Source organism: Streptomyces sp. NPDC086777, from assembly GCF_040702065.1.
GTDB lineage: Bacteria > Actinomycetota > Actinomycetes > Streptomycetales > Streptomycetaceae > Streptomyces.
This window is the reverse complement of sequence record NZ_JBFBJI010000010.1, coordinates 225,861-268,313: the sequence shown is the minus strand read 5'-3', so window position 1 is coordinate 268,313 and position 42,453 is coordinate 225,861. Positions and strand designations below refer to the sequence as shown.

Annotated in this window: 33 protein-coding genes and 1 tRNA gene (1 of these 34 cut by a window edge); 24 read left to right on the top strand and 10 right to left on the bottom strand. The window is 72.1% G+C overall.

The annotated features are described in order from the left end of the window. Positions 1-220: 220 nt before the first annotated feature. Positions 221-820 (bottom strand): TetR/AcrR family transcriptional regulator, encoded by a 600-nt coding sequence (locus AB0472_RS17255; protein ID WP_366357277.1) that lies wholly within the window; start codon positions 818-820, stop codon positions 221-223. A gap of 86 nt (positions 821-906) precedes the next feature. On the opposite strand from AB0472_RS17255, the gene AB0472_RS17250 reads away from it, so the two are divergent. Genes AB0472_RS17250 through AB0472_RS17235 form a run of 4 tightly spaced genes read left to right on the top strand, consistent with a single transcriptional unit; the run spans position 907 to position 6,597 of the window. Then, a complete protein-coding gene (locus AB0472_RS17250; RefSeq protein WP_366357276.1) occupies positions 907-2,523 on the top strand; it encodes a carboxyl transferase domain-containing protein in 1,617 nt (538 codons plus the stop codon). An 11-nt stretch (positions 2,524-2,534) separates the two neighbouring features. Beyond that, positions 2,535-4,487, top strand: coding sequence for a biotin carboxylase N-terminal domain-containing protein (locus tag AB0472_RS17245; protein WP_366357275.1), 1,953 nt, complete (start codon positions 2,535-2,537; stop codon positions 4,485-4,487). Continuing rightward, complete coding sequence (locus AB0472_RS17240; protein ID WP_366357274.1) at positions 4,484-5,431, top strand: hydroxymethylglutaryl-CoA lyase; 948 nt, start codon at positions 4,484-4,486, stop codon at positions 5,429-5,431. The genes AB0472_RS17245 and AB0472_RS17240 overlap by 4 nt, the downstream gene beginning before the upstream one ends. A 5-nt stretch (positions 5,432-5,436) precedes the next feature. Then, positions 5,437-6,597, top strand: a complete 1,161-nt coding sequence (locus AB0472_RS17235) for an acyl-CoA dehydrogenase family protein (RefSeq protein ID WP_366357273.1) — start codon at positions 5,437-5,439, stop codon at positions 6,595-6,597. Positions 6,598-6,668: 71 nt separating this feature from the next. On the opposite strand, the gene AB0472_RS17230 is transcribed toward AB0472_RS17235, so the two are convergent. Continuing rightward, complete coding sequence (locus AB0472_RS17230) at positions 6,669-8,336, bottom strand: MFS transporter (RefSeq protein ID WP_366357272.1); 1,668 nt, start codon at positions 8,334-8,336, stop codon at positions 6,669-6,671. A 148-nt stretch (positions 8,337-8,484) separates the two neighbouring features. Here AB0472_RS17230 and AB0472_RS17225 point away from each other — a divergent pair, with 148 nt between their 5' ends. The 3 genes from AB0472_RS17225 to AB0472_RS17215 all read left to right on the top strand — a co-directional run bounded on the left by AB0472_RS17225 (position 8,485) and on the right by AB0472_RS17215 (position 10,889). Next, positions 8,485-8,985: a helix-turn-helix domain-containing protein gene (locus tag AB0472_RS17225; protein ID WP_366357271.1), complete on the top strand. Its 501-nt coding sequence runs from the start codon at positions 8,485-8,487 to the stop codon at positions 8,983-8,985. A gap of 54 nt (positions 8,986-9,039) precedes the next feature. Next, the gene (locus tag AB0472_RS17220; RefSeq protein WP_366357270.1) at positions 9,040-9,570 is read left to right on the top strand and encodes a PaaI family thioesterase; all 531 of its coding nucleotides are present in this window, start codon (positions 9,040-9,042) and stop codon (positions 9,568-9,570) included. A 467-nt stretch (positions 9,571-10,037) separates the two neighbouring features. Beyond that, positions 10,038-10,889 carry a methyltransferase gene (locus AB0472_RS17215; RefSeq protein ID WP_366357269.1) on the top strand — a complete coding sequence of 284 codons (852 nt, stop codon included), beginning with the start codon at positions 10,038-10,040 and terminating at the stop codon, positions 10,887-10,889. Between the two features lie 51 nt (positions 10,890-10,940). On the opposite strand, the gene AB0472_RS17210 is transcribed toward AB0472_RS17215, so the two are convergent. Continuing rightward, positions 10,941-11,432, bottom strand: a complete 492-nt coding sequence (locus tag AB0472_RS17210) for a 2'-5' RNA ligase family protein (RefSeq protein WP_366357290.1) — start codon at positions 11,430-11,432, stop codon at positions 10,941-10,943. A 259-nt stretch (positions 11,433-11,691) separates the two neighbouring features. Between AB0472_RS17210 and AB0472_RS17205 the strand changes: the two genes are divergently transcribed. The 6 genes from AB0472_RS17205 (at position 11,692) to AB0472_RS17180 (ending at position 18,779) form a co-directional block, all read left to right on the top strand. After that, positions 11,692-12,738 (top strand): ABC transporter substrate-binding protein, encoded by a 1,047-nt coding sequence (locus tag AB0472_RS17205; protein ID WP_366357268.1) that lies wholly within the window; start codon positions 11,692-11,694, stop codon positions 12,736-12,738. Positions 12,739-12,791: 53 nt separating this feature from the next. Continuing rightward, positions 12,792-13,628: a siderophore-interacting protein gene (locus AB0472_RS17200; protein WP_366357267.1), complete on the top strand. Its 837-nt coding sequence runs from the start codon at positions 12,792-12,794 to the stop codon at positions 13,626-13,628. A 142-nt stretch (positions 13,629-13,770) separates the two neighbouring features. Further along, positions 13,771-15,213 (top strand): lysine decarboxylase DesA, encoded by a 1,443-nt coding sequence (gene desA / locus AB0472_RS17195; RefSeq protein ID WP_366357289.1) that lies wholly within the window; start codon positions 13,771-13,773, stop codon positions 15,211-15,213. Further along, positions 15,197-16,474 (top strand): SidA/IucD/PvdA family monooxygenase, encoded by a 1,278-nt coding sequence (locus AB0472_RS17190; RefSeq protein ID WP_366357266.1) that lies wholly within the window; start codon positions 15,197-15,199, stop codon positions 16,472-16,474. Before desA ends, AB0472_RS17190 begins: the two co-directional genes overlap by 17 nt. After that, on the top strand, positions 16,471-17,013 hold the full coding sequence (locus AB0472_RS17185) for a GNAT family N-acetyltransferase (RefSeq protein ID WP_366357265.1): 543 nt from the start codon (positions 16,471-16,473) through the stop codon (positions 17,011-17,013). Before AB0472_RS17190 ends, AB0472_RS17185 begins: the two co-directional genes overlap by 4 nt. Next, positions 17,010-18,779 carry an IucA/IucC family siderophore biosynthesis protein gene (locus AB0472_RS17180; RefSeq protein WP_366357264.1) on the top strand — a complete coding sequence of 590 codons (1,770 nt, stop codon included), beginning with the start codon at positions 17,010-17,012 and terminating at the stop codon, positions 18,777-18,779. The genes AB0472_RS17185 and AB0472_RS17180 overlap by 4 nt, the downstream gene beginning before the upstream one ends. Before the next feature lie 54 nt (positions 18,780-18,833). On the opposite strand, the gene AB0472_RS17175 is transcribed toward AB0472_RS17180, so the two are convergent. Further along, positions 18,834-20,411, bottom strand: a complete 1,578-nt coding sequence (locus AB0472_RS17175) for a beta-N-acetylhexosaminidase (protein WP_366357263.1) — start codon at positions 20,409-20,411, stop codon at positions 18,834-18,836. 120 nt (positions 20,412-20,531) lie between these two features. Between AB0472_RS17175 and AB0472_RS17170 the strand changes: the two genes are divergently transcribed. Further along, positions 20,532-21,395 carry a DUF4429 domain-containing protein gene (locus tag AB0472_RS17170; RefSeq protein ID WP_366357262.1) on the top strand — a complete coding sequence of 288 codons (864 nt, stop codon included), beginning with the start codon at positions 20,532-20,534 and terminating at the stop codon, positions 21,393-21,395. Positions 21,396-21,462: 67 nt separating this feature from the next. On the opposite strand, the gene AB0472_RS17165 is transcribed toward AB0472_RS17170, so the two are convergent. After that, entirely contained in the window at positions 21,463-23,028 is a 1,566-nt protein-coding gene (locus tag AB0472_RS17165) for a metallophosphoesterase family protein (RefSeq protein ID WP_366357261.1), read from the bottom strand. A 165-nt stretch (positions 23,029-23,193) separates the two neighbouring features. On the opposite strand from AB0472_RS17165, the gene AB0472_RS17160 reads away from it, so the two are divergent. Beyond that, positions 23,194-23,451, top strand: coding sequence for a hypothetical protein (locus AB0472_RS17160; protein ID WP_351498808.1), 258 nt, complete (start codon positions 23,194-23,196; stop codon positions 23,449-23,451). 30 nt (positions 23,452-23,481) lie between these two features. Next, entirely contained in the window at positions 23,482-25,299 is a 1,818-nt protein-coding gene (gene glmS / locus AB0472_RS17155; protein ID WP_366357260.1) for a glutamine--fructose-6-phosphate transaminase (isomerizing), read from the top strand. 215 nt (positions 25,300-25,514) lie between these two features. On the opposite strand, the gene AB0472_RS17150 is transcribed toward glmS, so the two are convergent. Then, entirely contained in the window at positions 25,515-26,081 is a 567-nt protein-coding gene (locus tag AB0472_RS17150; protein ID WP_366357259.1) for a hypothetical protein, read from the bottom strand. Between the two features lie 154 nt (positions 26,082-26,235). Beyond that, positions 26,236-26,763, bottom strand: coding sequence for a universal stress protein (locus AB0472_RS17145; protein WP_366357258.1), 528 nt, complete (start codon positions 26,761-26,763; stop codon positions 26,236-26,238). 328 nt (positions 26,764-27,091) lie between these two features. On the opposite strand from AB0472_RS17145, the gene AB0472_RS17140 reads away from it, so the two are divergent. The 4 genes from AB0472_RS17140 to AB0472_RS17125 all read left to right on the top strand — a co-directional run bounded on the left by AB0472_RS17140 (position 27,092) and on the right by AB0472_RS17125 (position 30,183). Then, the gene (locus tag AB0472_RS17140; RefSeq protein ID WP_366357257.1) at positions 27,092-27,487 is read left to right on the top strand and encodes a hypothetical protein; all 396 of its coding nucleotides are present in this window, start codon (positions 27,092-27,094) and stop codon (positions 27,485-27,487) included. Between the two features lie 377 nt (positions 27,488-27,864). Next, positions 27,865-29,037, top strand: a complete 1,173-nt coding sequence (locus tag AB0472_RS17135) for a helix-turn-helix domain-containing protein (RefSeq protein ID WP_366357256.1) — start codon at positions 27,865-27,867, stop codon at positions 29,035-29,037. Between the two features lie 353 nt (positions 29,038-29,390). Beyond that, positions 29,391-29,993 (top strand): oligoribonuclease, encoded by a 603-nt coding sequence (gene orn, locus AB0472_RS17130; protein ID WP_366357255.1) that lies wholly within the window; start codon positions 29,391-29,393, stop codon positions 29,991-29,993. Positions 29,994-30,107: 114 nt separating this feature from the next. Next, positions 30,108-30,183 (top strand) — tRNA-His (locus AB0472_RS17125). Between the two features lie 141 nt (positions 30,184-30,324). On the opposite strand, the gene AB0472_RS17120 is transcribed toward AB0472_RS17125, so the two are convergent. After that, entirely contained in the window at positions 30,325-33,339 is a 3,015-nt protein-coding gene (locus tag AB0472_RS17120; RefSeq protein ID WP_366357254.1) for a S53 family peptidase, read from the bottom strand. Between the two features lie 530 nt (positions 33,340-33,869). Here AB0472_RS17120 and AB0472_RS17115 point away from each other — a divergent pair. From AB0472_RS17115 to AB0472_RS17100, 4 genes are all read left to right on the top strand, one after another. Further along, complete coding sequence (locus AB0472_RS17115) at positions 33,870-34,685, top strand: alpha/beta fold hydrolase (protein ID WP_366357253.1); 816 nt, start codon at positions 33,870-33,872, stop codon at positions 34,683-34,685. Beyond that, positions 34,682-35,509, top strand: coding sequence for an SDR family NAD(P)-dependent oxidoreductase (locus AB0472_RS17110; protein ID WP_366357252.1), 828 nt, complete (start codon positions 34,682-34,684; stop codon positions 35,507-35,509). Before AB0472_RS17115 ends, AB0472_RS17110 begins: the two co-directional genes overlap by 4 nt. 85 nt (positions 35,510-35,594) lie before the next feature. Further along, entirely contained in the window at positions 35,595-36,428 is an 834-nt protein-coding gene (locus AB0472_RS17105; protein WP_366357251.1) for an alpha/beta hydrolase, read from the top strand. A 164-nt stretch (positions 36,429-36,592) separates the two neighbouring features. Next, the gene (locus AB0472_RS17100) at positions 36,593-37,492 is read left to right on the top strand and encodes an alpha/beta hydrolase (RefSeq protein WP_366357250.1); all 900 of its coding nucleotides are present in this window, start codon (positions 36,593-36,595) and stop codon (positions 37,490-37,492) included. A 4-nt stretch (positions 37,493-37,496) separates the two neighbouring features. On the opposite strand, the gene AB0472_RS17095 is transcribed toward AB0472_RS17100, so the two are convergent. Continuing rightward, on the bottom strand, positions 37,497-40,280 hold the full coding sequence (locus AB0472_RS17095) for an AAA family ATPase (protein ID WP_366357249.1): 2,784 nt from the start codon (positions 40,278-40,280) through the stop codon (positions 37,497-37,499). An 85-nt stretch (positions 40,281-40,365) separates the two neighbouring features. Continuing rightward, positions 40,366-42,453, bottom strand: the 3' portion of a protein-coding gene (locus AB0472_RS17090) for an AAA family ATPase (RefSeq protein WP_366357248.1). Its footprint extends 627 nt past the window's final position; only the last 2,088 of its 2,715 coding nucleotides appear in the window; its start codon lies beyond the right edge, outside the window — the gene reads right to left on this strand; the stop codon is at positions 40,366-40,368.

Genomic DNA, 42,453 nt, shown 5'->3' with positions numbered 1-42,453 from the left:
GGCGCGGCAGGCGCCGCCTTCCTCCAGCCGCTTTACTTCACATCTGCGCCGCGCCGGCGATCAGCCACGACGGCGCGAGCCGGCGGTGCCGAACCGGCCCGAGGCAGCACGGCACCGCCGGGAACCATCGTCGTGGCTGGTCGCCGTCGCGGCGGATGCAAGAGGTCGGCCGCAGCGGGTGGACACAGCAGGGCGGGCGCGGTGGCATCGTGCCTCGGGCTCAGTCCACCGCCGCCGCCTCGAAGGCGCCCCGTGCCATGCGGTGGAGGAGGACGGCGGTGGCGCCGCGGCCCGGCAGGGAACCCGGTCGGCCCAAGTGGGGGGTGGAGTTCAGGAGGCCGAAGACGGAGTGAACCGCGGAGCGGGCGGCCGGCTCCGGGAGGGCCGGGTAGGCGCCGCGGACCACCTCCACCCACAGTTCGACGTACTGCCGCTGCAACTGCCGCACCAGCTTGCGGTCGCTGTCACGCAAGCGGTCCAGCTCCCGGTCGTGCAGGGTGATCAGTGGACGGTCGTCGAGGGCGAAGTCGATGTGGCCCTCGATGAGGGAGTCCAGGACCGCCGAGGGCCCGGTGTCCCCGTCGGCCTCCGCCAGGCGGCGCTTGGCCCCCGTCAGCAGCTGCCCGCTGATCCCCACCAGCAGCTCCGCGAGCATCGCGTCCTTGCCCGCGAAGTGCCGGTAGAGACCGGGCCCGCTGATGCCGACCGCGGCCCCTATCTCGTCCACCCCGACACCGTGGAAGCCGCGCTCGGCGAAGAGCCGGGCGGCCTCCTTGAGGATCTGCTCGCGGCGCGTCGGGGCGTCGGTTCTCGTGACCATGAGGCCAATTCTAGACAGGGAGGTTAGCGGTCGTTAACCTGAAGGAAATGCGTTAACGCTCATTAACAAGGTGAGGGGATCGCGGCATGGACCAGGCACCGGAGCTGACGAGCGCGGCGGACCCCGCGTCGGAGGCCTTTCGGGCCAACGAGGAGGCACACCGCGTCCTCGTAGAAGAGCTGCGCGGCAAGCTCGCCGCGGCCGCGCTCGGCGGCGGCGAGAAGGCACGGACCCGGCACACCGCGCGCGGCAAGCTGCTGCCGAGGGACCGGGTGGACACCCTGCTCGACCCGGGGTCCCCGTTCCTGGAGCTGGCTCCCCTGGCCGCCGACGGGATGTACGAGGGAGCGGCCCCGGCCGCGGGCGTGATCGCCGGGATCGGCCGGGTCAGCGGCCGCGAGTGCGTGATCGTCGCCAACGACGCCACGGTCAAGGGCGGCACGTACTACCCGATGACCGTGAAGAAGCACCTGCGGGCCCAGGAGGTGGCCCTCGACAACCGGCTGCCGTGCGTGTACCTGGTCGACTCCGGCGGCGCCTTCCTCCCCATGCAGGACGAGGTCTTCCCGGACCGCGACCACTTCGGGCGGATCTTCTACAACCAGGCCCGGATGTCGGGGGCGGGCATCCCGCAGATCGCCGCCGTGCTCGGGTCCTGCACCGCCGGCGGCGCGTACGTCCCGGCGATGAGCGACGAGGCCGTCATCGTCCGCAACCAGGGGACGATCTTCCTCGGCGGCCCCCCGCTGGTGAAGGCGGCCACCGGCGAGGTCGTCACGGCCGAGGAGCTGGGCGGCGGCGAGGTGCACTCCCGCGTCTCCGGCGTCACCGACCACCTCGCCGAGGACGACGCGCACGCGCTCAGGATCGTCCGGAACATCGCCGCCACCCTCCCGGCCCGGCGCGCGCTGCCCTGGGAGGTCACCCCGGCCGCCGAGCCGAAGGTCGACCCCTACGGCCTCTACGGCGCCGTCCCCGTCGACTCCCGCACCCCCTACGACGTCCGCGAGATCATCGCCCGGGTCGTCGACGGCTCCCGGTTCGCCGAGTTCAAGGCCGAGTTCGGGCAGACCCTGGTCACCGGCTTCGCCCGGATCCACGGTCACCCGGTCGGCATCGTCGCCAACAACGGCATCCTCTTCTCCGAGTCCGCCCAGAAGGGCGCCCACTTCATCGAGCTGTGCGACCAGCGCGGCATCCCGCTCGTCTTCCTGCAGAACATCTCCGGCTTCATGGTCGGCAAGGACTACGAGGCCGGCGGCATCGCCAAGCACGGCGCGAAGATGGTCACGGCGGTGGCGTGCACCCGGGTGCCGAAGCTGACGGTGGTGGTCGGCGGCTCGTACGGCGCCGGGAACTACTCGATGTGCGGCCGGGCCTACTCCCCCCGCTTCCTGTGGATGTGGCCCAACGCCAAGATCTCCGTCATGGGCGGCGAGCAGGCCGCGTCCGTGCTGGCGACCGTCAAGCGGGACCAGCTGGAGGCGCGCGGAGAGTCCTGGGCCGCCGAGGACGAGGAGGCCTTCAAGGCACCCGTCCGCGCCCAGTACGAGCGGCAGGGCAGCGCCTACTACGCGACCGCCCGCCTGTGGGACGACGGGGTCATCGACCCCCTCGACACCCGGCAGGTGCTGGGACTGGCCCTGACGGCCTGTGGCAACGCGCCGCTGGGTGAACCCCGGTTCGGCGTCTTCCGGATGTGAGGAGGGGACTCGTGTTCGACACCGTACTCGTGGCCAACCGGGGCGAGATCGCCGTCCGGGTCATCCGTACGCTCCGCTCGCTGGGCGTCCGCTCGGTGGCCGTGTACTCCGACGCCGACGCGGACGCGCGGCACGTCCGGGAGGCCGACACGGCGGTCCGGATCGGTCCGGCGCCGGCGGGCGAGAGCTATCTGTCGGTGGAGCGGCTGCTTTCGGCGGCCGTGCGGACCGGCGCGCAGGCCGTCCACCCGGGGTACGGCTTCCTCGCCGAGAACGCGGGCTTCGCGCGCGCCTGTGAGGAGGCCGGGCTGGTCTTCATCGGCCCGCCCGCGGACGCCATCGCGCTGATGGGCGACAAGATCCGCGCCAAGGAGACGGTGGCGGCGGCCGGGGTGCCGGTGGTGCCCGGCGGCCGTGACCCCGAACTCGCCGAGGCCGCCCGCGCGTTGGGGGCCCCCGTGCTGCTCAAGCCGTCCGCCGGCGGTGGCGGCAAGGGCATGCGGCTGGTGCGGGACCTCGGGGTCCTGGACGACGAGATCGCCGCCGCCCGCCGCGAGGCCCGTGCCTCCTTCGGCGACGACACCCTCCTCGTCGAGCGGTGGATCGACCGCCCCCGGCACATCGAGATCCAGGTCCTGGCCGACGGCCATGGCAACGTCGTCCACCTCGGCGAGCGCGAGTGTTCGCTCCAGCGCCGCCACCAGAAGGTGATCGAGGAGGCGCCCAGCGTGCTCCTGGACGAGGCGACGCGGGCGGCGATGGGCGAGGCCGCGGTGCAGGCGGCGCGCTCGTGCGGGTACGTCGGCGCGGGCACCGTGGAGTTCATCGTGCCCGGCGGCGACCCGTCGGCGTACTACTTCATGGAGATGAACACCCGCCTCCAGGTGGAGCACCCCGTCACCGAACTCGTCACCGGCCTCGACCTGGTGGAGTGGCAGCTGCGGGTGGCGGCCGGGGAGCCGCTGGGGTTCGCGCAGGAGGACGTCCGGCTGACCGGGCACGCGGTCGAGGCCCGGATCTGCGCCGAGGACCCGGCGCGCGCCTTCCTGCCCACCGGCGGCACGGTGCTGCTGCTGCGCGAACCGCAGGGCGACGGCGTCCGCACCGACTCCGGGCTCAGCGAGGGCTCCGAGGTCGGCAGCCTCTACGACCCGATGCTGTCCAAGGTGATCGCGTACGGCCCGGACCGGGAGACCGCGCTCCGGAAGCTGCGCGGGGCCCTCGCGGAGACGGTCGCCCTCGGCGTGCAGACCAACGCCGGTTTCCTGCGCCGCCTCCTTGCCCACCCGGCGGTGGTGGCCGGCGAGCTGGACACCGGCCTGGTCGAGCGGGTGGTGGACGACCTGGTCACCACGGACGTCCCGGACGAGGTGTACGAGGCGGCGGCGGCCGTACGGCTGGAGGCGCTGCGGCCGGTCGCGGCGGGCGGTGCCGCTGCGGCCGGTGCCGCGTCGGCCGGGCGCTGGACGGACCCCTTCTCGGTGCCCAGCGGCTGGCGCCTCGGCGGTACCCCCAGGCCCGTCGGGTTCCACCTGCGGGTGCAGGACCCGGTGGAGTACGCCCCGCACGGCACCCACACCGTCACCGCCGACCGGGTGACCGTCACCCTGGACGGCGTCCGGCACACCTTCCACCGCGCCGCCGACTGGCTCGGCCGGGACGGCGACGCCTGGCAGGTCCGCGACCACGACCCGGTCGCCGCCTCGCTGAACCGCACCGCGCACGCCGGCGCCGACTCGCTCACCGCGCCCATGCCCGGCACGGTGACCGTCGTGAAGGTCGCCGTCGGCGACGAGGTCGCCGCCGGGCAGAGCCTGCTGGTGGTGGAGGCGATGAAGATGGAGCACGTCATCTCCGCACCGCACGCCGGCACGGTCGCCGAACTCGACGTGCGGCCCGGCACCACGGTCGCCATGGACCAGGTGCTGGCCGTGATCGCCCCGCACGAGGAGGAGACGGCATGACCGCCCCGGAGAGCGCCCTCCCCATGGTCGTACCGGCCACCGACCTGCCCGCCCGGGTCCGGATCCACGAGGTGGGCGCCCGCGACGGCCTGCAGAACGAGAAGACGGCCGTACCGACCTCGGTGAAGGCCGAGTTCGTGCACCGGCTGGCCGACGCGGGCCTGACGACGATCGAGGCGACCAGCTTCGTCCACCCGAAGTGGGTGCCCCAACTGGCGGACGCGGAGGATCTGTTCCCGCAGCTCGCCGATCTCCCGGGGGTCGCCCTGCCCGTCCTCGTCCCCAACCAGCGGGGCCTGGACCGGGCCCTGGCCCTGGGCGCCCGCCGGGTCGCCGTCTTCGCCAGCGCCACCGAGTCCTTCGCCAGGGCCAACCTCAACCGCTCGCTGGACGAGTCGCTGGCCGTCTTCGACCCGGTCGTCCGGCAGGCGAAGGACGCCGGCGTGCACGTCCGCGGCTACGTGTCGATGTGCTTCGGCGACCCCTGGGAGGGTGCCGTCCCGTTCCACCAGGTGGTCCGGGTCTGCAGGGCGCTGCGCGACATGGGCTGCGACGAGCTGAGCCTCGGCGACACGATCGGCGTGGCCACCCCCGGCCACGTCCTCGAACTCCTCTCCCTGCTCAACGAGGAGGGCGTGCCGACGAACGTCATCGGCGTGCACTTCCACGACACCTACGGCCAGGCGCTCGCCAACACCTACGCGGCCCTGGAACACGGCGTGACGACGATCGACGCGTCCGCCGGCGGGCTCGGCGGCTGCCCGTACGCCAAGTCCGCCACCGGCAACCTCGCCACCGAGGATCTGGTCTGGATGCTCCGGGGCCTCGGCATCGAGACCGGAGTGGACCTCGGCAAACTCACCGCCACCAGCGTGTGGATGGCCGAACAACTGGGCCGACCCAGCCCGTCCCGTACCGTCCGCGCCCTCTCCCACCAGGAGTGACGACCATGGACCACCGCCTCTCCCCCGAACTGGAAGAACTCCGCCGTACGGTGGAGGAGTTCGCGCACGACGTCGTGGCGCCGAAGATCGGCGACTTCTACGAGCGGCACGAGTTCCCGTACGAGATCGTCCGCGAGATGGGCCGCATGGGCCTGTTCGGGCTGCCGTTCCCCGAGGAGTACGGCGGCATGGGCGGCGACTACCTGGCCCTCGGCATCGCCCTGGAGGAACTGGCCCGCGTCGACTCGTCGGTGGCGATCACGCTGGAGGCCGGCGTCTCCCTGGGCGCCATGCCGATCCACCTCTTCGGGACGGACGAGCAGAAGCAGGAGTGGCTGCCGCGGCTCTGCTCCGGCGAGATCCTCGGCGCCTTCGGCCTCACCGAACCCGACGGCGGCAGCGACGCCGGCGCCACCCGCACCACGGCCCGCCTGGACGAGGCCACCGGCGAGTGGGTGATCAACGGCAGCAAGTGCTTCATCACCAACTCGGGCACGGACATCACGGGGTTGGTGACGGTCACCGCGGTCACCGGCCGCAAGCCCGACGGCAAGCCGCGGATCTCCTCGATCATCGTCCCGTCCGGCACCCCCGGCTTCACGGTCGCCGCCCCCTACTCCAAGGTCGGCTGGAACGCCTCCGACACCCGCGAGCTGTCCTTCGCCGACGTCCGGGTCCCGGCCGCCAACCTGCTCGGCGCGGAGGGCCGCGGCTACGCCCAGTTCCTGCGCATCCTCGACGAGGGCCGCATCGCCATCGCCGCCCTGGCCACCGGCCTGGCCCAGGGCTGCGTGGACGAGTCGGTGAAGTACGCGAAGGAGCGGCACGCCTTCGGCAGGCCCATCGGCGCCAACCAGGCCATCCAGTTCAAGATCGCCGACATGGAGATGAAGGCCCACACCGCCCGCCTGGCCTGGCGCGACGCGGCCTCCCGCCTGGTGGCGGGCGAGCCCTTCAAGAAGGAGGCGGCCCTCGCCAAGCTGTACTCCTCGACGATCGCCGTGGACAACGCCCGCGACGCGACCCAGGTGCACGGCGGCTACGGGTTCATGAACGAGTACCCGGTGGCCCGCATGTGGCGCGACTCCAAGATCCTGGAGATCGGGGAGGGGACGAGCGAGGTGCAGCGGATGCTGATCGCGCGGGAGCTGGGGCTGGTGGGCTGAGGCCGGCCGACCGCGCGTGCTCCGGCGGGCCTCCTCCCGGAGCACCCCCGCGGGCGCACCCGCGCCGCGCGTCAGCCGGCGGAGCCGGAAGCGGCAGCGGAGGCGGAAGCGGAGGCGGAGGCGGAGGCGGAAGCCGTGGCGGTCCCGGTTCCGGTCCCGGTCCCGGTCCCGGTGACATGGTGCGGCCGGTTGCGTATCAGCAGGGCCGAGGCCAGGGCCGCGCACAGGAAGACGGCGGCGACGACGGCCATGCCGACGTGGACGCCGGAGGTGAAGGCTTCACCGACCGCGGCGGTCACGTTCGGCGGGGTCGTCCCGTGACCGCCGGTGCCCGTGGAGACGGCCTGCTCAACGGCCGGCCAGGCCGCCCGGGGAACGTGGTGGGCGTCGAGCCGGCCGGGCAGCCGGGACTGGAGCCGGCTCGCGAGCAGGGCACCGAGGAGCGCGGAGCCGGTGACGGACCCGATCTGGCGGAAGGCGTTGACGGCTCCGGAGGCCATGCCGGCGTGTTCGTGGGAGACGCTGACCAGGGCGGCGGCGGTGCTCGGCGCGGCCACCATCCCGCAGGCGGCGCCGAAGACCACGTACAGCCACCACACCCGGGCGTAGGAGGTGCCCGGATCCAGCGTGCCGGCGAAACCGGCCGTGGCCGCGGCCCCGACGAGGAAGCCCACGGTGAGCGGGAGCTTGAAGCCGGTACGGCGGATCACGCGTCCGGTCGCGTAGGCGACGACGACGTAGACGCCGAAGAAGGCCAGCAGCCGCCAGCCCACGTCCAGGGCGGAGAGCTCCTGGACACGCTCGTAGAAGAGCACCGAGAGGATGGCCACCCCGGTGAAGCCGAACAGGGAGACGGCCGCGACGAACATGACGGCGCTGAACGACGCCGACCGGAACAGACTCATGTCCAGCATGGGTGCGCGGGCGGCCCGCTCGACGAGGACGAAGCCGGTCAGGGCGGCGGCCGCGACGCACCAGGCGACGACGGTCCGGGCGCTGGTGTAGCCGTCGTGTCCGCCTTCGATGAGGGCGTAGACGAGGGCGGCGATGCCCACGGCGGCCAGGACCTGGCCGGGGACGTCGAGCTTGCCGGCGGGGCCGCGCGACTCGGCGACGCGGGCGGCGGCGGCCATGGTGACGACGGCGAGGGCGGCGGTGGACAGGAAGACCGTGTTCCAGTGGAAGTGGTCCAGCAGGGTGCCCGCGATCAGCGGTCCGGCGGCGAGTCCGATGCCGGAGGCGGCCGCCCAGGCGGTGACGACCTCGGTGCGCCGGTGGGGGTCCGGGAAGGCGGCTCCCAGGATGGCGAGGCTGTTGGGCAGGATGAGGGCGCCGCCGACGCCGGAGACGAGCTGGCCGGCGATGACACCTCCGGTCGAGCCCGAGGCGTAGACGGTGAGCGACCCGACGATCATGACCGCGGCGCCGGCGAGGAAAGCGCGCTTGCGGCCGTAGAGGTTGCCGATGGTGCCCGCGGACATCACCAGGCCGGCCACGAGCAGGGTGTACGCGGAGGGGATCCAGACGAGGCCGGTCGGGGAGACGTGCAGGTCGTCCTGGATGGCCGACAGCGCCGACACCGATGCGGTGACCAGCAGGAAGGTCGTCATGGCGCCCAGGCACATCGCGACGAGGGTGAGCGCCGCCGTGCGCCGGGAGGGCTGGTGGGGGTTCTGGCCGCCGGGTTGCCGGTCGGCCGGCCTGAGTCGGCCCGGGGCGGGTGGAGGGGTGGAAGCCATCGAGTCCTCGTCTCGGCCGAGCTGCGGGCACGGGGCACAGCTGACTTACGGTTGAACAAGTCAGCCGCGACGCTATAGGCTGACTTCGCATGAGGCAAGTCAGGGGGCGGAGACATCCGGAGGGTGAGGAGATGCGGAGGGTGAAGACATGACGGACCTGCTGCGGGAACGGGACGCCTGGTCCATGGCCAACTGCTCCGTCGCCCGGACCCTGGAGGTGGCCGGCAACAGGACGGCGATGCTGATCATGCGCGAGGCGTTCTTCGGCACCCGCCGGTTCGACGACTTCGCCAGGCGGGTGGGCATCGGCGAACCCGCCGCCTCGGCGCGCCTGAAGGAACTCACCGCCGCCGGGCTCCTGGAGCGCGTGCCCTACCAGGAACCCGGCCAACGGACCCGGTACGCCTACCGGCTGACCGACAAGGGACGGGACTTCCTGCCCGTCCTCACGGCGTTGCGGCAGTGGGGCGACACCTGGGCCTCGGACGAGCAGGGCCCCCCGGTGGTCGTACGCCACCGGGACTGCGGCGCCGCGGTGCACGCGGTGCTGCGCTGCGACGACGGCCACGACGTGCCACTCGGCGAATCGTTCGTCGACGCCGGCCCGGGTCTCATCCGCGTCACCCCACCCGCCTCCGACGGCGACTGAGACGCCCGGCGGGACGACCACGGCGCCCGCGCCCACCCACTACGAGGAGTTGTCTTGACGCTCGACTTCCACCCCGGGCAGGAGCCCAGGTCACGTACGTTCGGCTGGGAGGACCCCGCGATATCCGCCGGCGCCGTCCCGCACCACAGCGGCCTCGCCTTCCTCCGCGAGATCGTGGCAGGCCGCCTGCCCGCCCCGCCGATCGCCGCCACCCTCGGCTTCACCCTGGAGGAGGCCGAGTACGGCCGGGCGGTCTTCGCCCTGGTGCCGGGCGAGGAGCACTACAACCCGATCGGCAGCGTCCACGGCGGCGTCTACGCCACGCTCCTCGACTCGGCGGCGGGCTGCGCGGTGCAGTCCGTGCTGCCCCAGGGCACCGGATACACCTCGATCGACCTGACCCTGAAGTTCCTGCGCCCGGTCACCGTCGACACCGGCAAGGTCCGCGCCATCGGCACCGTCCTCAACAGCGGCCGCCGCACCGCCCTCGCCCAGGCGGAACTCCGCGACTCCGAGGACCGGCTGCTGGCCCACGCGACCAGCAGCTGCATGCTCTTCCCGGTGCGGGGGAGCAAGGACGCGTAAGCCTGGGACGCCGGGGGCTCAACCGGCCGCAGTTGACGGCCGATCACCGTCGGGGCCGTTCTCGGTGCCGTCGGTTACGCTCCGAGGCGCGCGGTCGGCTTCCGGGGGTTCCAGCTCTGCAGGGAATGGTTGCATCCCCGGCCTGTCCGGGGGCGGCCCGGAGACTCGTCCGGGACCCAACCGACGGCTGGGCTTCGTCGATGGCCAAGCAGTGACCTGCCAGCGCCGGCCGCGCACCTCCCCTGTCAGGCCCGTAAACTCACGGCGTGGCATTCACGAGCACTCCGCACTACTGCTTCCTGTGACCGGAAGGTGTTGAGGGCGAGGCCGGTCGGCGTCGCCCTCATTGGTGTGCCTGGGGTGTGAACCACGTTGCTCCTGCTGCCCGTTGACGGTCCACGGCGGCGGCCTTCGGTGTGCGCACGCAGGCACGGTCCCTTCCCGAACGCCGTTGCCAGGAGTGCCTCGTGCCCGTGTCCCTTCCCCCTGCCCTCGAACTCGTCCTCGACCTGCTGTGCTGCCCGACGTGCCGTACCCGCCGCCTGCGGCCCGAGCGCGGCGTGCTGCGCTGCCCGGCGGGGCACGCCTTCGACATCGCCCGGCACGGCTACGCCGGGCTGTTGACCGGCGCCCGCGCGACCAGCGGCGACGACGCGGCCATGGTCCGGGCCCGGGAACGGTTCCTGTCCGCCGGCGGCTACGCGCGCATCCGCGACGCCGTGGCGCGTCTGGCGGCCGCGGCCGTGCCCGAGCGGGCCACGGTGCTCGACGTGGGCTGCGGCACGGGCTACTACCTGGCCGGAGTTCTCGACCGGCTGCCCGGCGCCCGCGGCCTCGGGCTGGACACCTCGGTGCGGGCGCTGCGCGCGGCGGCGCGGGCCCATGACCGAGCCGGTACCGCGGCCTGGGACGTCTTCCGTCCCTTTCCGCTGGCCACCGGGGTCGCCGATGTGGTGCTCGACGTGTTCGCCCCGCGGAACCCGGCCGAGTTCCACCGGGTGCTCCACCCGGCCGGGCGGTTGGTCGTGGTCCGTCCCACCGTGCGGCACCTGGCCGAACTGCGCGAGCGACGGCCGGCGACGGTGCGTGTCGACCCGGCCAAGGAGCAGCGCCTGCACCGGGCGCTGGATCCCTTCTTCGCCGTCGCGGCCGGCGAACAGGTGGAGTACGGCGCGGCCCTGGCCAGGGAGGAGGCCCTGGACCTGCTGGCGATGACTCCGAGTGCACGCCATCTGAGCGGTGCCGACCTGAGCGGCGACGCCTGCCTGCCCGACCGGGTCACCGTCTCCGTGCTGGCCACCGCCTACCGGCCCAGGTGACCGGCGCCCGACGGCCGGAGTACGGCGGGGCGCCGATCCCGGCCCGTGGCCCTACCCCAGGGGGAAGGAGGCCCGGCGTTCCCACCGCCTCCCCTCGTGGACCAGCAGGTCGACCGTCGACACCCGCGTCACGACGGGGAGGCCGGTCAGCAGGTCCGCCTCAGCCCTCGCCATGACGGACTCGTCCTGGTCCTGGGCGACGGTGAGATGCGGAACGATGTCGTCGAACGCGCCGCCGAACGGCGGGTTCTCCGGCCATCGTTCGGCGACCGCCTCGGTCAGGCACCGGAAGCGGGCGGCCGGTTCGGGTGCGGGGGCCAGATACAGCACTCCGGGGAACCGGCCGCAGCGGTCGAAGCGGGCCTCGAACGGCCGGTGGTGAGAGAGCAGGTCGCCCAGCGCGGCGTGCACACCGCCGTCGATCAGGCCCGCGTCGAGGAACGGGAAGAGCACGGTGACATGGGCCGGGACACCGGCACGGGCCGAGGGGTCGAGGCGGTGACGCCACGCGCCCACCGCGGGCTCCGCCTCCGGGACCCTCACGATCAGCGCGGACCGACCCGCCTCGGAAGCATCCGCCTGTTCGCCGCCCACCGCTCCTGTCTACCAGCAGGTCCCGGCCTCCGGGAGCGGTATGACCCACTGGGGCCTGCCCGTACGGGAGTTGGCTGTCGGCGGACCGGCCGTGGGCCGACCTCGGGCGGAGCTCCGGGGGCTGGAGCTGGACACGAAATGAGGTTAGGCTAACCTAATCTTCATCCCGTCCGGCGGTGTTTCCGCACGTCCGAAAGCAGCCACCCCTATGTCCAACGTCAGAGCAGCCCACCCCACCCGCCGCGGCATCCTCGCCGCCGGTGGCGCCCTCGGTCTCGGCGCCGTGCTCGCCGCCTGCGGTGACGACGACAGAAGCGGTGGCTCCTCCGGCAAGGAGACGACGGCCGCCAAGTCCGGCCCCTGGACGTTCAAGGACGACCGGGGCACGACCGTGAAGCTGGACAGGGCCCCGGCGAACATCGTCGCGTTCGTCGGCGTCGCCGCCGCGCTGTACGACTACGGCGTCAGCGTCAAGGGCGTCTTCGGGCCGACCAGGACCAAGGCCGGCAAGGCCGACGTCCAGGCCGGCGACATGGACATCAGCAAGCTGACCGTCCTCGGCAACGAGTGGGGCCAGTTCAACATCGAGAAGTACGCCGCGCTCGCCCCCGACGTCCTCATCACCACCATGTTCGACGGCGCCGGCACCCTCTGGTACGTCCCGGAGGAGTCCAAGGACAAGATCGCCAAGCTCGCCCCGAGCGTCGGCATCTCGGCCTACGACCGCCAACTGACCGTCCCGCTCCAGCGCGTCTGGGCCCTTGCCGAGTCGCTCGGCGCGGACATGACGGCGAGCAAGGTGACCGACGCGAAGAAGCGGTTCGAGGAGGCCTCGTCCCGGCTGCGCGCCGCGGCCAAGGCGCACCCCGACATCAAGGTGCTGGCCGGTTCCGCGGCCCAGAGCATCTTCTACGTGTCCGGCTCCAACCTCTCCGTGGACCTTGAGTACTTCAAGGCCCTCGGCGTGAACCTCGTCGAACCCCCGGCCTCCGTGCTGAAGGCGAGCGGCGGCTGGTACGAGTCGCTGAGCTGGGAGAACGTCGACAAGTACCAGGCCGACATCATCATGATGGACGACCGTACGGCGACCATCCAGCCCGCCGACATCACCCAGGCCACCTGGAAGAAGCTCCCCGCGGTCAGGGCCGGCCAGGTCATCGCCCGCTCCCCCGAGCCGATCTTCTCGTACGACAAGTGCGTCGCGATGGTGGAGAACCTCGCCAAGGCGATCGAGACGGCGAAGAAGGTCGGCTGACCCGCGAGCCGCAGCACGACACCCGGACAACTTCCTGAGTCTCAGGAGCTCATATGACGACGGCCGTAGCCGCCCCGTTCCGTTTCTTCTCCCTCCAGGTCGCACGGACGAGGCGGCTCGGTCCGTCCCTGGTCCGGGTCACCTTCACCGGTGCCGATCTGGCGCACTTCCACTCCCACGGGCGCGACCAGTCGCTCTCCCTGTTCGTCCCGGCCGAGGGGTGCACCGAGCCCGTCGTACCGGTCGAGCTCGGCGAGGGGTGGTGGCAGGGCTGGCGCGACCTCCCGGACGACGTGCGGGCCGTGATGCGGTCGTACACGCTGCGGGAACTACGCCGGGACCCGGACGAGATCGACATCGACTTCGTGCTGCACGGGGTCGGACCGGGGGCCGCCGTCCCCGCCGGGCCCGCCTCGCGGTGGGCGTCGCGGGCCGCCGCCGGGGACCGGGTGATCCTGCTCGGACCCGCCGTCGCCGACAACCGGGCGATCCGGTTCCGGCCGCCCGCGGACACCGACCTGGTGCTGGTGTGGGGTGACGAGACCGCCGTACCCGCCGCGACCGCCGTCCTCGAGTCGCTGCCCGCCGGCACCCGCGTGCGCGCCTGGCTGGAGGTGCCGTGCGCCGGGGACGTCCAGGACGTGGTCACCGCGGCGGACGCGGAGATCACCTGGCTGGTGGGCGGACACGACGCCCTCGCGGAGATCCGCACCGCGCGACTCCCCTCCCACGCACACCCGTACGCCTGGATCGCCGGGGAGTCGGGGCGGGTGAAGGAGCTGCGCCGGCACCTCGTCGGCGAGCGCGGGATCGACCGGCGCCGGGTCACCTTCGTCGGGTACTGGCGGCAGGGCCTGACGGAGGAGCAGCTCCGGGCGGCCGGCGAGTAGTTGTGGCCCGGACGGTCACGGCCGCCCACGTGAGGGCCGTCACGGGAGGGACAGCATGACATCCGAGTTATTTAGGTTAGGCTTACCTAAGTTGAACGAATCGCTCCGCTCCCCCGCACGGATCGCCCCGGAGGACCCCCTCATGCGCTCGCACCTGCTCAATGGCCTCACCGCGGAGCAGTACCGCCGCTCCGTGACCCAAGGAGTAGAGCGGGTGGCGGCCAAACTCGCCACCACCGACCGTCCGTTCACGGGTGTCACCGTCGACGCCCTCTCCCCCCGCATCGACGGCATCGACCTCGACCGCCCGCTGCACGACATCACCGCGGTCCTGGACGAGCTGGAGGACGTCTACCTCCGCGACGCCGTCTACTTCCACCACCCCCGCTACCTCGCCCACCTCAACTGCCCGGTGGTCATCCCGGCGGTGCTCGGCGAGGCCGTGCTCTCCGCCGTCAACTCCTCCCTGGACACCTGGGACCAGTCCGCCGGCGGCACCCTCATCGAGCGGAAACTGATCGACTGGACGACGGCCCGCATCGGCTTCGGTGCCGCGGCCGACGGCGTGTTCACCTCGGGCGGCACCCAGTCCAACCTCCAGGCGCTGCTGCTGGCACGGGAGGAGGCCAAGGCCGAGAACCTCGCCGACCTGCGGATCTTCGCCTCCGAGGTCAGCCACTTCAGCGTGCAGAAGTCGGCGAAACTGCTCGGCCTCGGCCCGGACGCGGTGGTCTCCGTCCCCGTCGGCGCCGACCAGCGGATGCAGACCGTCGCCCTCGCCCGCGAGCTGGACCGGTGCAGGAACGACGGCCTCGTGCCCATGGCGGTCGTCGCCACCGCCGGCACCACCGACTTCGGCTCCATCGACCCGCTCCCCGGGATCGCCGGGCTGTGCGAGCAGTACGGCGTGTGGATGCACGTCGACGCGGCCTACGGCTGCGGGCTGCTCGCCTCCCTGCAGCACCGGGACCGGCTCGCCGGCATCGAGCGCGCCGACTCGGTCACCGTGGACTACCACAAGTCCTTCTTCCAGCCCGTGAGTTCGTCCGCGGTGCTGGTCCGGGACGCCGCGACCCTGCGCCACGCCACCTACCACGCGGAGTACCTCAACCCGCGCCGGACGCTCGCGGAGCGCATCCCCAACCAGGTCGACAAGTCCCTGCAGACCACCCGCCGCTTCGACGCCCTCAAGCTGTGGATGACCCTGCGCACCATGGGTGCCGACGGCATCGGGCAGCTCTTCGACGAGGTCTGCGAGCTGGCGCGGGAGGGCTGGAAGCTGCTCGTGGCCGACCCGCGCTACGACGTCGTCGTCGAGCCGTCCCTGTCCACCCTCGTCTTCCGCTACATCCCGGCGGCCGTCACCGACCCCGCCGATATCGACCGCGCCAACCTGTACGCCCGCAAGGCCCTCTTCGCCTCCGGCGACGCGGTGGTCGCGGGCACCAAGGTCGGCGGCCGCCACCACCTCAAGTTCACCCTGCTCAACCCCGAGACCACGACGGCCGACATCGCCGCCGTCCTCGACCTGATCGCCGGCCACGCCGAGCAGTACCTGGGAGAGTCCCTTGACCGCGCGTCCTGAACACCCGTCCAAGACCTACGACTTCGTGGGGATCGGGCTCGGTCCCTTCAACCTCGGCCTCGCCTGCCTGACCGAGCCGATCGCGGAACTCGACGGCGTCTTCCTGGACTCCAAGCCCGACTTCGAGTGGCACGCCGGCATGTTCCTGGACGGCGCGCACCTTCAGACCCCGTTCATGTCGGACCTGGTCACCCTCGCCGACCCCACCTCGCCGTACTCCTTCCTCAACTACCTGAAGGAGAAGGGCCGGCTGTACCCGTTCTACATCCGCGAGAACTTCTACCCGCTGCGGGTCGAGTACGACGACTACTGCCGCTGGGCCGCGAACAGGCTGACCAACGTGCGCTTCGGCACCACGGTGACGGAGGTCCGGTACGAGGCGGAGCACTACCTGGTCACGACGGCGGCCGGCGAGACGTACCGCGCCCGGCATCTGGTCCTCGGCACCGGCACCCCGCCACACGTCCCGGAGGCCTGCCGGGGCCTGGGCGGCGACTTCATCCACAACTCGCGCTACCTGCGGCACAAGCAGGAACTCCAGTCCAAGGAGTCGATCACGCTGGTCGGCAGCGGCCAGTCCGCCGCCGAGATCTACCACGACCTGCTCAGCGAGATCGACGTCCACGGGTACCACCTGAACTGGGTGACCCGCTCCCCCCGCTTCTTCCCGCTCGAATACACCAAGCTCACGCTGGAGATGACCAGCCCGGAGTACGTCGACTACTACCACGCCCTGCCCGAGGCCACCCGGTACCGGCTCGCCGCCGAGCAGAAGGGCCTCTTCAAGGGCATCGACGGCGACCTGGTCAACGAGATCTTCGACCTGCTCTACCAGAAGAACCTCCGCGGCCCGGTGCCGACCAGGCTGCTGACCAACTCCGCACTGACGGCGGCCGCCTACGACAACGGCACGTACACCCTCTCCCTGCGCCAGGAGGAGCAGGGCAAGGACTACGAGATCGAGACCCAGGGCCTGGTCCTGGCCACCGGCTACCGGTACACCGAGCCGGAGTTCCTGAAGCCCGTCCGCGACCGGCTGCGCTACGACACGCACGGCAACTTCGACGTGGCCCGCAACTACGCGATCGACGTCACCGGCCGGGGTGTCTTCCTGCAGAACGCCGGCGTCCACACCCACAGCATCACCAGCCCCGACCTGGGCATGGGCCCCTACCGGAACGCGTACATCATCCGCGAGCTGCTCGGCTCCGAGTACTACCCGGTGGAGAAGACGATCGCCTTCCAGGAGTTCGCCGTATGAGCACGATGACGACCTTCACCTTCCGCCCCCTGGACCCGCTCCAGGACGCCGAGCTGCTGCACCGCTGGGTCACCCATCCCAAGGCGGCCTACTGGATGATGCAGGACGCGAAACCGGCGGACGTCGAGCGGGCGTACCTGGAGATCGCGGCCGACGAGCACCACCACGCGCTCCTCGGCCTCGGCGAGGACGGCGAGCCCGCCTTCCTCATGGAGTACTACGACCCGGTCCACCGGGAACTGGCCGGGCTGTACGAGCCGGAGCCCGGCGACGTCGGGATGCACTTCCTCACCCCCGCCACGGACACCCCCGTGCACGGCTTCACGAAGGCCGTCATCACGGCGGTGGTGGCCCGTCTCTTCGCGGACCCGGCGACCCGCCGGATCGTCGTCGAGCCGGACGTCGGCAACAGGGCCGTCCAGGCGCTGAACGAGGCCGTCGGGTTCGTGCCCGCAGGGGAGATCCGGAAGCCGGAGAAGAGGGCGCTGCTGAGCTTCTGCACCCGGGAGCGGTTCGAGACGGCGGTGGCCGCCGAATGACCCTCGCCGACGCCGTCGCCCACCTCTCCCCCGAACGCTGGGAGAAGGCCAACCGGCTGCTCATACGCAAGGCCCTCGCGGAGTTCGCCCACGAGCGCCTCCTCACCCCGGAGCAGGACGGGGAGTCGTACGTCGTCCGCAGCGACGACGGGCTCACCCGCTACCGCTTCACCGCCGTCCACCGCGCCCTGGACCACTGGCAGGTGGACCCCGAGTCCATCACCCGTACCCGGGACGGCGCCGGACTCCCGCTCGCCGCCCTGGACTTCTTCATCGAGCTGCGGAAGTCCCTGGGCCTGAGCGACGAGATCCTGCCGGTCTACCTGGAGGAGATCTCCTCCACCCTCTCCAGCACCTGTTACAAGCTCACCAAGCCGCAGGTCACGGCCGCCGAGCTCGCCGGAAGCGGCTTCCAGGCGATCGAGGCCGGCATGACCGAGGGCCACCCCTGCTTCGTCGCCAACAACGGGCGGCTCGGCTTCGGTGTCCACGAGTACCTGTCGTACGCGCCGGAGACCGCGCGCCCGGTCCGGCTGGTGTGGCTGGCGGCCCACCGGTCACGGGCCGCGTTCACCGCGGGGGTCGGGATCGAGTACGAGTCGTTCGTGCGGGAGGAGTTGGGCGAGGCGACCGTCGAGCGCTTCGAGGGCGTCCTGCGCGAGCGGGGCCTGGACCCCGCCGACTACCTGCTCATCCCGGTGCACCCCTGGCAGTGGTGGAACAAGCTCTCCGTCACCTTCGCCGCCGAGGTCGCCCGCGGGCATCTGGTCTGCCTGGGCGAGGGCGACGACGAGTACCTGGCCCAGCAGTCCATCCGGACCTTCTTCAACGGCTCCCACCCCGAGAAGCACTACGTCAAGACCGCCCTGTCGGTCCTCAACATGGGCTTCATGCGCGGGCTCTCGGCCGCCTACATGGAGGCCACCCCGGCCATCAACGACTGGCTGGCCCAGCTCGTCGGCGACGACCCGGTGCTCAGGTCCACCGGCCTGTCGATCATCCGGGAGCGGGCCGCCGTCGGCTACCGGCACCTGGAGTACGAGCGGGCGACCGACCGCCACTCGCCGTACCGGAAGATGCTGGCCGCGCTGTGGCGGGAGAGCCCGGTGCCGTCCCTCCGGGACGGCGAGTCCCTGGCCACCATGGCCTCCCTGCTCCACGTGGACCACGCGGGCGCCTCCTTCGCGGCCGCGCTGATCGAGCGGAGCGGCCGGCCGGCCGAGGAGTGGCTGCGTTCCTATCTCCGGGCCTACCTGACGCCGCTCCTGCACAGCTTCTACGCCTACGACCTGGTCTTCATGCCGCACGGCGAGAACGTCATCCTGGTCCTGGCGGACGGCGTGGTCCGGCGGGCGGTCTACAAGGACATCGCCGAGGAGATCGCGGTCATGGACCCGGACGCGGTGCTGCCGCCGGCGGTGGAGCGGCTGCGGGTGGAGGTCCCCGAGGAGAAGAAGCTCCTCTCGATCTTCACGGACGTCTTCGACTGCTTCTTCCGCTTCCTCGCCGCGAACCTCGCGGCCGCGGGGGTCCTGGCCGAGGACGGCTTCTGGCGGACGGTCGCCGAGGTCATACGCGAGTACCAGGCCTCGGCGCCCGAACTCGCCGACAGGTTCGCGCGGTACGACCTGTTCGCGCCCGAGTTCGCGCTGTCCTGCCTCAACCGGCTCCAGCTGCGCGACAACCGGCAGATGGTGGACCTGGCGGACCCCTCGGGCGCCCTCCAGCTGGTCGGAACCCTGAAGAATCCCGTCGCGGGGTTCTGACCGGGGCCGGCGGGCTCCCCCGAGTACGGTCCTCGGGGGAGCCCGCCGGTCATGTCACTTCCGGGATGCGGGCCAGGGCACCTGCGGAGAGCGGTAGTAGGGAATGCCGAGGGCGTCCCAGCGTGGGGCCTGGGCGGCGAGCCGCACCCGGTAGGCGTCCCAGGAGTGGGTGGCAGCCGGCGACCAGCCCAGCTCCGCGACCCCCGGCAGCCTCGGGAAGGCCATGTAGTCGATGTCGGCGTCCGTGACGATCGTCTCGGTCCACAGCGGGGCCTCGACACCCCTGACGGCCGAGGCAGGGGCGCCGGCCAGGTAGGTGCCCGGGTCCCAGTCGTAGGACCGCCGCACCTCCACCAGTCCGGCCCAGTCCTGGCCCAGCGGGGTGTCCTCGGTGTACTTCATGTCGAGGTACACCCGGTCGGCGGGCGAGAGGATCAGCCCGGTGCCGTTCCGGGCGGCGTTCACGACCTGGGCCTTCTCGCCGGCGTCGGTGTCGTCCAGGCCCCAGTACTGCGCCAGGGCCCCTGGCGCCGGGTGGGCACCGGTCAGCTGGTGCCAGCCGATCACGGTCTTGCCGTACTTCGCGACGACCGGCTGCACCCGGTCCATGAACGCGACGTAGTCCTCGTGGCTGGTGGAGTGCGCCTCGTCGCCGCCGATGTGGAGGTAGCGGCCGGGGGTGAGCGCGGCCAGTTCGCGGACGACGTCGTCCACGAAGTCGTACGTCACCGGTTTGCCGACGCACAGCGAGCTGAAGCCGACCTCCGTGCCCGTGTACAGCGGCGGCGCCGTGCCGTCGCAGTTGAGGGCGGCGTAGGAGGCGAGGGCGGCGTTGGTGTGGCCGGGCAGGTCGATCTCGGGGACGACTTCGAGGTAGCGGGAGGCGGCGTACCGGACGATCTCCCGGTACTCGGCCTTGGTGTAGAAACCGCCCTTGCCGCCGCCGACCTGGGTGGAGCCGCCGTAGCCCGCCAGGCGTGGCCAGGAGTCGATCGCGAGGCGCCAGCCCTGGTCGTCGCTGAGGTGCAGGTGCAGCTCGTTGATCTTGTAGAGGGCCAGCTGGTCGATGTAGCGCTCGACCTGCGCCACGGTGAAGAAGTGCCGGGAGACGTCGAGCATCGCGCCCCGGTAGGCGTAGCGGGGGCGGTCGGCGACGGTGCCGCCGGCGACCAGCCACGGGCCGGGCTGCACGGTGTCCTTCTCGACGGCCGCCGGGAGGAGCTGGCGCAGGGTCTGGACGCCGTGGAAGAGACCGGCGGGACGGGCGGCGGTGATGGTGACGCCGTCGCGGCCGCTGTCGAGCCGGTAGCCCTCGGCACCGAACGGGCCGTGGGACAGGACGAGCCGGATGCCCGCCGCACCGCGGGTGGTCACGGGCAGCCGGTAGCCGGTCGACGGGCGCAGCAGGTCCGCGAGGTACTCGGCGACCCGGTGGGCGGCCCCGGAGCCGTCGACGCGGATGGCGGTGGAGCGGGTGATCCGGTACGGCGTGCCGCCGGGGGTGACCGAGGCGGGCGCCGGGACGACCCGGCCGAGCGGGGTCGGCACGGTCGCGGCGGACGCCGGGGCGGCGCCGCCCGTGACGGCGCCGGCCGCCGCGACGAGCAGCAGGGACCCGAGGACGCGGCCCATACGGGGGGTTCGGGGAGTCGTTCTGTGGTGCGATCGCACATGCGCTCCCTTCAGCGGGGGTCGAGCCGACCAGGATTGGTCGAGACCACTCTCCCGCACTTCCGGTGGAACAATCCCCGTGTGGCGGAAATCATCCAGAAGGACGGCACTTGGGTCTTCGACGGCGCCGCGCTGCGGCTGACTCCCGGGCGGGACCGGAACGTCGGGGTGCTGCGCCGGGCCCTGGGTGAACTGGTCGTCCCGCTGGGCGCGCTGGCCGGTGTCTCCTTCGAGCAGGGCCGCAGGCAGGGCCGGCTGAGACTGCGGCTGCGGGACGGCGCCGATCCGCTGCTGCACGCCACCGGGGGCCGCCTCGCCGAACCCCACGACCCCTATCGGCTGACCGTCGAGTCGAACCGGTACGGGGTCGCCGAGTACTTCACGGACGAGGTGCGCGACGCGCTGCTCCTGGAGCGGGTGCCGGGGACGCCGGTGACCGAGTACCTGCTGCCGGGGCCGCCGCTGCCGCTGTCGGTCTCCGCCGGGGACGGCACGGCGTCGTTCGACGGGGAGCGGGTGCGCCTGGAGTGGAACTGGAAGACGGAGGACGCCAAGGCCGCCGCGGGTCCGCGCACGCTGGCCCTGGCGGACATCCTCGGCGTGGAGTGGCAGCCGTCCGCCGGGCTGGAGAACGGCCATCTGCGGTTCCGGGTGACCGGCGCGCCGGTCCGGGAGCGGGCCAAGTTCGACCCGAACGCGGTGGAGCTGTGGGGGTTCCGGCGCGATCCGCTGACGGCGCTGGTCGCGGCGGCGGTGCAGGCCCGGCTGCCGCATCCGTCGGCGGCCGCCGCGGCGCGGGCGTCCCGGGAGCCGGACGCGCCGGGCGGGGACGACCACGACGCGCTGCTGCGCCGGCTGCGCGAGCTGGGTGAGCTGCACCGCGCGGGAGTGCTCACCGACGAGGAGTTCACGAGGGCCAAACAGGCGGTCCTCAAACGCTTGTGAGGACCGCCTGGGGCCGCCGTGCGCCCTGCCTCCGGCGCACGGCCCTGCCGTCTGCTCCCGCCGGGCCCTACTTGGCCTTGCGCGCCACGGTGAAGTGGTCGATGCGGTTGCCGGTCTCGGCGATGCCCGACACCTTCAGCTTGGCGTACTGGCCGCGCGGGGCGGGCTCGACGTCGACGCGCAGGAAGGAGTAGTTGAGGTAGCGCACCCGGGACCAGGCGACGGTCTCGTTGACCTTGCCGTCCTTGGTGTTGATGAAGGAGGCCACGGAGTCGACCTCGTTCAGGTGGCCCTCGTAGGAGTCCGGGGCGGTGAACGCGTAGAGGCTGCGGCCGGCCGCGCCCGCGGTGACGTAGACGACACCCTCGGTCTCGGAGTACGCGGTCTCGCCGATCGGGAGCTTCTTGACGACCTTGTTGCCCTTGATGACGTCGGTGCGCTCGTACTGGTGGTTGTGGCCGTTGATGACCAGGTCCACCGTGTACTTCTCGAACAGCGGCACCCACTCCTGTCGCACGCCCCCCTCCGAGGCGTGCGCCGTGGAGGTGCAGTAGGCGCAGTGGTGGAAGAACACGACGATGAAGTCGATGTCCTTCGAGGCGCGGAACTTCTTCAGCTGCGCCTCGAACCACTTGGTCTGGGTACCGCCCGAGAGGCCGAGGTTCGCCGGGATCTCGAAGGAGACGTCGTTCGGGTCGAGCGAGATGATCGCCGTGTTGCCGTGGACGAAGGAGTAGACGCCCGGCAGGTGCTTCTTGTCCGGCCCGTTGTCGGGCAGGGTGAAGCGGGCCTCCTCGCCGCCGTAGCCGTTCGGCGAGTACCAGGCCTCCATGTCGTGGTTGCCGTACGACACCATCCACGGCACGGACTTGGCGACCGACTCGGTCTGGGCCAGGAACTGGTCCCACACCCGGGAGTCGAAGCCGGTGTCCGCGGTCTGGCCCGCACCGGCCGGGTCGGCGTAGGCGATGTCGCCGGCGTGCAGGTGGAAGCTGGGGTTCTGGCCGAGGATCAGGGCGTCGTTGGCCAGGCCGTGGTAGCTGACGCCCTGGTCGCCGAAGGCCGTGAAGGTGAACGGCTCCTTGTTGCGGGGCGCGGTGGTGAAGGTGCCTATCGTGCCGGCGAACTGCGGCGTGGCCGGGTCGAAGCCCTCGTGGCCGACGCCGTAGAAGTAGGTGCGGCCGGGCTTGAGGTTGGCCAGCTTGGCGTGCACGTAGTACTGGGTGTGGTCGCCGCTGGCACCGATGCCGGCCGGGGTGTAGAGGGTGCGGATCTCGGCTTCGATCTTGACCGAGAGGTGCGAGGCGTGGGTGCCGATGCGGACGAAGGGCTTCTTCACCGCGACCGGGACCTGCCAGGAGATCGTCATCTCCGTGCCGGCGTCGTTGCCGAAGGCCAGGTGGCGGCCGAACGGTGCGACGTAGGCGCCGTCGACGTACTGGGTGGCGGGGGCGGAGGACCGGGTGGGGACGGCGGCCTGGGCGGTGCCGCCCAGGACGAACGAGCCGCCCGTGACGGCGCCGAGCGTGACGGCGCCGCCTCTGATCATGGAGCGCCGGGAGAACTTGGCGCGGAGGTACTCGTGCTGCTCGGCCATGCTCATGCGCTCGGCGAGCTCATCGGGTACGCCCATACGAGGAATGTCCATGGCGTCTGAAAATCGTCTCCACAAGCGACGTGGCGCAAGACACAGGATGGACAGGCCGCGAACAGCACCCCATAAGAGATTCAACAGCCTGCTGCCCGGAATCGGGCAGGATTCTTGCGAATCCGGCGCCGGTACCCGAGGATCTACCGGGTGCACGACGAACTCGTTGATCATCTGATGCGGTCCTCGCCCCTGAGCCGGGGCGAGGCGCTGCGGGTGATCCAGGAGGTGCTCGCCTACTTCGACGAGACGACCGCGGACTACGTCCGCCGCCGGCACCGCGAGCTCCAGGCGGAAGGCCTGGTCAACGCGGAGATCTTCGACCGGATCGCGGCGGATCTGAAGTACCGTGCGGTCGCCCCGCCGGAGCTCACGCTCCGGCAGCTTCGTCGCATGGTCTACGGATGACTACGGCTTAGGGATACGGAACACCTATATATGTGCGGAATTGTCGGATACATCGGTAGGCGCGACGTCGCCCCCCTCCTCCTCGAAGGTCTCCAGCGGCTGGAATACCGCGGCTACGACTCGGCGGGCATCGTCGTCTCCGCGCCGAAGACGGCCGGTCTGAAGATGGTGAAGGCCAAGGGGCGGGTCCGCGACCTGGAGGCCAGGGTCCCGGCGCGCTTCAAGGGCACCACCGGCATCGCCCACACCCGCTGGGCCACCCATGGCGCCCCCTCCGACGTGAACGCCCACCCGCACATGTCCGCGGACCAGAAGGTCGCGGTCGTCCACAACGGGATCATCGACAACGCCGCCGAGCTGCGCCGCAAGCTGGAGGCGGACGGTGTGGTGTTCCTCTCGGAGACCGACACCGAGGTCCTCACCCACCTGGTCGCCCGCTCCCAGGCGGAGACCCTGGAGGAGAAGGTCCGCCAGGCGCTGCACGTGATCGAGGGCACGTACGGCATCGCGGTGATGCACGCCGACTTCCCCGAGCGGATCGTGGTCGCCCGCAACGGCTCTCCGGTCGTCCTCGGCATCGGCGACAAGGAGATGTTCGTCGCCTCCGACATCGCGGCGCTGGTGACCCACACCCGCCAGATAGTCACCCTCGACGACGGTGAGATGGCCACCCTCAAGGCCGACGACTTCCGCACCTACACCACCGAGGGCACCCGGACGACGGCCGAGCCGACCACCGTGGAGTGGGAGGCCGAGTCGTACGACATGGGCGGCCACGACACCTACATGCACAAGGAGATCTTCGAGCAGCCCGACGCGGTCGACCGCGTGCTGCGCGGCCGGATCGACGACCGCTTCTCCACCGTGCACCTGGGCGGCCTCAACCTGGACGCCCGCGACGCGCGTGCCGTGCGCCGGGTGAAGATCCTCGGCTGCGGCACCTCGTACCACGCGGGCATGATCGGCGCCCAGATGATCGAGGAGCTGGCCCGCATCCCGGCCGACGCCGAGCCGGCCTCCGAGTTCCGCTACCGCAACCCGGTCGTCGACCCCGACACCCTGTACATCGCCGTCTCCCAGTCCGGTGAGACCTACGACGTGCTCGCCGCCGTCCAGGAGCTGAAGCGCAAGGGCGCGCGGGTGCTGGGCGTGGTGAACGTGGTGGGCTCGGCGATCGCGCGGGAGGCGGACGGCGGGACCTACGTGCACGCGGGCCCGGAGGTCTGCGTGGTCTCGACGAAGTGCTTCACGAACACGACGGTCGCGTTCGCGCTCCTCGCCCTGCACCTCGGCCGCATCCGCGACCTCTCGGTCCGCGACGGCAAGCGGATCATCGACGGCCTGCGCAAGCTGCCGGCCCAGATCTCGGAGATCCTCGCCCAGGAGGCGGAGATCGAGAAAATGGCCGCGGAGTACGCCGAGGCCCGCTCGATGCTCTTCATCGGCCGCGTCCGGGGCTACCCGGTGGCCCGGGAGGCCTCCCTGAAGCTCAAGGAGGTCTCCTACATCCACGCGGAGGCGTACCCGGCGTCCGAGCTGAAGCACGGGCCGCTGGCGCTGATCGAGCCGGCCCTTCCCACCGTGGCGATCGTCCCCGACGACGACCTCCTGGAGAAGAACCGCGCGGCCCTGGAGGAGATCAAGGCCCGCAGCGGCAAGATCCTCGCGGTGGCGCACCAGCACCAGGAGAAGGCGGACCGCACGATCGTCGTCCCGAAGAACGAGGACGAGCTCGACCCGATCCTGATGGGCATCCCCCTCCAACTCCTCGCGTACCACACGGCGAAGGCGCTCGGCCGCGACATCGACAAGCCCAGGAACCTCGCCAAGTCGGTGACGGTGGAGTAGCGCCGTTCAGTTGTGCGGGTGCGTGGGGGTTGCTCGCGCAGTTCCCACGCACCCCTAAAAGCAAAAGAAGGGGCGCGGGGAACTGCGCGGCCGGCCCCCACGCATCCGCACGGGCCGACGAAACCGAGCGGACCCCCACGTGTGCCACACAGCCACGCGAGGGTCCGCTCATTGGATCGCCGGGGACGCCCAACTCCCCGGCGTCGGCTGCCATATCAGCCGTGGGCCGTCACCCCCCGACCGGCAGCCCGCCCCGGCAGCACCGTCGGCCAGTGCGCGAGCGCGGCCGTCGCGGCGTACCAGGCCACCGCCCCCGCCGCCACCGCAACCCAGCCGCCGACCTTGGTCAGTGACGAGCTGTCGGCGAACTGCGCGACGGCGAGCACCAGCATCGCCAGGAACAGCAGCCCGTGCATGGCCTGTCCGAGCTGGTCGCCGCCCGCGAGGGTCAACGACAGGGCCACGAGGGCGAAGAGGAGCAGGAAGAGCCCGGCACCGTTGGCCGAGGTGTGGCCACCGGACGAGACGGCCCAGGTGAACCAGAGGGCGCCGAGGGCCACACAGCCCGTGCCGTTCGCGGCGTCACGGTCACGGAAGGCCAGCAGGCCGACGAGGAAGAGGGCGACTCCGCCCACGTAGTGGGCGATTGACAGGGCGTCGGAGGTGGCGACGCCGTCGATGACACCGGTGGTGCCGAGTCCGAACGCCAACAGGGTGATTCCCAGGGCGAGTCGACCGGCCACGGTGGTGGTTCCGCTTCCCGCAGAGACGTCATTGTCCACGGCGGGCTCCCTTCATGCTTTGTGCAGTTGTGCGCGGTGACCGATATATGCCCTTCACAAGGGCACAAACACCTCTGCACGCCAGGAATTTCAGGCGCTGCACGAAGAGAGCCGGACCGTTCCCACGGCGTATCTCACCTGGGAGAACCTGGAGTTACGGAATGACAACGACAGGCCGCTTGGCCCGCTTGGCGAGCCGCCCGGCGACGGAACCGAAGATCCGCCCGACGATCCCGTGGGTCGACCCCACGACGATCGCGTCGGCCTCGTACTCCCGCCCCACCTCTTCGAGCTCGTGGCAGATGTCACCGCCGCGCTCGACGAGGATCCAGGGCACTTCGGCCAGGTAGTCGGCGCAGGCGAGTTCGAGACCGAGCACCTCGGTGCGGTGGTCCGGAACGTCGACGAAGACGGGTGGCTCGCAGCCGGCCCACACGGTGGTCGGCAGTCGGTTGGCGACGTGGACGATGATCAGCCCTGCGCGGGAGCGGTGTGCCATCCCGATCGCATAGGAGAGGGCGCGCTCGCTGGAGGTGGAGCCGTCGAAGCCGACGACCACTCCGTGCTTGAAGGCGGGATCGCAGGAAGGGCGTGAGTCTTCCGCCGCCAGCGCATCGGCCGCCGTGGGGTCGGCGACCGGCCGCTTGCGGTCCGCTGGATCGAAGAATTCGTGACCGGCCATGGCTGTCTCGGCGTTGTGATCCTTGTGTGGGAGGGACGACAGTGTGCGGCAAGCTTGTGTCCGGGAAACATCTTCCCAACCCCATACCCCCAAGGGTACGGCGGCACGCCTCCTCAGCCCAGATCCCGCACACTCTCCGTAGGGGACCTTCCCCGGAGTCGGTTAGGGGTTCCAGGGAGCATGCACGAGCCGCGCCCGTAACGCAATGGTTGCTGCCCCGTACAGGCGGTTTGCACAGGATTCGGACAGCACCGGGGCCCACGCACGGTGACCGACCGCCCGGACGCGCGTTGATCCCGGTACGAGTGCGTCACGAGGGAGTACCACCATGTCCGGACCGCGCCGCACCACCCCCGCCCCGCACCGCGCCCCCACCTCGCACCGCGCCCCCGCGCCACGCCGCGCCCCCGACCCGCACCGCGCTCCGGACCCGCACCGCGCTCCGGACCCGCGCCGCACCTCCGACCCGCACCGTGCTCCGGACAGTGCCGGCGACGTGGTTCGCTGGGCCGCGTTCTCCTGCGTGCTCGTGCCCGTGGTGCTGCTCTGGTACGGCACCTCGGCGGCCGGCGCGGCCGGCACCGCCCTCGGTCTCGCCGCCGTCACCACCGCATGCCGGTTCCTGCTGCGCCGCTCGGAACTCGGTGCGAGGCTCGGCGCGGAGCGCGGAACGGCGGCCCGGGGAGGCGGACGTCACACCCGGGGTACTACACCGGTCGACTGACCGGTTTCCGCGCACGCCAACGCTTCTTTTCAGCCAACTTGGCGGACCTGTCCGAGAGGGGCACCAACCACCCCCCAACCCCCGTTCCACCTGCACGGAAAGGGTCCGCAGGCCCCTCCGTACCCTACGCGGTTTGGCCACTGCGACGAGGCGCACTTCCCTGCACGGCCCGTGAGTGCAACCCTTCGTGATCGAATGCTTCACGCCAAGTTGTCATGTCGACAATCGACGGCGTGTCGAACTGGTCAACGCGAGACCGCGGAAACCAGTAGATTCGATCTTGACGTCTTACGGCGGGGGACTCGTGCAGGACCGAGGGGAAACGTGCAGGAGCGACACAACCGAGGAGCCGCGACCACCGAGGGGGGCTTAGCAGGATGAGCCACGACTCCACTGCCGCGCCGGAAACCGCGGCCCGGAAACTGTCCGGGCGACGCCGCAAGGAGATCGTCGCGGTGCTGCTGTTCAGCGGCGGCCCCATCTTCGAGAGTTCCATACCGCTGTCGGTGTTCGGGATAGACCGCCAGGACGCCGGCGTACCGCGCTACCGACTACTGGTGTGCGGTGGCGAGGAAGGCCCGCTGCGGACCACAGGGGGCCTGGAACTCACCGCGCCGCATGGCCTGGAGGCGATCGCACGCGCAGGCACGGTCGTCGTACCGGCCTGGCGCTCGATCACCGCGCCGCCACCGGAGGAGGCGCTGGACGCGCTGCGCCGCGCCCATGAGGAGGGGGCCCGCATAGTCGGGCTGTGCACGGGCGCGTTCGTGCTGGCGGCCGCAGGCCTGCTGGACGGGCGCCCGGCCACCACCCACTGGATGTACGCACCGACGCTGGCCAAGCGCTATCCGTCGGTGCACGTCGACCCACGAGAGCTCTTCGTGGACGACGGCGACGTCCTCACCTCCGCAGGTACGGCGGCCGGCATCGATCTCTGTCTCCACATCGTGCGGACGGACCACGGCAACGAGGCGGCCGGCGCGCTCGCCCGCCGTCTGGTGGTCCCGCCGCGCCGCTCGGGCGGTCAGGAGCGCTATCTCGATCGGTCTTTACCAGAGGAGATCGGCGCCGACCCGCTCGCCGAGGTCGTCGCCTGGGCGCTGGAGCACCTCCACGAGCAGTTCGACGTGGAGACGCTGGCGGCTCGCGCGTACATGAGCCGCCGTACCTTCGACCGCCGTTTCCGTTCCCTGACGGGGTCGGCTCCGCTCCAGTGGCTGATCACGCAACGGGTCCTCCAGGCGCAGCGCCTCCTGGAGACGTCGGACTACTCGGTGGACGAGGTGGCGGGCCGCTGCGGCTTCCGCTCCCCCGTCGCCCTGCGCGGCCACTTCCGCCGCCAGCTGGGTTCGTCCCCGGCGGCCTACCGGGCCGCGTACCGGGCGAGGCGGCCGCAGGCCGAGCGTCCCGAGGCCCCGGAACCGTCCCCGCTGCCGCCGACGGGCCCGCTGCCGGTGCAGTACCCCGAGGGCGTGCTGCCGATGCAGACCCGCAGGACAGCCACGGTAGGCCTGTCCCCCAGCCTCCCCGGTCCCCGCACCGGCAGCTGACCCTCCGGTCCGCCCACCCGAAACCCTCGGGTGGGCGGCCCCATCCCCTCGCCCACCCTCCACCCCACTCGGTGGGACAGAAGAGCGCGGCCTACCAGGGCATGACACCCCCTGCGCCGACGACGGCACGCGCCCCTCTCTCGACCCGTCCGGCACCTGAGGACGACGCCGATCAACCTCCTCCCGGCCCGCGCGGCACCTGAGGACGACGCCGACCAGCCACCCACCGGCCCGTCCGGCGCTTGAGGACGAGGCCGTGGGGCGATGGCGCCCGGGAGGGGGCGGCGGGTTCCGTGGGCGTCGGCGTTGCATCGGGGGACCACAAACGCCGACGTCAGCTTTAGGGTGGTCGCATGAACGATCGCATGGTGTGGATCGACTGCGAGATGACCGGCCTCTCGCTGTCCGACGACGCGCTCATCGAGGTGGCCGCGCTGGTCACCGACTCCGAGCTGAACGTGCTCGGCGAGGGCGTGGACATCGTCATCCGTCCGCCGGCCAAGGCACTGGAGACGATGCCGGAGGTGGTGCGGCAGATGCACACCACGTCCGGCCTGCTCGACGAGCTGGCCGGCGGCACGACGCTCGCCGAGGCCGAGGAGCAGGTCCTGGCCTACGTACGGGAACACGTGAAGGAACCCGGCAAGGCCCCGCTGTGCGGCAACTCCGTCGGTACCGACCGCGGCTTCCTGGCCCGGGACATGGCGGACCTGGAGGGATACCTCCACTACCGGATCGTCGACGTCTCCAGCGTCAAGGAGCTGGCCCGGCGCTGGTACCCGCGGGCGTACTTCAACAGCCCCGAGAAGAACGGCAACCACCGCGCCCTCGCCGACATCCGCGAGTCGATCGCCGAGCTGCGCTACTACCGCGAGGCCATCTTCGTCCCGCAGCCCGGCCCGGACTCGGACACCGCGCGGACGATCGCGGCCAAGCACGTCCTGCCTGCGGAATAGGCCCTCGCAAGGCCCCGGAAGCGGCTCCCGGAAAGCCGTGCGCGAGCACCCCTTCGGACCCTGTACACTTTTTCTCGGCCGGTCGGAGAAACCACAGAGTCACCGCCGGTCGTGGTGGGTGTAGCTCAGCTGGTAGAGCACCTGGTTGTGGTCCAGGATGTCGCGGGTTCGAGTCCCGTCACTCACCCCATGGGACAGGCCCGTGATCTGCGGAACGCAGATCACGGGCCTGTCCGTCGTTCGCCTCCGGGCGACGAGGACGGCGCATGACGGCGATGCCCCGCCGACCGTTCCGGTCGGCGGGGCATCGCTGTCGGGTCGTCGGTGGGCGTCAGCCGATGTAGCCGGCCACGTCCGCGATCACGTGGGTGGTGCTGTTCGTGTAGAAGTCCACCTTGCCGTCGGAGCCGACGGGCACCATGACCTGGTTGGCGACCGTCTTCCCCGACGCCCAGTTCAGGTTGGAGGCCGTCGGACGGCTGCCGCCGTCGGCCCAGGCGGTGAGGTAGCCGCTGCCCGTGGTGCCGGTGACGGTGACGGTCAGCACGACCGCCTTGACGCCGGTGGACGGGATGGCGTCGCGCCCCGAGATCTGCAGGGCCAGCGTCTTGCCGGCGCCCAGCGCCGTCGTCTGACGGGTGTCCAGCAGGCGCAGCGGGGTGACCGTGTGGAAGGCCGAGCCGCTGGTCGAGAAGTAGCCGGAGACGTCGGCGATCACGTGGCTGGTGCCGTGGACGTAGATGCTGACGTTGCCGTCGCTGCCGATCGGCACGACCACCAGGTTGGGGATGGTGGTCCCGGTGGCCGACCAGTTGACGTTGGACGCGGTCGGACGGGTGGCGCCTTCGGGGTAGGCCTCCAGGTAGCCCCCGCCGACGGTCTGGGTGGCCGTCAGGTTGAGCACCACGGAGGTGGCGGCGGTCGGCACGCCCCCATGGCCGCGGACCTTGAGGCTGACCACCGCGTTGGAGATCTTGCTGGTGGTGGAGATGCCGACCTTGGAGCGGGTGTCCAGCAGGCGGGCCGGCTTCAGCGCCGTGTACTTCGAGCCGGTGGTGCCGCTGGTGTAGTAGCCCTGGACATCGGCGATCACGTGGGTGGTGCTGCTCGTGTAGAGGTCGACCACGCCGTCGTCCGCGACCTTGACGGTCGCCGAGGCGGCGATGGTCTGGCTCGCGCCGTTCCAGTTGAGGTTGCTGGTCGCCGGCTTGCCGGTGCCGTCGGCCCAGGCGATCAACGAACCCGCGCCGGTGGTGCCGGTGACCGTGAGGTTGAGCACGACAGCGGTCACGCCGCTGCTGGGGATCCCTCCGGCGCCCTCGATCTTGACCGGGGCGGTGCCGCCCGCGACCAGGGGCTTCGTGGTCGGGATGGAACTGAGGCCCCAGCCGGTGCCGTTGCGGGTGTCCAGCAGGCGCTTGGGGCTGCTGAGCGGGTGGAAGGTGGAGGCTCCCGTGGCGGCCGTGCCCTTGGCCGCGCACAGTGCGGCGGTCAGGCCGGCCTCCTTGGGCGAGCCCAGGCCGGTCACCTCGTCGTAGCCGGCCGCCGCCGTGTAGCCGGTGGCGTGCACGGAGTTGTTGCCGCTGGTGACGTCCCAGAAGTTCGTCGGGTAGCTGCTCCGTGCGGCCTTGTAGAGGGCGTTGTTGAGGAAGCCGACCCGGCCGTTGGCCTGGCAGGCCGTGCCCGCGTTGGCCTGGACGATCGCGGCGGCCCAGGTCGGGGCCGCCCCGCTGGTGCCGCCGACGAGGCCGGGGACGGGGCTGGAGGACTCGCTGTCGTCCTGGAAGTAGATCGGGTACCCGTCGGCCGGGTCCGCCAGAGCGGAGACGTCCGGAACGGCGCGCTTGCCGGTGGTGGCGACACCGCCCTGGTAGACGACGGGAGCCCAGCGCGAGGAGACGCCACCACCGGTACCGCCGGAGGCGTTGCCCCACGTCGTCTGGGTCGTGGTGCTGCCCGAGGTGGTCATCGTGGTGCCGCCGACGCCGGTGACGTAGGGCTGGCTCGCGGGATCGTCGACGGCCTTGGCGGTGGAGCCGGTCGCGCGGTAGCAGTCGCTGGAGCCGTCGTCGCCCGAGGCGGCGACGACGCTCTGGCCCTGTGCGGCGGCCTCCGCGAAGATGGTGTTCTCGGCGTTCGCGGTCGCGCTGCTCTCGACCGCCTCGCACTCACCCCAGCTGGTGGAGATGACCTGCGCCTGGTCGTCGGTGACCATCCGCTGGTAGACGTCGAGCACGTTCTGGTCGGTCGCCGACGCGGCGTCCGGTCCCTGGTAGTCGATGACGGCGGCGCCGGGCACCAGGCCTATGAGGTCCTCGATGTCGAGCGCGGATTCCACGCCGACCTCTCCGTCGGTGGCCGGCGCGCCGGCCCCCGCCGTCGTGTCGACGTACACGTGGGACACCGAGGTGCTGGTACCGACGCAGGACTGGTAGGCGGCGATGCTGCCGGCGTCGACGTTCTCCAGTTCGAACACGGCCACGGTCTGCCCGGCACCGGCGGTCGCGGAGCTGGTCATCCCGTAGGCGCCGGCCAGCTTGCCGGGGCTGTAGTAGTCGGTGCCGTCGGTCAGGCCCGAGCCGGTGAAGTCGGCGCAGAGTGCCGGGGTGTACGTGTGCGGGGCCACCGTGCGCGAGCCGAGTCCGGAGGCGGTGGCGCCGGCCGAGCTGTGCCTGCTCGCGCGTCGTACCCCGGAGTGGTGGCTGCTGACGGTGTTGACGCTGCTCAGGCCGACGATCCCGGTCACCGAGGACGCCACGTCCGCGGGCAGCGCGGGGGCCGAGGTGTTGAGGTAGTCGGTGGTGCCGTCCTTGAGCCGGACGTCGTGGAAGCCGGTGCCGAAGGCGTGGGAGGCCTGCGCGGCGGTGGCGGTGACCGGGATGGACAGGCCGTCCGGGCTGACCTTGCCGGGAGAGAGACCGGCCGCCTTCAGCGCCTTCGAGACTCCCTCGATGGTGGCCCGCGTGGGGCCGAAGGCCGCGGCGAACTGCCCCTTGGCCAGGTACTGGTGATACTGGGCGTTCCCCGGTGTGGACACCGCGGTGACAAAGTCCGCCAGCGACTGCCGGTCACGCGGAGCCAGGTTCACGCTGAGGTGCAGCGTGGTGTCCGACGCGGTCGCGCCGGTCACCGTCGCACCGGTCGGGACCCTCGGGGCCGTCCCTATTCGCTCGGGTGCGCCCGGTCCGGCCGCTCCCCCCTGGGTGACCGCTCCAGCAGCGGTCCCGGTGACGGCGACGAGGGCGACGACAGCGACGGAAGCCGCGCTGATCACCCTGGCCCGTCTGCCGGTCTTGACTGCCGCGCGTCCGGGACGTCCCGGGGCGGCGTGGACCTTGTTGGCCATGCAGAAATCTCCTAAAAACTGACACGCCGTCACATCAGTGCCCGTTGACGGCGGTCGAAGCGTCACTCGGGCCGACAGGCGCGTCCACGCCCCACGGCGCGCAGGAGCTGTCCCCCTTAACCGAAGTGTGCGCATTTCCTATCAGATCAAGACCGTTGCTGTCCCTGTTCGTTCAAGAACCATGAACGGATCTTTACGCCGCCGCGGTGAACCGATCCTGCGCGTCCCCTCCAGGCCCTTCGCCCCACGGCCGGACAGCGGGCCCGGCACCGCGGGAGGCCGCCCGGCGTCCCGGTCACCGGCGATCCCGTGGCCGCGAGGTACACGGGAGTCCCGGCCACCGCCGACGTCTTCACGCGGGACAACGCGTGGACGATGCTCGAATCCCTGCGGATCCACGCCGGTGTCCTCGGGCCGTTCGGCGTCCACCCCCTGAACGACTGGGGTGGATCCCCGGTGCGAGAGAGCCGGGGGTCCTGGTGTCGTGTGCACATGCCGGGTCAGGACACCCACACGAGAGAGGCCCAGCCATGACCGTCCCCCTTCCCCTTCCCGTGGTCTTCATCCACGGACTCTGGCTGCACAGCACCTCCTGGCAGCCGTGGATCGACCTGTTCCGCGCCGAGGGTTACGACCCGTCCGCGCCCGGGTGGCCCGGCGACCCCGACACCGTCGAGGAGGCGCGCCGGAACCCCGAGAGCATCGCCGACCACGGCATCGACGAGGTCGTCGCGCACTACGCGGCCCTGATCGAGGCGCTGCCCGTGCGGCCCGTCCTGATCGGCCACTCGTTCGGCGGGATGATCGCGCAGAAGCTGCTCGGCCAGGACCGCGCCGCCGCGGCGGTCGCGATCGACGCCGCGCAGATCAAGGGCGTACTGCCGCTGCCGCTGTCCGCGCTGAAGGCGACGCTCCCGGTCTTCAGGAACCCGGCCAACCGGCACCGGTCGGTCTCCCTGACCGAGGAGCAGTTCCGGTTCGCCTTCGGCAACGCGGTCGCGGAGGAGGAATCGGCCGCCCTGTACGAACGCTGGACCATCCCCGCGCCGGGCAAGCCGCTGTACGAGGCCGCCGCCGCCAACTTCAACCCCCACTCGCCGGCCAAGGTCGACACGGACAACAGCGGGCGCGGCCCGCTGCTGCTCGTCTCCGGCGGCAAGGACCACACGGTGCCCGAGGTCGTCACCCGGGCCACCCTCAAGCAGTACCGGCACTCCGAGGCGGTCACCGACATCATCAACTTCCCCGACCGCGGGCACTCGCTGACGATCGACGGCGGCTGGCGCGAGGTCGCGGACACCGTTCTCACCTGGCTGCGGCAGCAGGACCTGGGGACCGGGCGATGAACTCCCGTCCCCGGGCGGCCGGAACGTCCGGCGCCGACGCGGGCCCGGACGGACGGACCGTCGTGGTCACCGGCGCCGGGCGCGGCATCGGGCTGGCCGTCGTCGAGGCCTTCCTCGCGGCCGGCTCCCGCGTCGTCGCGGGTTCCAGGGAACGTACCGAGGCCCTCGACGAGCACGTGAAGCGCGGGGCCGAGCTCACCGTCGTGGAGGTCGACCTCGCGGCGCCCGACGGCCCGGCCGCGCTGGTCGCCGAGGCGGTGGCCGTCCATGGCGGTGTCGACGTCCTGGTGAACAACGTCGGGGCGGTGCGGCCGCGGGTGGACGGCTTCCTGGGCGTGACCGACGAGGACTGGGAGTGGACGTTCACGGTCAACTTCATGGCCGCCGTCCGTGCCACCCGGGCCGCCCTGCCGCACCTGCTCGCCACCGGCGCCGGACGGATCGTCACCGTCTCCTCGGTCAACGCCCGGCTGCCGGACCCGCTGGTCATCGACTACGGGGCGGCGAAGGCGGCGCTGACCAACTTCTGCAAGGCCCTGTCCAAGGAGGTGGGACCCCACGGTGTGCGGGTGAACACCGTGGGTCCCGGACCGGTGGAGACGGCTCTGTGGCAGGGCGCCGGCGGCGTCGCCGACACGGTCGGCCGGTCCCGGGGCGTCGACCCCCTGGAGGTGGCCCGCGGCGCGGCCGGCCAGTCGGTGACCGGCCGCTTCACCCGGCCGTCGGAGGTCGCCGACCTCGTGGTCTACCTCGCCGGTCCACAGGCCGCGAACATCACCGGCGCCGACTTCGTCATCGACGGCGGCCTCGTCGAGTCCCTCTGACCCGCCGTCACGGCACGCCGTCCGTCCCACCGCCCCGGCGCCCCCAGCGCGCGCCGGTCCGCCGAACCCACGAAGGGAAACCGACTTGCCGTACATCACCGTCGGCCAGGAGAACTCCGCCGGTATCGAGCTGTACTACGAGGACCACGGGAGCGGGCAGCCCGTCGTGCTGATCCACGGCTACCCACTGGACGGCCACTCGTGGGAGAAGCAGCTCCCGGCCCTGCTCGGCGCCGGCCACCGGGTCATCACGTACGACCGGCGCGGCTTCGGCCGGTCGTCGCAGCCGACCACGGGCTACGACTACGACACGTTCGCGGCGGACCTCAACGCGGTGCTGACCGAGCTGGACCTCACCGACGCGGTCCTCGTCGGGTTCTCCATGGGCACCGGGGAGGTCGGACGCTACCTGGGGACGTACGGCTCGCAGCGCGTCGCCAAGGCCGCCTTCCTGGCTTCCCTGGAACCGTTCCTGCTCAAGACCGACGACAACCCGGACGGCGTCGACCAGTCCGTCTTCGACGGCATCCTGGAGGCGGTCACCAAGGACCGCTACGCCTACTTCACCGGCTTCTACGAGGCGTTCTACAACCTCGACGAGACGCTCGGCGAGCGGATCAGCGAGGAGGCCGTGCGGGCCGGTTGGAACGTGGCGGCGGGCGCCTCGGCGCACGCGTCGGTGGCCTGCGTGCCCACCTGGATCACCGACTTCCGCGCCGATGTCGCCAGGATCGACGTACCGACGCTGATCCTGCACGGAACCGGCGACCGGATCCTGCCGATCGACTCCACCGGCCGGCCGTTCCGCGCCCTGCTGCCCTCGGCCGAGTACGTCGAGATCGAGGGCGCCCCGCACGGGCTGCTGTGGACGCACGCCGAAGAGGTCAACGCCGCGCTGCTGGCCTTCCTGGCCAAGTAGCCGCCAGGCCGGGCCCCGCACCGGGAGCCCGCCGTGCGCGCACCGGTCGGCGCGTCCTCGCACCGGGGTTGCTCCCCGGTGCGAGCGGTGCGCCGGCCGGTGTGGAACACAGCCCGTCGGCGCGGTCGGCGCCGACGGGAAACGGACACGAGGAGGAGGCGGCGATGACCGGATCCGGAGCGCCGAGGATGACGGATCACGACGGCGTCCCGCTCGTCCACGGCCGGCCCCGGGTCAACGGGGTCGACCTGCACTGTGCGACGGGCGGCAGCGGCGACCCGGTCGTCCTGATCCACGGGGTGCCGAAGACCATGTTCTTCTGGCGCCACGTCATCCCGCTGCTCACGCCGCACCACACGGTCGTCGCGGTGGACCTGCGGGGGTTCGGCGGCTCCGGACGTACGGTGTCCGGGTACGACACCCGGACCCTGGCCGCCGACGTCGCCGCGCTCATGGCGGCGCTGGGACACGACCGGTACCGGGTGGTGGGCGAGGACTGGGGTGCGGCCGTCGCCTACGCCGTGGCGGCCTTCCACCGGCCGAAGGTCGTCCAGCTCGTCTTCCAGGAGACCAGACTGCCCGGCCTGCCGGTGCCGGTCCTCGAGGGGCTCGCCGCCGAGGATCCCCGCACCGGCTGGCACCGCTCGCTGTTCGGCCTCCCGCACTACCCCGAACTGCTGATGGCCGGCCGTGAACGTGCCTTCTGGACGTACTTCATGCGGCGGATCATGTGGGACCCGAGTGCGTACACGGACGCCGACGAGGACGAGTACACCCGAGGGCTCGAAGAACCGGGCGGCAACCACGCGGTGTTCGAGCTGTACCGGGCGACCGGGACCGACGCCGAGCAGAACCGGCCGCAGTTCGCCGTCCCGCTGGAGTGCCCGGTGCTGGCCGTCGGGGGCCGCGCCTACCTCGCCGCGGAGCCCGGGGAGCAGATGGCCCAGGTCGCGGTGGACGTCACGCCGGTCGTGATCGAGCGGGCGGGGCACAACATCCCGTTGGAGGCTCCCGCCGAACTCGCGCGCCGGTACCTCGATTTCTTCGCGTCCGCGCGGGCATGACGGGTCAGCTCCCGCTCGCCGGGCCGGGTTCGCCGGTCGCGCGCGGGATCTGCCTCCGGGAGGTGATGCCGAGTTTGCGGAACACCTTGTTCAGATGGAACTCGACGGTCGAGGCGGTGACGAACAACCGCGACGCGATCTCCGCGTTGGTCAGCCCCACGGCGGCCATGGCGGCCACCTGCCGCTCCCGTGGGGTGAGATCGAACCTGGTCTCCTCGGTCCGTCTGCGGGCGGTCTCGCCGGTGGCCAGCAGCTCGGCCCGGGCCCGCTCGGCGAAGGGCGCCGCGCCGAAGGCCGCGAAGCTCTCGTACGCGGCGCGCAGCTGCTGCCTGGCATCGGAGCGCCGCTTGCGGCGCCGGAGCCACTCGCCGAACAGCAGCCGGGCGCGGGCCCGTTCCAGGGCCAGCGGCCCCTGCCCCAGCAGTTCGACCGCCTCCTGGTAGAGCGGCGCGGCATCGTCGCCCCGGGCCGTCAGCGCCCGGCCGAGGGCCTGGGTGCCCAGGGCCCACGGAGTACCGGCGAGCGGCGCCCGCTCCTCCAGCCGGCGCAGGGCCCGCGCCACGCCGTCCCGGTCACCGGCGCGGACACCGGCCTCGACGAGCAGCGGCAGGACCAGGTTGCCGCAGGTCGGAGGGTCCTGCTCGAACACCGCCGACGCGTGCTGCATCGCCTGCCGGTAGTGGCCCTGCCCCAGCTCGAAGAGGGTCAGCGCGTGCTGCGCCATCAGCTGGAGCACGCCGTGGCCCAGGCTCCTCATCCCCGCGGTCCGCCGCACCGCCGCCCGCAGCTCCGCCTCCCGGCCGGTCAGGGCGAGCAGGTGGAGCCTGTTGATGTCGCCGCCGCCGGGGAACCCGGTGGCGGCCGCGATGTCGTCGAACTCGGCGTAGCGGGCCTCCGCCTGCGTGAACCGCCCGTCCAGGAGTTCGTAGCGGGCCTCGACGAGCAGGGTGATGCCCAGTGCGTACAGCGCGCCGGCGTCGCGGTCCGCCGCCGCCAGGCGGGCGGCGAGTTCCCGCCCGGCCCGGACGTCCCACAGGTCGTCGCACGCCATCAGCAGCATCACCGCGAACGGGCTGCGTGCGTCCCCGATCTCACGGCCGCCCCGCAGCCCGTCCAGCGCGGCCCGCAGTACGGGGGCGCCGCGCTCGTACCCCTCGGACACGCGGCGCGCCAGGCCCTCCATGAGCAGGTCCCGGCCGCGTGTCGCGGGGTCCGGGTCGCGGCGGGCGGCGACGACGGCCGCCCCGACCTCGGCCGGCGAGGTGCCCCGTACGGCGTCGTGGGCGACCAGTGCCGCGTGCAGTGCCTCACCGAGCAACTCCGAGGTCAGCCGTGGGTCCCGCGCCCCGAGCCGCGTCACGGCGTCCATCAGCGTCGCCGGGACATCGGCGACGGCGAGCCGGAACATCTGCGCGGTCGCCCGCATCCGCAGCTCGCGGGCGCGCATCACCGGGTCCCGGATGTCGGCGCCCGCCCGCTCCAGCGCGGCCCCTGCCGCCGGTGCGTCGCCGGACATCAGATGGGCCTGCGCCGCGGCCAGCAGCCGCTCGGCCCGGATGTCCGGGTCGCCGGTGAGATCGGCGGCGCGCGACAGGAACAGGGCCTGCTGGGAGTGGCCGCCGCGGGCGCGGGCGCGCTCGGAGGCGGCCTCCAGGTCGTCGGCTACGCCGTCGGCCAGGCCCTCGGCGGCCTCCGCCCGGTGCCAGGCGCGGCGGTCGGCGTCCGCCACGGGGTCGCAGGCGGCGGCCAGTGCCGCGTGCGCGCGGCGGCGCTCGCCGGGTTCGGCCGCGGCGTAGACCGCCGAGCGGATCAGGGGATGCCGGAAGCCGGGCGGTGTGTCCGGGGCGAGGATTCCCGCGGCGACCGCCGGCTCGACGGCGCCGGCCGGCAGGCCGAGCCGCCCGGCGGCCCGCCACACCGTTCCCGTGTCGTCCGCGGGGGTCGCGGCGAGCAGCAGCAACAGGGATCCGGTGGCCGGCGGCAGGGAGCGGACCAGGCGCCGGAAGTGCCCCTCCAGCAGCCGGCCCGCCGGCAGCGGATCGGGCAACGGCGCGACACCGGCGAGCTGTTCGGCGGCGAGGGTGTCGGCCAGCTCCAGCAGCGCGAGCGGATTGCCGCCGGTACCGGCGACGATCCGGCCGGCCACCGCCGGGTCCACCCGCCGGTCGCCGACGGCGAGCAGGGCCCTGGCCTCCGGGTCCGGCAGACCGGTCACGGTGTGCACGGCGAGCGCGCCGAACAGGGCGTGGTCACCGAGTCCGGCGCGGACGGCGATGATCAGGCCCAGGGAGTCGGCGTGCAGCCGGCGGGCGGTGAACGCGAGCGCCTCGGCCGACTCCCGGTCCAGCCATTGCGCGTCGTCGAGCAGGATCAGCAGCGGCTGCTCGGCGGCGGCCTCGGACAGCAGGGTCAGCGTCGCCAGCCCGACCAGGCAGCGGTCCGCGGGCGGTCCCGAGTCGAGGCCGAGGGCCGCCTCCAGCGCGGCCCGCTGCGGTCCGGGCAGCCGGCCCGTCCGGTTCAGGAACGGCCGCAGCAGCCGGTACAGCGCGCCGAAGCCGAGACCGGTCTCGGGCTCGACCGCGGTCAGCCGGACCACGCGGAGTCCCGCGGCCCGGGCCGCTGCGTACCCGAGGAGCCGGGTCTTGCCGATCCCGGGTTCGCCGGTCAGGACCAGGGCTCCGCCGAGGCCGTCGCGCACCGTGTCGAGCAGTCGCGCGATGGCCTCGCGTTCGGGGTGGCGGCCCACCATCGGCGGATCGGATGCCGGCTGGACGCCGTTCCACCCCATCGGACCGCTCCCCTCGTGTCGATGTCCTGACCTGGGGAACGCTAGGAACGCCGGGCGGCCGGAAGCGAGCGTCATGTGACGGTGGTCAGCCCAGCGCGCCGACCACCGTCCGCAGCTCGGCGCGGGAGGCCACGCCCAGCTTGGGGAAGATCCGGTGGAGGTGCGAGCTGACGGTGCGGTGCGAGAGGTAGAGCCGCTGGCCTATCTCGCGGTTGGTCAGCCCGGCCGCGGCGAGCCGGACGATCTGCAGTTCGTGGGCGGTCAGCCGGTCCCGGGCGTCCGGGGCCCGGCGGCGGCTGGTCTCGCCGGCCGCGCGCAGTTCCTGGCGGGCCCGCTCCCCCCAGGGGATCGCGCCGAGCGCGTCGAACATGTCGCGGGCGGCACGGAGGTGGTCGCGGGACTCGACCCTGCGTCGCCGGCGCCGCAGCCATTCGCCGTGGGCCAGGTGGGTCCGGGCCCTGATCAGCGGCCACGCGCCGAGGTCGGCGCTCAGCGCGTCCGTGAAGAGCGGGCCGGCGTCCTCCTCCGCGGCCAGCAGGGCCCGGACCAGACGCAGTTCGGCGTGCAGGACCGGGGCGGGGGTCACCGTGGCGACCTGCTCCAGCTCCGTCACGACCGGGAGCACGTCGGCCGACCGTCCGCAGTGTGTCGCCGCGTCGACGAGGTCGCCCACGGTCGTCAGCCGCAAGGCGATCTGGAACGCGGGATCCGCCGGGTCGTGCAGTCTGCGGAGGTGACCGTAGGCCTCCTCGAACCGGCCCGCGCCCAGTGCGGCCAGCCCGCGTGCCGTGGTCGCGGTGGCCAGCACCGGACGTGCCCCGGCCGGCAGTCCGATCCCCTCCGCCTCCTCGGCCAGCCCCAGGGCGGTGTCGGCCTCGCCGCGCAGCGCGGCCAGCTTGGCCGCGGTGGCGGTCATCAGCGCGTACATCATCGTCTGGCTGGTCTCGCGCGCCAGCCTCCGCGACTCCTCGGTCGCGGTGATCGCCGCGCCGAGGTCGCCGACCACGAGGGCGCTCCAGGCGTCCGCGCCGACCGTCCTGGCCAGCAGCCCCAGGCGGCCCTGGGCACGCAGCGGTGCGCTGCCGGCCGCCGAGAACGCCCGCGTCAGGTGGAAGCCGCCGACGAGCAGCGACGCGGTGCTGAGCATGCGGTAGGCGCGGCCGTCGTCGCCCTCCTGCGGGGCGGCGCGCCGGGCGCGGTCCAGGACGTAGGCACCACGGTCGACCGGCGCGGCGTAGGCGCAGATGGCCAGGCGCCACGGATCGAGTTCGTCGAGCTCCAGCCGCTCCACGGCCTGCAGCACCGTGCGGCGGGCCGCCGGGCCGGGATCGGTCCAGAAGCACAGCTGCGCGGCGCTCCACAGGATCCGCAGCGCCAGCGTGCGGTCCTCCGCGGCCATCTCCCCGGCGAGTGCCGTCAACGGGTTGGCGCCGGACGAGTGGCTGAGCAGTCCCTCGTCGAAGCTGCCGCGGAGCCAGACGACCGTGGCGTGCTGCCGTCGCGACAGCGGCCCGGTGAGCGCCTGGTCCAGCAGCCGGGTCACGGTCTCGGGACGGCCGAGCTCGACGGCGAAGTCCGCGGCCCGCAGCAGGCGTTCGGCTCGGCGGTCGGCGTCCTCGCTGAGGGCTGCGGCCTGTTCGAGGGCCGTCACGGCCGCCGCGATGCCGCCGCGGCGGGCGGCCCGGTGCGCGGCGTCCTCCAAGGCGGCGGCGACCGCCTCCTCCGGGGCGTGGGCGGCCGCGGCCCGGTGCCGTAGCTGCCGGTCGGGGTGGTCGCCGAGCACGGCGGCGAGTGCGGCGTGCGCGGTGTGGCGGACGCCGACGGGCATGGTCTGGTGGATCGCCGACCGCATCAGCGGATGCCCGAACTGCACTTCGGTACCGACGACCTGGACGAGCCGGGCGCGCACGGCCGGGTCGAGTTCCGCGGGGCCTGCCGTCACGCCGGTGAGCCGCCGGGTCGCCCGGCAGATCTCGGTGAGCGACGGGCTGTCGTTGAGAGCCGCGATCCGGAGCATGCTGCGGGTGATGTCGGGCAGGGTCTCCAGGCGGTCGGTGAAGGCCCGTTCGAGCCGCTCGGTGAGCGGCAGCCGGGGCAGGTGCGGATCGGCCGACGCGCCGAGGGTACGGGAGAGCTCCGTCAGGGCCAGGGGGTTCCCGGCGGCCGCGGCCAG

Bases quoted from the DNA above. Each gene is read 5' to 3' on its own strand.
- AB0472_RS17255 (WP_366357277.1), bottom strand. From the start codon at position 820: ATGGTCACGAGAACCGACGCCCCGACGCGCCGCGAGCAGATCCTCAAG.
- AB0472_RS17250 (WP_366357276.1), top strand. From the start codon at position 907: ATGGACCAGGCACCGGAGCTGACGAGCGCGGCGGACCCCGCGTCGGAG.
- AB0472_RS17240 (WP_366357274.1), top strand. From the start codon at position 4,484: ATGACCGCCCCGGAGAGCGCCCTCCCCATGGTCGTACCGGCCACCGAC.
- AB0472_RS17235 (WP_366357273.1), top strand. From the start codon at position 5,437: ATGGACCACCGCCTCTCCCCCGAACTGGAAGAACTCCGCCGTACGGTG.
- AB0472_RS17230 (WP_366357272.1), bottom strand. From the start codon at position 8,336: ATGGCTTCCACCCCTCCACCCGCCCCGGGCCGACTCAGGCCGGCCGAC.
- AB0472_RS17225 (WP_366357271.1), top strand. From the start codon at position 8,485: ATGACGGACCTGCTGCGGGAACGGGACGCCTGGTCCATGGCCAACTGC.
- AB0472_RS17205 (WP_366357268.1), top strand. From the start codon at position 11,692: ATGTCCAACGTCAGAGCAGCCCACCCCACCCGCCGCGGCATCCTCGCC.
- AB0472_RS17200 (WP_366357267.1), top strand. From the start codon at position 12,792: ATGACGACGGCCGTAGCCGCCCCGTTCCGTTTCTTCTCCCTCCAGGTC.
- desA (WP_366357289.1), top strand. From the start codon at position 13,771: ATGCGCTCGCACCTGCTCAATGGCCTCACCGCGGAGCAGTACCGCCGC.
- AB0472_RS17185 (WP_366357265.1), top strand. From the start codon at position 16,471: ATGAGCACGATGACGACCTTCACCTTCCGCCCCCTGGACCCGCTCCAG.
- AB0472_RS17180 (WP_366357264.1), top strand. From the start codon at position 17,010: ATGACCCTCGCCGACGCCGTCGCCCACCTCTCCCCCGAACGCTGGGAG.
- AB0472_RS17175 (WP_366357263.1), bottom strand. From the start codon at position 20,411: ATGGGCCGCGTCCTCGGGTCCCTGCTGCTCGTCGCGGCGGCCGGCGCC.
- AB0472_RS17165 (WP_366357261.1), bottom strand. From the start codon at position 23,028: ATGGGCGTACCCGATGAGCTCGCCGAGCGCATGAGCATGGCCGAGCAG.
- glmS (WP_366357260.1), top strand. From the start codon at position 23,482: ATGTGCGGAATTGTCGGATACATCGGTAGGCGCGACGTCGCCCCCCTC.
- AB0472_RS17145 (WP_366357258.1), bottom strand. From the start codon at position 26,763: ATGGCCGGTCACGAATTCTTCGATCCAGCGGACCGCAAGCGGCCGGTC.
- AB0472_RS17140 (WP_366357257.1), top strand. From the start codon at position 27,092: ATGTCCGGACCGCGCCGCACCACCCCCGCCCCGCACCGCGCCCCCACC.
- AB0472_RS17135 (WP_366357256.1), top strand. From the start codon at position 27,865: ATGAGCCACGACTCCACTGCCGCGCCGGAAACCGCGGCCCGGAAACTG.
- orn (WP_366357255.1), top strand. From the start codon at position 29,391: ATGAACGATCGCATGGTGTGGATCGACTGCGAGATGACCGGCCTCTCG.
- AB0472_RS17120 (WP_366357254.1), bottom strand. From the start codon at position 33,339: ATGGCCAACAAGGTCCACGCCGCCCCGGGACGTCCCGGACGCGCGGCA.
- AB0472_RS17115 (WP_366357253.1), top strand. From the start codon at position 33,870: ATGACCGTCCCCCTTCCCCTTCCCGTGGTCTTCATCCACGGACTCTGG.
- AB0472_RS17110 (WP_366357252.1), top strand. From the start codon at position 34,682: ATGAACTCCCGTCCCCGGGCGGCCGGAACGTCCGGCGCCGACGCGGGC.
- AB0472_RS17100 (WP_366357250.1), top strand. From the start codon at position 36,593: ATGACCGGATCCGGAGCGCCGAGGATGACGGATCACGACGGCGTCCCG.
- AB0472_RS17095 (WP_366357249.1), bottom strand. From the start codon at position 40,280: ATGGGGTGGAACGGCGTCCAGCCGGCATCCGATCCGCCGATGGTGGGC.